This window comes from Micromonospora sp. NPDC048839, assembly GCF_040649915.1.
GTDB lineage: Bacteria > Actinomycetota > Actinomycetes > Mycobacteriales > Micromonosporaceae > Micromonospora.
The window spans coordinates 111257-167598 of record NZ_JBEZGL010000009.1 but is presented as its reverse complement, the minus strand read 5'-3'; the positions used below and the strand labels follow the sequence as shown (position 1 = coordinate 167598).

Genomic DNA, 56342 nt, shown 5'->3' with positions numbered 1-56342 from the left:
CGCTGGAGCAGGGAACTGGCCGCCTTCGACGCCCTCACCCCGAAGGCGGTGACGCCGGGAACCACCCGGGTCCCCGAGTTCCACACCGACTGCGAGGTCGCCAACTCGGCGCCGGACGACCCGATCGTCGTGCCGGCCCTGCCGGGCGCCTCGCACATGCACACGTTCTTCGGGCCGAAGGTCGACGCGTTCAGCACGACCGACAAGCTGCTCTCCGCGACGACCAACTGCAACGCCCCGGGTGACAACAGCGCCTACTGGACCCCGGAGTTGCGCAAGGACGGTCAGCCGGTCCCGATCAAGAGCATGCGCGTCTACTACGGCTCGCGGGTCAAGGACCCGTCGACCGTGAAGCCCTTCCCGCCGGGCCTGCGAGTCGTCGAGGGCGACGCCAAGCGGCAGGTCGACACCCCGAAGAACGCCGGTAGCAACCAGTTCTGGTGCGCCGGTAGCGCCGAGATCGGCCGCAGCGCCGACGGCAACTGGCCGGTCTGCGCCCCCGGCGGCAACCTGATCTTCCAACTGGTGTTCAAGGACTGCTGGGACGGCAAGAACATCGACTCACCCGACCACAAGTCGCACATGGGCGACCCGGTGAACGGGGTCTGCACCGGCAAGTACCCGGTGGCCGTGCCGGACCTGTCCTTCATGGTCAACTACCAGTCGCTGGGCGGTGACGGTCTCACGCTCTCCTCCGGCAAGCCGTCGTCCATGCACGGCGACTTCATGAACGCCTGGGAGCCGGCACGCCTCGGCGCCCTGGTGAAGTCCTGCCTCAACCAGAACGCCAAGTGCGGCACCGAGGTCACGTTCGCCGGCGGCTGACCGGCGCGCCCACACCGTTGCCACCCGACGACCCCCTCGCTCAGGCGAGGGGGTCGTCCGGCGTCGTGCCCGGCCCGGGATCGTCGCGAATCACTCCGAACCCGGTGCGGCGCCTGCCGGTCCCCGCGCGGAGCGTGCGGATGGATGTCGCCGTCAGCGCGACGGCGCGGTCGTCGTCCCGGGACAGGTCCACCAGGGCGCGCTCCGCGGTGTCGCCGGGGATGTCCGCCAGCGCCTCGGTCAGCCGCCGACGCGCGGACGGTGCCAGGGTCCCCCGGGCGAGGCAGTCGACGAGTCTGGTCGCGATCCGTTCCGCCACCGCGGGTTCGCTCGCCAGCACGGCCAACATGTCGGCCGCCTCGGCGTCCTCCGTCTCCTCGACGACCATGTCGACAAGCGTCGGGACCGCGTCCGCCACCCGCCGTGCCCCGAGCGCCAGCGCCGCGTGCCTGCGGACCACGACGTCGGAGTTCGTGAGGGCGTCCCGCAGCACATCGGTCGCCGCGTCGTGCGGGATCTCGGCGATCGTCTGGACGGCCCGCTCGCGCACCTCGGCCCCTGGGGCGCGCAGGCCGTCCGCGAGCAGCGCCAGGCCGCTCCCCCCCGACTGCGCCAGCGCCCACCGCAGGGCCCCGGCGACGTTCGGGTCGGACTCGTCCAGCGCCGCCTCGACGAGTGCCTCCACGGGCACCGGAACTCCGTCGACCGAGGACAGGGCCGCGCGCTGACGCCGGCCCGCGCTCGGCGAGCCCAGTGCCTGAAGAAGCGCGACGACCTGGAGGACGTCCTCCCAGTCGGCGGGTTCGGCGGCACCGATCCGACGCAGTCGGGTGAGCAGGTCCAGCTCGTCCGCGATGCGCTGTCGTGTCCGCTGGATCAGGTCGCCGACCAGGTCGGCGGGGGTGAAGCCGGGATCGTCGAGCGCCCGCCGGACGTCCCGCAGCGACAGGCCCAGGGACCGGAGGCTCTCGACCTGGAAGATCAGCCGGAGGTCCTCGTCGGAGTACTCCCGGTAGCCAGCGCCGCTCCGGCCGGTCGGTCGGACCAGGCCGAGTGAGTCGTAGTGCCGGAGCATGCGGGCGCTGACCCCGGACCGGCGCGCCACGTCACCGATCAACACCTGCGCATCATCCCCTCTCGCCGATCGCGCCGAGGGCCACCACACGCTTCGCCTCCTCGATCGAGAACTCGACACCGGCATCCGGGTCCCGCGCCAGCCGTTGCGTCGCGATCGCGTGCGCGCGTACCTGCGGGTCCGGATCTGTCATCGCGACGCGCAGGATCGGCGTCAGCACCGCACCGAGCGCGACCAACGCCCGGCTGAGGCTCAACCGCGTATCCCGCGTGCCGCGCCCGAGCTGCGTCGCCAACACGTCGGCCAACTCGGGCTCGTCGGCCGGGGGCACGAGGACGACCGCCGCCCGCCAGGCGCTTCGCGCCACCTCGTCGTCCGGGTCGGTCAGAAGCGCCCGGGTCATCGCCGGCCAGGCCCGCCGATCGCCGATCTTGGACAACGTGTGCAACGCCTGGCTCCGGGCCTGCGCCCGCTCCGAGCGGAGTTGGCCGGTGAGCTTCGGAACGGTCAGTGCGGGTGGGTGGCGGAGCAGTGCCCAGGTGAGCATCTCGCGTACGGAGAACTCGGGCTCGATCGCGCATCGCGCGACGAGGGTGTCGACGAACCGCGGGTCCGGGGCTGTGCCGACCGCCAGCGCGGCGCGCAGCCGCACCGACGGGTCGCCGTGCTCCAGCGCCTCAAGCGCCCGCCTGGTGTTCGTGTCCTGCTCCGGTCCGGTCATCGAGACCACCTCCTCGATGTCACTGAAGACCTTGTCACCGTGTCAAGGTCAAGGCGTCCGGCGACGGGTGCCCCAGGCAACTTTCGTTGACCACGGTAGGTCCATCGGTAGGCATCGACTGATAGGAAGGAGCCAACACCTAGCCTCCCGGGAGATCGCCTTGGCACGTGCACACCTGTCCCGTCGTTCGCTCCTGACTGCCGGTGGCGCGGCCGCCGTCGCAATCGGTGCGGCGGCCAGCCCGTCCGCTGCCGCCGCCGCACCGCTCGACAACCCGGTCGATACGCCGGCCGAGGCGCTGCGTCGGCTGCAGGCCGGCAACCGGCGGTTCACCTCCGGCCACGGCCGGCACCCGCACCAGGGCCTCACCGACCTGCACCGACTCGCCGCCGGCCAGCACCCGTTCGCCATCACCGTCGGCTGCGCGGACTCCCGGGTGGCGCCGGAGGTGCTCTTCGACCAGGGCCTCGGCGACCTGTTCGACAACCGGGTAGCCGGCAACATCGTCGACGACCTGCTGCTGGGCAGCGTCGAGTTCGCCGTGGAGGAGTTCGGCAGCCTGCTGATCGTCGTCCTCGGCCACGAGCGCTGCGGCGCGATCACCGCCACCATCGACGCCATCCACAGCGGCGGTACGGCACCCGGGCACATCGGCGTCATCGTGGACGCTCTGCGTCCGGTCGTCGAGCCGGTGCTGGACCAGCCCGGCGACCCGGTGGAGAACGGGGTCCGCGCCAACATCGCCGCGCAGGTGGCGGCGCTCTCCGCGCGCAGCACGATCATCGCGGAGAAGGTGGACCAGGGTGCGCTGCGCGTCGTGGGCGCCCGCTACGACCTTGACAACGGCCGAGCGTCGCTGGTGGCCTGACGGCCGGGCTCCCCGGTCGTTCCCCTTCTCGGCTCGGGGTGCCCTCGGGAGCAGGCGGTTGAGCCCAGCGGAAATGCGGGCTTGCCCGCCCGCCATTCGGTGTCCTGCGGCGATTCGTGGTCGTCCGGCACGTGGTTGTCGACAACGCGTTCCACGCGGGAGAGTGGCAGCGGCGATACGATGTCGGCATGGGACTGGCGGGAGCGTCGATTGTGCTGGCAGTGGCTGCCGTGGCGGCGGTGTCCATCGCTGTGGCGGGGGCAGTGACGCGGCATCGCCGCCGCTAGACACCGCCGCCGGCGGGCGACAGGTCCGTGGCCGTGCGAGCGGATCACCACTTCTCGCACTGCCCTCTGATACGTGTCGCGTTATCCTCGGGCGATGACGACCGTGCTCATTGTCGGATTGTTTTCCGTGGTGGCCGGCGCCCTACTGGCGTGGCGCCCGATCGGCATGGCCCGCCTCGTGGGTCATTTCGGCCTGGTCAAGTACGACCGGGCGAGGTCTTCGGAATATCGCACCACCGGCATCGTGATGGCCACGATCGGGCTGGTGCTGACCGCGGTGGCCCTGCTGAGCTGAGGTGACGACCGCACCGCCCGGGTCAGGGCGGCCGACGCCTTTCGGCACGTCGTACCGATGGGCGGCCGAGCCGCCGCAACTAGGGTGCAGGCATGGTCGATCGACAGCAGGTGCTGAGTTTCCGGGTCCGGGCCCAGCAGCTCGACCGAACTGAGGGCACGCTCGCCGATACCGCCGTCCTGGACATCGGGGTGCAGAACACCGGTCCGGACGGCGCGCGGTGGGCGCTCGCGGCGCGCGGCGTCGACGTGACCGCGCTGTCCGGCGAGGAGGTGGTGCTGCTGTGGACGGTGCGCGGCGCCCCGCACCTCTTCCGGCGGGCCGACGTCGGGCACGTGGTGGCCGCGGTCGAGCCCTTCTCCGACGCCGACGCGGGCAAGCGCATCTACGACGCGTCCAAGCCGTTGAAGGCGGCCGGCATCGCCAACCTCGCGGCCCTCGACGAGGTGGCCGCCCGCATGCGGGCCATCGTCACCACGCCGACGGTCAAGGGAGAGGTCTCCGGCCGCCTGGCCACGGTGCTGCCCGAGCCGTACCTGCGGTTCTGCCGGCCGTGCGACGCCACGCACGTCTACGAGATGCCGTTCCGGCTCGCCGCCGCGCGGGCCGGCCTGGAGCTGCAACTCGACACCTCACCACCGGTCTTGCGGCGCATCGCCGGGCTCCGGAGGGCGGCCGCCCCGGGCGATCGCTTCGACCTCGTCCGCGCCTACCTTCGCCTGCTCGGCCCGGCCACCCCGAAACAGGTGGCCGACTATCTCGACGCACCGCTGAAGGACGTGAAGGCGCGCTGGCCCGACGACGTGATCGAGGTGACGGTCGGCGGCGAGGTGCGCTCGCTGCTGGCCGCCGACGAGGATGCGCTGGCATCGGCCGGCACCCGGGTCACCCGCCTCCTCGGCCCGTTCGACCTGTTCCTCCAGGCCAAGGACCGGGCGACGCTGGTGCCGGACACCGCCCACGCGAAGGAGTTGTGGCCCGTGCTGGGTCGCCCCGGTGGCGTCCTGGTCGACGGCGACCTGGTCGGCACCTGGCGTCCCCGCAGGTCCGGTCGCACGTTCACGGTCGCGGTCCAGCCCTGGCACCCCCTGTCGGACGCCGCGCGTAAGGCCGTCACCGCACAGGCCGAGCGCCTCGCCGCGTACCGGTCCGTCTCCCTCAGCGGCGTCGACTTCGCGACCTGACGGTCGGCGTCAGTGGTCGCGATCCGCGGAGTCCGACGCTCGGTCGTAGGCCTCCTGCGCCGCCGACACGTCGCCGAGGTGGGTGATCGACCATTCCTCCAGCGCGCGCAGCGGCCCGCGCAGGGTACGTCCGGCCTCGGTGAGCGCGTACTCGACGCGGACCGGCACCTCCGGGTAGACGGTGCGGCGCACGAGACCGTCGCGTTCGAGCCCGCGAAGGGTCTGGGTGAGCATCTTCTGCGAGACGCCCTCGACGCGTCGGCGCAACTCGGAGAATCGGGCGCTGCCGTCCCAGAGCGCGCCTACGATGAGCACCGTCCAACGGTCGCCGATGCGGTCCAGGATGCGACGAGTCGGGCAGTCCGCGCGGTAGGGGCTGCCCTGCAGCACCGGCTCGACCCCGGGGGTGGTTACCACAAAGTGCCTACTTCCCGTTGGAGAGTTGCACTCGTACGGTAATCGCTGCGCGTCGTCCGACGCCAGCCATCTCCTGGAAAGGCACACCTCGTGTCTCGCATCACCGTCATCGGCGGCACCGGCTACGCCGGTTCGGCCATCGTCGCGGAGGCCGCGTCTCGCGGTCACCAGGTCACCGCACTGAGCCGCTCGGTGCCTTCGGCGCCGGTCCCGAACGTGACCTACCGCCAGGGCGACGCCAGAGACGAGGCAACCCTCTCGGCGTCCATCGAAGGTGCGGACGTCGTCGTGGCCGCACTCGCCCCACGCGGCCCCCTGGCCGGCGTCTTCCGCGACGTCTACCGCACCGTCGCACGTCTGGCCGATGCCGCCGGCGTTCCCCTGTTCGTCGTCGGCGGCTACTCGTCGTTGCGCCCCGCGCCCGGGGCGGAACGCTTCGTCGCCGACCTCAGCCACGTCCCGGCGGAACTCCACGACGAGATCCGCGCTGGGGCGGCGCTCATCATCGAGGACCTCCCGGCCGCGCCCGCGACACTCGACTGGGTCTTCGTGAGCCCGGCGCTGCGGTTCGGCGCATACCTGCCCAGCGAGCAACTCGGCCGTTACCGGCTCGGCGACGACGTCGCGGTCGCCCCCGAGGACGGCGGAGCGATCTCCGCCGCGGACTACGCGCTCGGGTTCGTCGACCTCATCGAGAAGGGCGATCACCACCGGACGCAGGTCAACCTCGGCAACTGACGACGAGGCCGGCGGCAACCATCGGTCCGCCGTCGGCGGGGAACACCCGATCTCCCGCTGCCGGCGGATGCGGCATGGAACACTGCGAAGTGCCTTCGGTCGGTGCCGCCGGCCAGCGCGCCCCCTCCGGATGCGGCAGCGGGAGGGCGTCGTCGCCCCGCGTGCGGAAGGGGCGCGGATGCAACCCACCTGGCTCCTGGTGCTGTCCTGGGTATCGCTCGCGTTCGGGCTCGTCAGCTGCGTGATCGTCGTCGCCGACACCTATCTTCGTGGGCACCGTCAGCCGGTCCGGGTCATGGAGATCGTCTGGCTGGTGACCGTCCTCTACGTCGGCCCGGCAGCCGTGCGCCTCTACTGGAACTGGGGCAGGCCGGAGGCGTTTGGCCAGAGGCGGCAGGAGGGGCAGCCCCGAAGGCCCCGCCGGGGCATCGTCGTCACGCACGTGTCCCGCTGCGGCGCCCACTGCGCCCTCGGTTTCGTCGTCGCCGAGGTCGCCCTGTACGTCGTCAGGTCCGACCCGGCGCAGGAGAGCCTGTGGGTCGACTACGCCGGGGACTACCTGGCGGCGGTGGCGATCGCGGTGCTCTTCCGGTATGTCGGCGCACCCGGTCGCAGGGCCCGGAAGATCTGGCACGCCCTGTCCACGGTCGCCCGCGTCGAGCTGCTGACCATCACCGCGTTCGAGGCGACGCTGTTCGTGTGGCTGACGCTCGCGCATCGCGTGGTCTTTCCCGAGCCACCCCTGCGGCCCGACAGCCCGATCTTCTGGTTCGCGGGCCAGTTGGGGCTGATCGCCGGCTTCATCGCGGCGTGGCCCACCGCCTCCTGGCAGCTCGGCCGAGGGTGGAGACTCGAACCGCGCCGACTCCCCTACGACTGAACGCGGCGGGGCTCACCGCTTGCGGGCCACCGCTCGCGGCGCAGACGAGCGCGCACGGGACGCCCTGACGCCCGCGGACCGCGACGTACTGCGCGGCTGGCTGCGCGGCAACACCACGGGCGCGGCGTTGATCCGCGCCGGGATGCCCGCGGGCTGGGTGGTCGGGGACAAGACCGGGACCGGAGGGTACGGCACCCGCAACGACATCGCCGTGCTCTGGCCGCCCGACCGCGCCCCGATCGTGCTCGCCGTGCTCTCCAGCCGCGACACGAAGGACGCCACCCCCGACGACGGCCTCATCGCGCAGGCCACCAGGGTCGTCGTCGCCCACCTGTGACCGGGTTGGTGGTCGCCGAGGGTGTGCGCGGCAATGGGTCCGGGCGCGGTCAGCGGGCCTGTTCGACGCCGTCGGCCGGCAGGCGCTCGGGCAGCCCGAGCCGCGGGAACTGGTCGTCGTGGAAGGTGACGATCTCGGTGATCGCGCCGCCGGTGACGCGCAGGACGTCGATCGTCAACGGCAGGTACGCGCGCTCCTGCGCATGCCACAGGTAGAAGGCGACCGCCGGCTGCCGGTTCACCGAGGTGGGGACCCCGCGCAGGCCCCGCAGGTCGGCGAACCCGTCCTGCACCCAGTTGGCGACCACCGTGTCGCGGCCGACGGACAGGCCGGGCGTGGGCGGCATCGAGCAGCGGACGTCGTCGCGCAGCATGGCGGCGAGCACGTCGATGTCGGTGGCCACACTGGCGTCGGTGAAGCGGCGCACCAACTCGCGGGTGCCGGTGTCCTCCTCGCCGCCGGTCCAGTCCTGCCGCTCGGCGGGTAGGTGCTCCCGCATGCCGGCGCGGGCCCGTTGCAGCGCGCTGTTCACCGAGTTGACGGAGTCCCCGAGGAGGTCCGCGACGTCCTTCGCCGGCCACCCGAGCACGTCGCGCAGGATCAGCGCGGCCCGTGGGCGCGGCGCGAGGTGTTGGACCGCGACCACGTACGCCAACTCGATCGTCTCGCGCGCGACGGCGAGCGCCTCCGGCTCGTCCGCGCCACCCGCGGGCAGCTCGTCGAGCAGCCGATCCGGGTACGGCTGGAGCCACCGCACCTCACCACCGCTGGCGGGCTCCGGACGGCGTTTGGCCAGCAGGTTCAGGCAGGAGTTCGTGGCGATCCGGTACAGCCAGGCCCGGAACGTGGACCGTCCCTCGTAGGTCTCCCGCCCCCGCCAGGCACGCAGCAACGTCTCCTGTACGGCGTCCTCGGCGTCCTCGAACGACCCGAGCATCCGGTAGCAGTGCACGTGCAACTCCCGCCGGTGCCGAGCCGCCAGCCCCGAGAACGTCAGCTCGTCGACCTCGCCCAATCCGTCCAACCGTGTGTCCGCACTCATCACGTCATCCTTCCGCCTCGTCAGGTCCTGTCGTGGGTGTGACCGGTGCGGGCATGAAAACTCATCACCGGCGTCGGTCCGGCGGTCTTCCGGCCCGACTCCGGAGGTTGCCCGGCGGTGGCACCATCGTTGCGATGAACGTTCGTCGCCTCGCGGCAATCGACATGTACGGCAGCCGGGGCACCACCCGTCGACGCTGGATCATCCTGGCCGAGTTCCTCGTCGGCGTGGTCGTCATGGTGACGTGGGGTGTCTGGCTGCTGGCGTCGGCGCACGGCCTCGGCAGCCGGGTACTGGGGCTGTGGCTGACCGGCGCGGGTCTCAACTACGCCCCGCTGTCCGCGTACGCGATCGCGCTGATGCGCCCCGGCGCCCTCGACGCCGAACTGGCCGGCGCGTCCATCGACGGGGAGCTACGTCGGTACACGGTGCTCCAGCTGTGGGTGGTCATCCCGCTCTCGCTCGTCGTGCTCGCCATCCGCGACGTGCTCACCCGGCGCAGGGCGCGCGGCTGACCGCCGCCGACAATCGGGCCAGCCGTCGATCGGGTAGCAGCTGGATAATCGGTGGACCGCCGGCGTCCACTCGGGCAGGGTGGCTGAGTGGATGCTCAGTTGCTCACCACGGTGCGGGCCGGCGACACGGAGTCTCTCGACCGGCTGTTGCGGACGGCGTCGGCGGATGCGCTCGCGGGTGACAAGGGCAGCGCGCTGCTGCGTGCGGCGGCGTTCGCGGGGAACGCCGATGTCGTCGCCAGCCTGCTCGATGCCGGAGTCGATCCGGCCCGTCCGTGGGACGACGGCGTCGATCCGGTGTCCTGGGCGGCCGACTTCGGGGCGTACGAGGTCCTGTGGGAGCTGGTGCACAACGTCCCGTACTGGCGGAAGCAGGTGCCGCAGCACCTGAAGCGCGGTGCGCTGGACATCGGACGGCTGTGGCTGAGTCTCGACCCGGAGGTCGAACTGCGTCGTCGGCTCGGTGCGCACCCGGACGAGCCGGCCGCCGTCGAGCGGGTGCGGATCCTGACCAGGGAACAGGAGCCGGAACACGCGACGAGGATCCGGTTGACCCTGGCCGACGGGCGGCAGGCCGAGACGCAGCTCGATCATCGGGCGATCGTCACCTATCTGGAACACCAATTCGACATACCCGTCACCCCCGACGAGTTGTTGGCACGCGCCCTGTTCCACGCGGACCCGCAGTCGTGCGATTGGGTCCAGGCCGAGGTCGGCATGGCGTATCACCTGACTGCCGAGGACCAGTTCCGGTGGGCTGCCGACCTGGTGGCACACCCGTCGGTGGACACCAGACGATTCGCCACGCAACTGTTGCACTCGCTGAGCTGTCAGGAGCAACCCCTGAAGGCGCAGGCGTTGGAGGTGCTCCGGCCACGGCTGCGCGCCGAGGACGATCCGATCGCGCTGGAGAACGTGATCGGCGCGTTCGCCGAGTACACCGATCGTGGTGACCTGACGGACATCCTGCACCAGGCCGGTCACCCCGACCCGGACATCCGCGGATGCGTCGCCGCTATGCTCGGCAACGCCATTGGCGAGCACCCACGCCTGGGGCCGCACGCGAATCTGCCTCCCCACCCGTTCGACACGCCGCCGGGCGTGGTGGCGACGCTGATCCGCCTCGCGGCGGACCACGACGGCGGGGTCCGCGCCGGCGCCCTGCTCAGCTTGTCGGAATCGGGTCTCGACACCCCGGCGGTTCGTGACCTGCTGACCGCGCACCTGACCGACGACCACCTGCGGGCGAGGCTCCACGCTGCCGTTGGCCTCGCTCTGCGCGAGGATCCGCACGGCCTCGATGCGCTGCACGAGATCGGTGCCGAGTTCAGTCCCATGGATGGGCTTCGGTGGAAGGTCCACGGCGTGGAGAAGGTCCTGGAGTATCGGGCCGCCACCGACGGGTAGGGCACACCCCCGTGGACCGCCGCCGTGCGATACGGTCAGTTCGTGGTTCCGGTGGAGGCGGTCGCGGCTTCGTACGCCCGGTGGATCACGCCCGCTCTGCCGTTGTACGGCAACGACCACGAACGGTCCGACTTCGCTCCCTGACCCGCGCCGGCACTTGCCCGCGGGTCCTTTCGATTCCTTCCATCGCGCCGGGAGCGATGTCTCATGTCTTCATCCGGTATCCGGGTGGTCCTGCGTGCACCGCAGGTGCTCTGGGTCCTGCTCGCCGCCCAGGTGGGCCGGTTGCCCTCGGCCTCCGGGCCGCTCGCCCTCCTGTTGTTCGCGCGGGAGTCGTTCAGCCTGGCCGCGGCCGGGTTGCTCGTCGCCGCGTACACCGCCGGGGTGGCGGTGGGTACGCCGCTGCTCGCCCGAGCGGTGGACCGCTGGCGTCAGCCACCGGTGCTGTGCCTCGCGGTGGTGGTGTCCGGTGCCGGGTTCGGCTTCGTGGCCACCGGCGCCTTCGGCGCGACGGGTGCGGCTGTCGGTGCCGTGGTCGCCGGGCTCGGCGCTCCCCCGTTGGAGGCGTGCCTGCGCTCGTTGTGGCCGGATCTGCTGCCGCCGGCGGCAGTGCCGGCCGCGTACGCGTTGGATGTCGCCGTACAGGAAGTGATCTTCGTGGTGGGACCGCTCACGACGCTCCTCGCGGTGGCGCTCGGCGGGCCGGTCGCCGGGTTGGTGGTGGCGGCGCTGCTGCAGCTCGTCGGCACCGCCGCGTTCGTCCGCGCTCCCGCCGTGCGGGCCTGGCGGGGAGTCCCGGCGGCGCGGCACTGGGCCGGCCCGTTGCGCGTACCCCGGTTCGCGGCCCTGCTGGCGGGGGTGGTCGGCACGGGGATGGCGGTCGGCGGCATCGCGGTTGCGGTCACCGCCTACGCGGAGGAAGCCGGCAACCGGCACCTGGCCGGCTGGTTGCTCGCCGCGCAGGCAACCGGCGCCCTGATCGGCGGCCTGCTCTACACCCGGGCCGGGCCGGCGGGAGCGCGGCGGCTGCCGCTGCTCACCGCCGGGCTGACCCTCGGCTTCGTGCCGCTGCTGCTGACACCGCGACCCACGCTGATGGCGGTGTTGCTGGCGATCAGCGGTCTGGCCCTACCGCCGGCGTTGACCGCCATCTTCCTCCTGGTGGATCAGCTCGCGGCGCCGGGCACCGTGGCGGAGGCGTTCGCGTGGGTCGCCACCGCGTTCACCATCGGCAGCGCCGCCGGCTCGGCGGTCACCGGTCTGGTGGCGGCGAACGGCGTCCGCTACGGCCTGGGACTCGCCCCCGTCGCCGCGCTGCTCAGCACCATCATCATGGTGGCCGTCGCCAGAGACACGACCCGCCCGGTCGTCGCCAACGACGGCCACCACGACCCCCGTCTCACGCCACAGGGTTAGACCATCGTGATCAGAAGTTGACGCTGGCTCCGGCCGCCTTGCACGCGGCGGTGAGCTCCGTGCCGGCCTTCTCGAAGGCCCCGTTGTCAGCAGCGGACTCCGGATCGGCGGCCGCCGCGGCCTTGCCCGCCTCGGCGCCGAACGACTTGAGGGCAGCGGCCACCTTGCTGTCTGCGCCGGCCGAGGCCAACGCGGCCGTCTTCTTCTCCAGATCGGCAAGGATCTTCTTGAAGTCCGCCGCCGTCGGCTCACCAGCCGTGGCGATCTTCACCAGCTCGGCCTTCATCTCGTCGGCGGCCTTACCGAACGACGTGCAGAGTTCCTTGTCGGCAGTGGAGCCCGTGGCGGCCGACGACGCCGGCGCGGCGGAAGGGGAGGCAGCGGCCGTGGTCGCGGCGGCGGACGTGCTGGCAGACGGGGTCGAGCCGGCGGTCGTCGCCGCGTCCCCGTCACCGCAGGCGGTCAGCGCGGTGGCAGCGGCAAGGATCAACAGTGCGGAAGCAATTCGAGAGTGATTCACGGACGCGCACACTAACCGATGGACAAGAGATGATCCATTCGCGCAGGACAATTCCGGCCATCACGGTGTTTTTGGGAGCGGCGCGCCACGGTCAGGGCACGCCGGAGGTTTGGCCGAGGACAACTTCGAGCACAACCAGGAAGGTCGATCCCGTTGCCAGACAGGAGTGACGCCCGTGAAACGACCTACTCTCGGCATCCTCCTCGTCGTCCTGGGCACCGTCATCGGGTCTGTGCTCGCCGGCACCGTCGGTGAGCGCCATCCGGACGCATTCGTGGCCGTGTCGGCCGGCATCATCATCCTCGTCCTAGCCGCCGTGCTCGTCCACCTGCTACGCCAGCGGCGGCAGCGAGACTGACCACGCCACGAAGGACACCGGAATCAGGGGTACGCGACGCGATCCTCAGCGCGCGCGGCGGTAGTGCATGGCCACCGCGCCGTTGCGCAGCGGATCCGCCGAGAGCAACTCGAGCTGGCGCGTGGCGGGCAGCCCGCCCTGGTACAGCGTCGGGCCGTGGCCGGCGATCCTGGGGTGGACGAGCAGTTTGTACTCGTCGATCAGGTCCAGCCGATCGAGTTCGGTCGCGAGCGTGCCGCTTCCGAGGAGGACCCCGGCCGGGGTCGCGTCCTTGAGCTTCTGTACGCCCTCACGCAGATCGCCGACGATGCGGTGGCTGTTGGCCCACGGGAAGTCCTCGCGCGTCGACGACACCACGTACTTGGGTTTGGCCTCCAGCTTGACCGCCCACTCGCGGAGGGCCGGCGGCGCCTCCACGTCGCCACGGGCGACGGCCGGCCAGTAGCTCTCCATCATCTCGTAGGTGACGCGTCCCCACAGCATCGCCCCGCCCTCGTCCAGGAGACGGGTGAAGAAGGCGTGCGTCTCGTCGTCGGCGATCCCCTCCTGGTGGTCGACGCAACCGTCCAGAGTGACGTTGAGGCTGAAGGTGAGGAGTCCCATGGCCGGCGAGTCTAACGTCACTGCGGTGCCGCCCAGGCGGGCTTCGCGCTCAATCTCGACCTGCGCCGCCCCGGGTCTGTTGGTCACACCGGGCGGCAGCCCTGCGCCCCTCGTCGTGGGCCGCGCCGGTTTGCGAGGCATGGATAGGCTTCGTTGTCACGGGGGTGACCGGCAAGCAGCCAGTGGCGAGGAGGAGCCGATGACACCTCGACCGTGTACGGACGGCACATTCCAGCACCTGTCCGTGGATCTCGACGACGCGCCCGGCGGGGACGGCGGCGAGACGGGTCTCACGCTCTGCTCGACTCCGGAGCGTCCGGTCTGGGGCAGTGACCAGTGGGCGATCAACACCGCCTACGAGATGCATCGCCGTGACACGTACGTGGACATCGCCACGTTGCCGCCGTGCGTGGAGTGCCTGCGGGTGGAGCAGTTGCTGACCGATCCCGATACGGCGCCGCCACTGCATCGCAGGACCCCACGGCCGGACTTCGCCTCCGGGTTCACCGGTGAGGAGATTCGAGGGGTCCTTCGCACCGACATCGCCACCGGAGCCTCGCTCGGCCTGCGGGCCGCCGTACATCTGCTGACCTTCACCGCGGTTCCGGACCAGCCGGGTTTCGGTGACCTCGTGGGGGTCCTGGATCTGCCGTGGGACATGGGTGACACCGTGCGGATGGGGCAGGTCACCGATTGGGCGGCGGTGGTCGACTTCGCGGCGGCCGCCGACGTGCCGGCCCGGGACCGCCGGATGATCGCCGTGGCCGCGAGCCTCGCCGGGGGGCCGCCGGTCGGACTCGAAGCCGCCGTCAGTTTCACCGACGATCCAGCGGCGGCCCGGAGGGTGATCGAGGCGATCGCGATCGCCACGGGTCACGGCGACCGGTGGCAGCTCACCTCAGCTGAGTAGCGGCGGACACTCCAGGACCGCGATCGAGTTTCCGGCGAACAACCCCAGGTGCGGGTGCCCGGAGAAGATCCGAACCGCCTCGTCGTGCGAGTCCGCCTCCACGATGGAGTAGGCGGTCAGGGCGTCGGTGAAGTCCTCGACACCCCGGCCGGTGACCCGCTTCTTCGCGTTCAACGGAGCACCGGGGTCGACGATGGCCTTCTCGTTGGCCTGCGCCCAGGACGCCCACGCGTTGAGGAACTCGGTCTGCTGCTGGTCGGTGAGTTCGGTCTTGTCGGTCTCGTCGGCCGCGCCGTTGAAGAGCGCAAGGAACCTGCCCATCCCGGCATCGTACCGGTGACCCGCTCTTGCCGCCGGGCCGTGATCACGACCTTCGCGCTCCGGCCTGCTGTGGCACAGCTACGCATCAGTCCTTAAGAAAATTAAGATCAACCTCTTGGAAGTTGAGGATTACTGAGCTATAAATTCAGGTATGACAGATCAGGCGATGGATTGGCAAGACCTCACCAGCCTGACGCGGGGGCAGCCGTTCGTCGTCGAACGGGTGCGCCTGGCGAGCAACGGCGTCGCGATCGAGGGCGAGTTCGAGCCGCCGCAACTGGCTCAGCTCAACGTCGAGGATCAGGTCTTCGTCACGGCGTTCGTGCGCTGCCACGGTTCGATCAAGGAGATGGAACGCATCTTCGGGGTGAGCTACCCGACGATCAAGTCACGACTCAACCGGATCACGCAGATGCTCGACTTCGTCGAGACCGATCCGGCGCCCTCGCGGGCCGACATCATCGACCGGTTGCGCCGCGGTGAGATCACCGCACAGCAGGCGTTGGCCGAGCTGGACGGCCGGACGTGATGCCGCAGCTGGTGACCGTCAAGGTCAACCGCCCGGACCGCCGACCCGTCCGCGTCTGGGTTCCGGTGCTTCCCGTGGCGCTCGTGCTCTTCCCGGTCGTGGTCCTGGTCGTGCTGGCGGCGATCGTGGCCTGCCTTGTGTTCCGCATCGGTGTGGTGCGGGCACTCGGCGCCGCCTGGCGTGTCATCTGCGCGCTACCCGGCGCCCGCTTCGACATCGAGCAGGGCCGCACGGCCGTGCTCGTGGCTATCCGATAGGAGACGTTCGCATGACCGAACAACGCAAGGACATCCTCGACCTGCTGGCCGCCGGCAAGATCACCGCCGAGGAGGCGGAGCAGCTCATCGCCGCCCTGGAACGCGACCAGGCACCGGCGACAGCGGGTCACGACGCCCGACCGAAGGGCAAGGTGAAGTACCTGCGGGTCCTGGTGGACGCCACCGACAACGGCGAGCCGTCGCGGGTGAACGTGCGGGTGCCGCTGCAACTGCTGCGCGCCGGCGTACGGCTGGCGGCCCTGGTCCCACCGCAGGCCCTGGTCAAGGCCAACGCCTCACTCAGCGACTCGGGTGTGCCGATCGACCTGACGCAGCTCAAGCCCGAGCAGCTGGAGGCGCTCGTGGAGCACCTCGACGAGGTGACCGTGGAAGTCGATTCGCCAGATGCCACCGTGCGGGTCTTCTGCGAGTAGACGCCGGCTGCGGGGGCAACTCACTCGCGCCAGCCGGCGAGTGCTGCCCCCACTGGCGAACGGCGTGCGTTATGGCTCACCCCAGACGACCCACACCCACGGCATGACGACGCCTGGCCATCCGGTTTGGCTGCCCGCCAGGTCGATGTGCTGTTGAACGGTATGACTCAGAGGTATGAATATGACTCTGAGGTATAGCGCTCACGACCGCATTCACCCCCGCCGAGGTGACCGACAGTCACCGCTGGCCGCCGGTTGCGCCCACCGCCAGGAGAACAGCTGTGAGGCCGTCGCACGTCAGCTGCGCCTCGGTCCGGTCCTCGGCGCGCTGCTGAGGCGGCCGTTCGGTGAGCTCGTCGAGGAAGTCCAGCGCGCCGTCGCTGCTGAACGGTCCGGTTCCGAACGTACCCACGTCACCCTCTCCGGCGGCGTCTCAGCCCTTGGCCTGGCTGCGACGGGTCCGCCGACGGGGCTTGTCGTCGCCGCCGGCCAGCCGGGTGAAGGTGAGCATGTTCGCCAGCGCCACGGCGATGATTGCCAAGCCGACCTGGATCGCGAGCACGACCCAGTCCCAGCGCAGCACCCACACCTCCACGTTGGCCCCGTCGTCGATATCCAGCGCCCTGGCGACCACGGTGCCCAGCACCGCCGAGCCGACGCCGAGGACGAACGTGGCAAAGACACCGATCCGCTGCCTCCCGGGCAGGATGAGTCGGCCGAGCAGGCCGACGAGGGCACCGATGAGCACCGCGCCGAGATAACCAGTTACCAGCATTGCCGAATCTCCCCTCCAGCAGTGCCCGGGTACATGCCCGAAACTCACGTTCCCGGAAACCCCGCCCAGATCGAGGCCCGAGGCCCGGGGCGTGTCAGCTCGATCCACCCATCGTCGCCAGTCACGCCACGCCGGCCGGCGCCGGCTCCGCTCGCATGCCGGCCAGCCACCGCAGGAAAACCGGCTCTACCAGGGCGGCGAGGCGGGTATAACCAGCCGCGAACGGATGATAGGCATCACCCGCAGCGATTTCCTGGCTCCAGACCGGGTCTGCGGAGAGCTCCGTGACATCGACGAACGGCACGCTTCGGGTGGTACACACCTGCGCCATCGCGGCGGCGAGGTCGGCCGCCCGTTCGCTTGCCTGCGGGTCCAGCACCGGCGGCGGCCCCACGACAAGCGTGTGCCACCGTGCGGCGTGGGCGTCATCGAGCATCGCGGCAAGCAGCGCGAGTGATCGGTCCGGCGGGACACGAACCTGGCCGAGCTGCATGTCCACGTCGTTGGTCCCGAACGCGAACACGACCCCGAAAGCCTGGCCGTCCTTGAGGCGGACACGGGCTTCAGGAAGCCAGCGTTGGGCCACGTCCAGGGACGTGTCCCGGCGAACCCCCATGTTGTAGGCCGTCAGATCACGGCCCTGCGCACGGGCGGCAGCGGCCACGTGCCCCACCCAGCCCACACCGGACGGGTCGCCAACCCCTGCCGTGAACGAGTCACCGAAGAAGCACACCCGCAGGTCGCACCGCGATCCCGTCGCGCCGGGCTCCTCCGGATAGGCGGATAACATGCCCACAGCATATCCATGCACTTGAGCGCATCACAATGCGTTCAGGTGTCAATCTCCATGACTTCAGACTGCGATTCTGCTACCCGGTGCGGCGCGGTGACGTCTCCAGGTCAGCGAGCAACTCCGCGGCCTGTGCAAGCTGCCCTTCGTGGAACACCGGTATGCCGTGACGGAGCAGTTCCTCTGCGGCTACTCCCCGTCCGGGCACGGTACGGCCGGTGAACGAGCCGTCATAGACCACGCTGCTGCCGCAGGTCGGGCTGCCGTCGACAAGGATCGCGAGCGCGACACCTGCCTCCACCGAGCACCGCGTTCCACAGTGGCGGCAGGTGACGCGCCGCAGAGAGGGCTTCAGCTGGCAAACGCCGCGGAGGAGGCCGGTGTTAGGTTCGCTGACATGACCGGGCAGATCACGGCCGCGCGGTTCCACGCGGCCGACGGCGTCGAGGACTGGCGCTGCCTCTACCACCTGGTCTCGACCTACTTCCCGACCGGTTCGCTGGCCAGGGGCATCGCGCTCGTCGACGAGATCGGCCGGTTCGCCGACGAGGCCCAGCAGCAGTACCTCATGGTCGACCTGCGCGGCGCCGGCGTCACCGTGAGCCTGAGTCGACGCGACATCTCGTTGGCCCGGCGCATCTCGGCTGCCGCCAGGGAGTTGGGCCTCCCCGCCGACCCGACCGCCGTACAACTCATCAACGTCACCCTCGACGCACTCGCCGGCGCGGACGTGCTGCCGTTCTGGCGGGCGCTGCTCGGCTATGGGCAGATCGGCGACGACTACCTGTTCGACCCGTCGCGCCGCGGTCCGGGCTTCGGTCTGCAACCGATGGACGAGGCGCGCCCCCAGCGCAACCGCATGCACCTCGACATAGCTGTCCCACACGATCAGGCGGAGGCTCGCATCGCCGCCGCCCTGGCCGCCGGCGGCACCCTGGTCTCCGACGCGCATGCACCCAGGTGGTGGGTCCTGGCCGACGCCGAGGGCAACGAGGCATGCGTCGCCACCTGGGTGGGCCGCGAATAGCAGGGCCGCGAGCCGCACCTGGTGAGGCCGGCGCGACGCTGTCCGCGTCCACAAGCGCGAGACCTTGTCCCCAGCGTGGCCCCCGACCGCTGGGTGGATAGATCGCGGCTCTCCAGCCCGACGGCCGGATGATCGAGTCTGATCGTTCTTGAACGCCTCGGTCCGTTTCATGGCATCTCTTGATCCGGATCGTATAAATATGATTCGATGCGATCAGACGATGCCGTGCCACCTCTGGACACCGCAGGCCGGCGAGCCCGAGGCGTCGCCTGCCACACGTTGACCGGTTGACTGGAGATCGCATGACCAGCCCTCGATCCGCTCCGCCTCGGCAGACTCCGGGAGCAGCCCGCCCGCGCCGTGCCCGCGTCAGGCCCACCGCGCTGAGCATGCTGTCGATCGCAGCGCTTGCCCTGGCGTACGTGGTAGCCATGCCGGTCGCATCCACGCCAGTGGGCCTGACCATGGAAGCAGCCGCCGCCTACGTCAAACTGGGCAACCGGACCACCGGCAAGTTCATCGACGGCATGGGCCGGACCACCAACGGCGCCGCTGTCGGCCAGTATTCGTCGTCGTCCAGCGACAACCAGCAGTGGACGATCGATGCCGTCGGCGACTACGTCCGGATCAGGAATCGGGCCACCGGCCTGTACCTGGACGGGATGGGCCGCACGACGGGCGGATCCATCTGCGGCCAGTGGAGTGACAGTGGCAGCACCAACCAGCAGTGGACCCGAGAGGACTCCGGCGGCTACGCCAAGTTCAGGAACCGGGCCAACGGGCTGTACCTGGATGGCGGGGGCAGTACGTCCGACGGCGCCAACCTCGTCCAGTACGCGAACAGCGGCAGCACCAACCAGCAGTGGATCGTCACTGACGTGTCGACTCCGGGATCGGGCACGATCACGGTGGACGGCAACAACATCCGCGCCGGCAACGTCAACGGCCTGACGTTCAAGGGCTTCGGTGCGCTCAGCGCCAACAGCACCAGCGAGTTGCTGATGGATTACAAGGCCCAGAGCCCGACCGCGTACGCGCAGCTGCTGCGGGTCCTCTTCGGTGGGGAGAGTCCGGTCTTCACCAACGTGAAGATCGAGATGGGCAACGACCGCAACAACTCCACCGGACCGGACCCCTCGACCATGCGTTGGGAGTCCGAGACCCCCAACGTCAAGCGTGCGCAGGGCTTCCAACTCGCCGCCGACGCGAAGAAGGTCAACCCGAACGTCAAGGTGTCCCTGCTGCGCTGGAACTCCCCCGGCTGGGTGAACAGCAACGACAAGGTCTACACCTGGTTCAAGAAGACCATCCTGAGCGCGTACCGGACCTACGGGTTCATGGTCGACTACGTCAACCCGGGTCTCAACGAGCGCGGGGCGGACCTGAACTGGACCAAGACCTATGCCAACCGGGTCAGGACCGACAGTGCCGACTTCGCCAACTCGACAGAGCAGTCCCGGTACAACCAGCTCAAGGTCGTCATCTCCGACGAGGTCGGTGTCGGGTCGTTCGGCGGCAGCATGATCAGCGACGCCGGCCTGCGCGACGTGGTGGCGGCGGCCGGCTACCACTACAGCCCCGACGACGACAGCGCCGGCAACTTCAAGCGCCTGGCGATGGACTACGACAAGGAGATCTGGAACAGCGAGGCACAGGCGACCTTCGGCAACTCCGCCCTACGCCCCAACAACAACATGCGGTCCCCGTCGGTGGTCGGAACCGGCATCGGCGGCACCAACAGCGCCCTGGAGATGGGAAACACCATCGTCAAGGGATTCGTCAACTCGCGCCGGACCAACTTCATCTACCAACCGGCCATCGGGTCCTTCTACGAGGGTGGGCAGTACTCCTACAAGGAGGTCGTCAGCGCCCGCGATCCCTGGTCGGGCTGGCTGCACTACGACGCCGCCATCGACGTGCTGCGGCACTTCAGCTGGTTCGCCAAGACCGGCTGGGAGAACTCCAGCAACACGGCCGGTATCTGGCGCGCCGTCCCCGAATCCAGCTACACCGGAGCGACCGGGACGAACCCGGTGGTCGGGCGCAACGGCACGCCCAGCTATCTCACGCTCGCCGCGCCCGACAGGCGCAACTTCTCCACGGTCTTCATGAACGACAGCGAGTACAGCCAGTCGTACCGCCTCCAGCCGGTGAACATGGCCTACTCCGGCGCGCCGGCCCTACAGGTGTGGGAAACCCGCGCGGCCGACCCCGGCCAGGCGTTCAACGCCAACTACCTGAGGCACCTCGGCAGCGTCCCGGCCGATGGCAGCGGGGTGTACACCGTGACGGTCCGGCCGAACTCGGTCGTCACCGTGACGACGCTGGCCAACCACACCAAGCCCGAGTACCTGGAACCCCTGCCGGTGGAGGGCCAGCGCACCGTGCTGGACACCGACATCTCCGGCGACGTGCAGAGCACCAGCGACAACATCCTCTACGCCGACGGCTTCGACTACACCGGCAAGACAGTGCCGGTGATCGGCAGCGGCGGCACCATCACGGGCACCGAGGACTTCATCACGTCGCGGGGCGGCGCCAGGAGCGTCATCCCGCGCTACGCCAGCGACCGCAACGGCGCCTTCGAGGCGTACCAGCCGGACGGATCGACCAATTACGTGCTGCGCCAGCAGCTGGACGGCCCGAGCCAGGGCCTGGGCGGTGCGTGGAACGGCGGGGACGCGGTCACCAGGATCGGTGACAGCCGGTGGCTCAACTACAAGGCAAGTGTCGACGTCTCCTTCGAGAACAGCAGCACCCAGAACGGCGCCAACCACGCCCGGCTGGGCATCCGCGAGCAGCACGGTGACAACGGTGCGCCGTACTCGGTGAAGTTCACCTTCGACGGGGGCTGGCAGTTGCTGGTCAACAACAACGCGGTCGCCAGCGGCAACGTGGTCAGCGGCGCCGGCGGCGTACGGATCGGTGGGTTCAACACCGCGCACAACGCGTGGCACAACATCGCGCTGAGGGGCGTCGGAAGCACGGTGACCGCCTACCTCGACGGCGTCACACTGGCCACCTACACCGACCCGAATCCGAAACTGTCCGGCCGGATCACGCTGGGCAGCGGCTACTACTTCACCCGGTTCGACAACCTCAAGGTGGAGACGGTCGACGGAAGCCCGCCGTACTACTCCGAGGTGCTGGACAACCTGGAAATGTCCGACCTGGCCAACCCGCCCGCCAGGAAGCTGGTGTACGGCGGGTCCTGGGCGCACGAAAACGGTAAGGGTATGTACAACGTTCAGCGGAGCCTGTCGACCAGCCAGGGCAGCGGCTCGACGCTTACCTACACGTTCGCCGGCACCGGACTGGACATCATCGGGCCGAACAACGGCTCGGCCGTCCTGCAGGTCACGGTGGACGGCACGGTGGTCAACTCCGCAGCGAGCACGCTCGCCTCTCCCGAGTTCTCTCAGACGTACGCCCTGCGCAACCTCGGCGCCGGCACGCACACCGTGGAGATCATGGTGCGCAGCGGCACTCTCGTCGTGGATGCCGTCGGGGCCGTCCGGCCGTGATACCGGTCGCGCCGGACAGCCAGTAGGACCCGCATCGTCCCGTCCCCGTCCCCGTCCCCCAACAGAAAGGACGACGCAATGCGACCTGCCATGTTCAGCCGCCCCCTGTCGCGAATGGCCAGGCTCGTGGCCACCAGCGCGGTGATGGCGACCACGGCTGCCGCAGCGGCAATCGCCATCACCGCTACCGCCGGCCCAGCCGCTGCCGCCACCAGCCAGTTCAGAGGCATGAACTGGGCTCAGCTGGGTGACAACTTCAGTACCAGCCCGCTCGCCGTGCAGGGCCTGAGCCAATCCGACAGCTACGCGACAGTGCAGGCCAAGGCCAACGCCCTCTACGACGACATGGCCTCCACCATGGGGATCAACACCGTCCGGCTGCCCATCAACACCCAGACAGTGGCCAACACCACCTGGTGGAGCGCCTACCGGGGCGCCATCGACGCCGCCACTGCCCGTGGAATGAAGGTCATCCTCGCCTTCTGGACGGACCACAACTCCGGCGCGAGGATCGCGAACCTCGCCGCGTGGAACACGATGTGGTCCAGCGTGACCAGCGCCTACGGCTCGAACACCAACGTGTACTTCGAGCCAATGAACGAGCCGGGCGGTTACAGCTCGGCACAGTGGCGCGACATCGCAGCCACCTGGCTCAGCACCCACTACTCGGCCGTGCCCAGCCGGGTGCTCATCGGCGGCACCGGCGCGAGCCAGGACCTGCGCGACGTCTGCAACGACAGCCGCTTCAACGGCACGCTGCTGTCCTTCCACCACTACGCCTTCTTCTACGGCTCGATGACCTACGACGCCTGGCGAAGTCACATGCAGACGCGTCTGGGCAACTGTGCCTCCCGGGCGGTCGCGACCGAGTTCGGCGGGCCCATGGACAACGGCCTCAACTACGCCGACGCGAACAGCACCGACAACTTCGTGCGCCACATCCGTGCCATGGCGCAGGTCATGCGTGACAACCAGATGGGCGGCACCTACTGGCCCGCCCTCGGCGGCAAGAACTCCGGCTCCGGTCACGACTGGTACTCGATGTTCGCCCTCAGTGGCAGCGGCACCAATCTCAACCTGACCATCCGCAACACCTCTGGCGCCGACCGGATCCGCTATGCCTATGGCGACAACATCGGCGGCGGCTCCACGACGCCCCCGCCCTCGGGGACCCAATACCGGATCAACAACGTCAACAGCGGCAAGGCGATGGACGTGATCGGGCAGTCCACGGCCGACAGCGCCGAGATCAAGCAATGGACCTACGCGGGTGGCAGCAACCAGAAATGGCGCTTCGAGGACGCCGGTAGCGGCTACTTCCGCATCGTCAACCAGAACAGCGGCAAGTGCCTCGACGTCGCCTCCGCCTCCACCGCAGACGGCGCGAACATCGTCCAGTGGACGTGCGGCAGCGGCCAGAACCAGCAGTGGCAATGGCAGTCGCAGGGCAGCAACTTCCGGCTCGTGGCCCGGCACAGCGGCAAGTGTCTGGACGTGTACCAGTCAGGAACCGCCGACGGCGCGGACATCCAGCAGTGGACCTGCGGAAGCGCCAACAACCAGCGCTGGACAAGAACCGCGGTCTGACCGGGGCTCAGCAAGGCGGGGTGGCAGACCGTACGGCACGGTCTGCCACCCCCGTTTGTTGACAACCATGACCGCACAGGTGTGGGAAGGCGAGCCCGGAGGACGGCCACCGCGTTGATCATCGGTGGGTTGTGAGGACAACCGAAGATCGTGCGGTGGCCGGGTGGATCCGGCCAAACCGGCGTCGTGCACAACGGCTCCGACCCACACTGTGGGGTGCGGAGGCGGTATCGGCAGCTGACGTGCAGATCGTCCGGTTGGGGTGGCCGCCGGTGCCAACGGTCCGACCACACCAGCGTCCGCCACTGACGCGGTGCTCATCGGATGCTCATCGGTCTGCGGCAAGGTCGAGAGCAACGCCTGCCGACGTCCGGCAGGCACACCGTTCTGGCACCACTCACTGGGAGAACAGCACGTGGACCTGCAACTCAGCGGCAAGACCGCCTTCATCAGCGGATCCAGTCAAGGCATCGGTTACGCCACCGCGAAGGCCCTGGCCGGCGAGGGTGTCAACGTGGTCCTCAACGGCCGCGACCCGGCAAAGCTGGCCGAGGCTGTCGACGTGTTGCGTCGGGAGGCGCCCGGCGTGTCCGTCACTGGTATCCAAGCCGACTTCTCGGTTGTCGAGGACGTCGACAGGCTGTGCGACGAACTGCCCAGCGTCGACATTCTCATCAACAACGTCGGGCTCTTCGAGCTCAAACCTTTCGACCTCATCTCCGACGAGGAGTGGCGGCGCTACTTCGAGGTGAACGTGCTCAGCGGGGTCCGGCTCGCGCGGCACCTCATGCCGGCAATGCTCGATCGGGGGTGGGGCCGGATCGTGTTCGTGAGCAGCGAGTCGGGCGTCAACATTCCTGCCGACATGATTCACTACGGCACGTCCAAGACGGCGATGCTCGCAGTGGGCAATGGCCTGGCGAAGCTGACGAAGGGCACTGCGGTGACCGTCAACTCGGTGCTGGGCGGCCCCACCTATTCCACTGGCGTCGCCGAAACGGTCAGGTCGCTGGCCGATGCCCAGTCCCTCCTTGAGGATGACCTGAAGGTGGCGATCATCGGCGCCAACCAGACCTCCCTACTGGGACGCTTCATCGACCCGAGTGAGATCGCAAACACCGTGACCTTCCTCGCCAGTCCCGCCGCGTCCGCAATCAACGGATCGGCGGTACGCGTCGATGGAGGTGTGCTGACGACGATTCTGTGAGTCCGCGGCGGGATTACCCCGCCGAAGCCGGTACCGGTGGCTGGGGCGGCGCAGCTGCCTCCGTCGCGGGTCGAGCAGGCCCCGGGCTGCGGTCCTGATCGCGATGCCGGGCATCGGGGCCAGGACCGCGCATCCTGACGCCCCGGCGTGGTCACGCGCCATCGTCCCGGGCCGGAGCAGCCGGCCAGTCAGCGGGTGAGGCCGACGAGCGTGGCCAAGCGCGCCACGCCGGCCGGTGCCGGCTGCGCGCGGGCAACATCGGCGATCACGGTACGCGCCAGAGGCCGGCACCGAACCTCAGCCGGCGCGACACTGTCTGCGTCCACCAGCGCCCGTGCGGCGCCACGCAGGTCACCCACCTGGAGGTACGCCCGCGCGACGTCCACCAGGTACGCGCCCCGATACTCGGCCGGCAACCGCCGCCACGCCTCCCGCCGCACCACGGCCGAGTGCCGCCGGAGCGCCTCGTCGGCGTCACCCCGTTGCGCCGCCAGCACCACCCGAGCCAGGTCGACGACAACCGGCCCGAAGCCGGTGCGGTGCTGATCGTCGTACCCCCGAAGGTGTGCGGCGACCCCCGCGGCCCGGTCGGTCAGCTCGGCGGCGCGGCGGTGCTCGCCACAGCCGGCGGCGGCCAGCGCGGCCTGGACCAGCAGCGTCCCGCCCACGGCCCACTCCCCCGCCGACCACCCCCGACCCTCGCCCCCGTGATCATGAGGTTGGCGGGCGGTTCGATCTCCACGCGGCTCGTCAACCTCATGATCACCGGGGCCGGATGGGGGCGGGTTGGTGGGGGTGGGCGGGAGGATGCGGTTTGCGGCCGTTAGGGCCGCTGCCAGGGCCAGGTGGTCGCGGTGTGACGCGCGGAGCGCCTGGGCTACCGCGATGGTCGCCGTTGCCGCGAGGATCTGGTTGTCTCCGGCGGCGGCCATCGCCCGATCGGCCGCCAGCCAGGCCAGGTCGGCCTCGTCGAGCTTGACCAGCAGCGATGAGGTGATCCGGTACGCCGGCACCAGCACCTCCGCCGACCGCACGCCCTGGACGGCGTCCAGCAGACCCGGCAACACCCGCACCAACTGCCCGTAGTGCGCGTGCTGGTAGGACAACCAGGCGTACCCGATCTGCCGTCGCAGCTCCTCCGGTGCTTGCGCCGGGGCCGGTGGGATGTCGTAGCGGGCGAGCGTGGCCCGGATGTCGTCCACCCCGTCCGGCGTACCCGCCGGGGTGCTCGGCTGCTGACCGAGCAGCACCTCCGGATCGACCCGCAGGACGTGGGCCAGTTCCTGGATCACCGAGTACCGGTCCAGGGTGCGCACGCCGCGCTCCACCTTGTCCACCCAACTCTTCGACCTACGCAGCCGGTCGGCGAGCATCTGCTGCGTCATCGACCGCCGCACCCGCCAGCGGGCCACGCGACGACCGATCGGGAGGTCATCGTTGGTCACGCCGCCACCGCCGGTCCGGGACCGCGCGGGTCGTGTCGTCCACGGGTACGCGGTCCGCCTCGGCCTGGGCCAGGAGGCGCTGTTTGGCAGCCTCCCGCTCGGCCGCCTCACCCGTGTTGTCCGGAACGTTGTCGTCCTGCCCGCTCATCCCCGCCTCCTCCGTCATAGTTCCGGGAGGCTCGCCGCCCTCCCAGGCCAGGACGTGCTCACGTCCCAAACCGGACACTAGGGGGGATTGGTGATGCGGTGATTACTGGCAGTTATGTGGCCAGGTTGATGCCGATGCGGCCGGCAAGCAGCCGCAGGTCGTCGGGGATGGCTCGGCGTTGGGCACGCTGGGCCAGGGTCACCACGGCATCGCGGGCAAGGGGGTTGATGGCGAACGGGATTGGCGCGGCCTGCTCGGCCCGAATGAATGCGGCGAGGGCCTCGGAGTCCCGACGACCACCGTCCGCGAGCGCTCGCCCGATGTCGAGCCAGTACGACAGTTGGCGATTGGATGCCTTGAGCACCTGCGGTCGCACTGTCCGGGACAGCTCGATTATCTTGCCGTACTCGCCCTGCTCAGCCGCGATGGACATCTTCCAGAGCCCCACATTGGTCGGGCCGAAGCAGCAGCCGTTGAAGCCGCCTCCGTCGGCCGGATCTCCCAGACTCGCTGCCTCACGGGTGGCCTCTGCGAGGTGGTCACGAGCATCGTCCGGGCGAGCGTCCACGGTCGAGGCCAGCGCTGCCATGAGGTGAAGCTGACCAAGCATCTGCCGCACCCGGACATCGGTTGCGTTGCCCTGAAGCTCCACCAGCGAGCGGTTACTGACTCTGGCTGCCAAGCGCGCAGACTCGATCGGCAGGCTCTGCGCGTAAATAAACCGGGATGCCCCGATCCACGCTCGATCCTCAACGTCCTCAGCAGCCGATACGGATATCCGGGAAGCGTTGAGGGCCAAGTGGCGATAGCCGAGGTGCCTGAGGCAGGTGGAGGCTAGGTAAGCGACCTGAGCGAGCGCGACGCCACCCACGGCGGCGGCTTCGAGCAGCAGAGTGGGGAGCAAGCGGGCCATGGCCGGGTAGTTGCACGAGTTGCGGAGCCGGTCGGCGCGGGCGATCTCGGCCGTCAGTTGATCCTGGGTGTAGGCCGACGGGCGGCGCTCGCCGTCCTCGATCTCGATCAGGGCCGACCAGACCGCCGGCACACACTCGGCGGCGCTCTCACGGGCCGGATCCCCGGACTCGGTGCCCTGGCCGAGCAGATCGGCCACCGTGACCTGAAGTGCGGCAGCGAGAGCGACCAGGGTGGAGCGGCGGTCGATGGTCTTACGGCCGGACTCGACCTGCGACACGTAGGACTGGGTAACGCCAGCTAGCCCAGCGAGCACAGCCTGGGTCATGCCGCCGCGGCGCATTCGCCAGTACCGAATCCTGGCACCGATTGTGCCCGGCCTCTTCGCCATGTCGCGCCCAACTTCAAGTGGAGGACTGGGATGTTTACCCGACCCTAACACGCCTCGCAGCCCATATCGCCATCACCGAAGTGCGTGAATAGCTTTGCACCTGCGTGAATACCGGAATTCGCGTCGAATGTCCGTGTGATCAGCACAACCTGAAGACTAAATAATGCTAAACGTTGATCACTCAGTCGATCCGACAGCGCCGCCGTTGCTGCCATGGCGGATGTGGCTAAACCCTCCAGGCCCAGATCCCAGGTGGCAGATTCCGACACAAGTAGCCGCGCGCGACCACCAAGCCGGCGGCTGCGCCAGCCCACCAGACGGATACCCGACTGACGCTTGACTTCAAGGTGACTCAGCGTGTACCACATCTAAGTTCTACTCGCATAGAACCAGTCCCGCGAACAGCTATTCCAATATGGCGACGGAGAGTCACCTTGACAGGTATAATCGAGGCAGCGTTCAGCATTCTGGCGAAGGTCGCGGCGCAACCAACCCTTGATTTTGCCAAACGCCAAGAGGCAGTAATCAGGACCCTCAAACAACTACACCTAGACCCTCGCGTGCCACCAAGAGACTTCGAGGCACTCTACGCCTACTCCTTAGTCGAGTTTGGGTACGGGAAGCCGAATCAGGTCCTGGATTTTTTCCGTGACGAGCACCTGCGAGATGCCTTCTGGTCTTCTTTTTCAACCAACGACTGGTCTCGCTGGAATGACGAGGCCGGCAACTTGGTCGATCGTCTCTCCGAGTCTCGCGATCGCCAGGGGTTCGGAAGTTGGATAAAAGAAGAGCTACCCTATTTCCTGGACGTATTTCACCGCCTAGTCGATCGCAGTAGGCCGGCAGCAGACGCGCGACTTGAGCTGAAAGTTGACGAGATACGGACCGCACTGGACAACCTAGAGCGTGTCAGGATCGAAGAGGAGTCGAAAAGGCAAGACCGAGAACCCGAGCGGGCGTCCGCGACCCCTGCAGAACGCCTAGCAGGTGATCTTGCTGGCTGGTTTCGGGCCGTCGGCTACCTAATCGATGCGCAGTTGAGCATTGATGATGAATCATTCGAATGGCTGATCAGGGTGCCGGTTCGACGTGGTCGATTCGAGCATGTAGTGGTTCTCGGAACAGACGGTGAATTGGCCGTCTCACACGTTGCGAGAATGCAACGACGGGTCAGCTCCACCAATGCCGTCGAAGGCTGGTGTGTCGCACCCAGAAGGGTTAGTGCAGCTGCCCGAGAATTCGCAGCAAAAGGCAATCAATCGGTCACCTGCTACACCTTCGACGAACTCCTTGATGAGGACGCAGATTTTGAGCCTTACATCGATTGGCTTGAGAAGGAGGTCGGCGCACGTCAAATCGAAGAGCAATACGTCCCCCTTTCTTGCGTCAAATCAGAGTATGACAAGGCCAATGAGAAGGGTGTCGCCAAAAGCGAATACGATTGGCGCACCGGCGGGCTCGATTCGTACGTCACGAGTTGGCTCGAAGATCCATCCAAGGAGCATCTGTCGCTACTTGGAGAGTTCGGCACCGGAAAGACATGGTTCACACTGCATTTCGCCTGGCAAATAGCCAAGCTTTGGCGAGTAGCCAAGGAGAAGGGGTTGCCGCGGCCTCGCCTTCCCCTCGTGATACCTCTTCGGGATTACGCAAAAGCAGTGACCGTGGAATCCCTATTCTCGGAATTCTTCTTCCGCAAACATGAAATTTTGCCAGGCGGATACTCAGTATTTCGTGAGCTCAACCAGATGGGACGATTGCTTCTCATATTCGACGGATTCGACGAGATGGCGGCCCGAGTCGACCGGCAGGCGATGGTCAACAATTTTTGGGAACTGGCTTCGGTGGTAGTGCCGGGAGCGAAGGTGCTTCTCAGTTGTCGGACAGAACATTTCCCCACTGATAAGGAGGGCCGTGACCTCTTAGCAGCTAAATTGCGTAACTCGACAATAAACCTCGACCCCGAAGTCCCGCGCTTTGAGGTCGTGGAGCTGAAGCCGTTCGACGACGATCAGGTCCGGCTAATGCTCCGCAACCTGACGGATGAACCTACGACATCTCTCATCATGAACGATGATGTCCTTCTGGACCTCATGCGACGTCCGGTGATGTCAGAGCTTGTACTAGACGCGCTGCCTGAGATCGAGGCGGGTGCGAAGATGGACCTAGCACGTGTGTACCTCTATGCGGTGCGCCGAAAAATCGATCGGGACATCAGAGCTGAGCGGACGTTTACGTCCTTTGCCGACAAGCTCTATTTCATGTGCGAGCTCTCGTGGGAGATGCTGTCGAGTGGCAAGTTGAGTATCAACTATCGAGAGTTCCCTCAGAGGATTCGACAACTTTTCGGCACGATTGTCGAAGAAGCTTCTGACCTAGACTATTGGCATCACGACATGAGAAGCCAGACACTTCTTATTCGAAACGCAGGGGGCGACTACGCCCCAGCCCACAAATCCCTCTTAGAGTTCTTGGTTGCTTTCAAAATAGCTGCCCAGATGGGTGCGCTTGGCGAAGAATTCCTTGATGCCGTGGAGCCGACACCGGCCGCGAACAGCTACCGATGGTCGGAGTACTTCCTACTACCACGACGCGAAGGGCGATTGCCGGAAATCGCCTCTTTTCAGCCCGAAGCAATTGAGGAGATCGCCAGGACTGTTGGCGGGGAACCACCTACCGAGGCGTTGGTTGATTTCCTATCATCCATGGTCGGAGACCAACGTGAGCAACTCCTCAACATTATTTCCGCCATGCGAAAGACTCCGGGTTCGACCGGCTACCTAGGTGCCCTGACACTTGGGCTTCTCAGTAGAATTGCAGTATCAGAAACTGCTGCACTCGACCTGAGCGGACTATCTCTTCCTGGGATAAATAAAGAATTTTATCTGATGGTGCCAAATCTAAGTCAGGCGAATTTGCAAAATTGTGATCTGCGATCAGGGAATGTAAGGCACATTTACCTGGTAGACGCCGATGCCAGGGGAGCGAATTTGGATACTGAAGAGCTCCTACGAGGAGGTCGGGCGGTCTGGGGGATGGGATTTTCACCTTCAGGGTGCCCAATAGCCCGAGTTGGAGACAGCATTCTGAAATGGTCTTCAGATGACCTAGAGACTCAACCCAAAGTTATATTTGAGGGAGCAATGAAGCGTGATTGGCGAGGTGGGCGGTTTCTGTCGAAGGGCCTTATGGCGATAGAAGTCCGAGAATTTAGTGGTCCAATGGAACACCATCTGGACAGAGGTTACCGAAGGCGGGAATGGGCGATCCTTGATACAGGAGTCGGAAGGGTCGTTCACCGTGTAGCCGGAGCAGGATTCACGAACTTAATCTGGCAGGGCCGTCCAGCCCTAGCCGTTCTCGAAGACCCACTTTCGAATCGCTGCAACATCGTCGATCCTGTAAGCTTTTCCAGCATAGGAACGCTAGAATTTCCCATCAGTCTCGACGACTTATACGTCTTCCACTCTCCCGAATTTGGAATCTGTTATCTGGATCATGCGTCCAGGAACATTTACCGCAGACAGAATAATGAATGGCTACAGTTCTTGGACTTGGATAAAATTGACGTCAGGGAGATTTCCGCAGTAGAGGACTCCAATGAGCCTTCTTTCTGGCACTTCAATGACGGCCATTTTTGGATCTACGAGGGAACCGCATCACTTTATTCGATCAACGGAAATCTGCTGTGGCGCTCAGGAGAGTACCAAAGCTCGCCCGTTGGGTTCGAGCTTCTGCCTGACGGTCGAACAATTCTGGCCGCCACGCGACAGAGCGTTGACATGTTTCGCATTGACTCGCCGTCGCCTCAATGGTCGACGCCCTTGGCGCTGGGCGCAAATCTGGTGGAGGGCACCAACGCCCACGACAAGGTTCTCGTATCGACGAACGCTGGTGAGCTTTTGACAATTGAGATTGCGACAGGAGTAGTTAAATCGAGAATCTCCTTCAACCAACACCTCAGAGGGCTCCGCCTAAGTGAATCTTTGGTGACAAGGAGAAGTGTCCGCGACTCTTTGGAGCTTAGCGGGGTAATCTTCGATTAAATTGCCGCATTTCTAGCTAAAGCTTTCCCCACCTTGACCTCGGGCAACTTCCAGCGAACAGACGCCATTCGCTAAAAGTTGAGCCTTCGAAAGTGCCCGCAGTTCAGGGGAGGGTGGCCTTGCTGCCTACTGACAAAGGGCTTCCTCTATCCGAATCAGGAGCGACGGAGTAACGGAATGGACTATTCTTTAACGTGATCCGTGAAATTTGACCTCGCTTATAGCGCCACGATCGCCGCAGTCTCCGCTGGCAACTGGATCCGGTCCCGCATCACCGTGACCCCCTCCCCCGTAGCCAGCAACACCCGCCGCGCCACCCCAGGCAGCGACACCCCCTGCCCCCGCCCAGCCAGGTTGGCGACAACAAGCGTGTCCCCCCGCCGCATCACCAAAAACTGGTCCCCATGCTGCACAGACACCGCGTGCAACCGAGGATCCGACAGATCAGGGCAAGACCGCCGCAGCCCGATCAACCGCTGGTAGAACGCCAGCATCGAAGCATGCTCAGGCTTGTCCAGCTCCGCCCAGTCCAACCGCGACCGTACGAACGTCTCCGGGTCCTGCGGATCCGGCACGTCCCCCTCCGGCCACCCGTGCGAAGCGAACTCCCGCCGCCGCCCGCTACGCACCGCAGACGCCAACTCCGGCTCGGGGTGCGAGGTGAAGAACTGCCAAGGCGTAGAAGCCGCCCATTCCTCCCCCATGAACAACATCGGAGTGAACGGAGCCGTCAACAGCAATGTGGCCCCAACCCGCAGCAGCGAGGGAGACAAGGAGGCAGAGATCCGATCCCCGGTAGCCCGGTTCCCGATCTGGTCGTGATTCTGCAAGTAGGCCACGAACCGGTGCCCAGGAACCCGAGGATCAACAGGCCGCCCGTGGTGCCGGTTGCGGAAGCTGGAGAAGGTGCCGGCGTGGAAGAACCCACCCGTCAGCACATCAGACAACGTCTCCAGCGAGCCGAAGTCCCCGTAATACCCCTGCCGCTCGCCGGTAAGGAGAGTATGCAGCGCGTGGTGGGCGTCGTCGTTCCACTGCGCGTGCAGCCCGAACCCGCCCGCCTCCCGTGGCGTGATGAGCCGCGGGTCGTTGAGGTCGGACTCGGCGATCAGCGACAACGGCCGCCCCACGTGCGTCGACAGCGACTCGACGGCAATCGCCAGTTCTTCCAGGATGGGCACCGCCCGCGAGTCGGGCAGGGCGTGCACGGCGTCGAGCCGCAGACCGTCGACGTGGTAGTCGCGCAGCCACATGAGGACGCTGTCGATGATGTAGCGGCGTACCTCGTCGGAGTGCGGGCCGTCCAGGTTGATCGAGCGGCCCCAACTGTTGCTCTGCTCGGCCAGGTAGGGGCCGAACTGCGGCGCGTAGGCCCCGGAGGGCCCGAAATGGTTGTAGACAACGTCGAGGATCACCCCCAGACCGCGCGCATGGGCGGCGTCGACGAACCGTTTCAGGCCGTCGGGGCCGCCGTAGGGCTGGTGGGGGGCGTACCAGCAGACGCCGTCGTACCCCCAGTTGTGTTCGCCGTTGAAGGCGTTGACCGGGAGCAGCTCGATCAGGTCGACGCCCAGTGACACCAGGTGGTCGAGGCGGTCGATGGCCGCGTCGAAGGTGCCTTCCGGGGTGAAGGTCCCGATGTGCAGCTCGTAGAGGATGCTGCCGGGCAGTTGCCGGCCGGTCCACGAGGTGTCGGACCACGCGAAGGCCGAGTGGTCGTAGCGGCGGCTGGGCCCGTGCACACCAGCAGGCTGCCACGGTGACCGGGGGTCGGGCAGCGGGGTTTCGTCGTCGTTCAGCAGAAAGGAGTAGTCGAGGCCGGCGTTGGGGACGTCGACGCGCCACCAGCCGTCGGCGGCGGCGCGCATCTCGTGGTCGGCGTCACCGGTCAGGCGTAGCCGCACGCGGGTGGCGTCCGGTGCCCACACGGAGAATTCGGTCATGACGCAGCCTCCACGGCAGCGGTGGGTGGGGCCAGCAGTGCGACGGGATAGTCGGACAGAAGGTCGTCCAGAGGGGTCTCCCCGCCACTGTAGACCCGACCGGTGAACAGGTCCTTAACCTCGTTAACGGGGAGCGACAGCGCGGTGTCGCACCAGCCGCCGGCGCGGGCCAGGCCCAGCGGCAGCCGGGTGGCGACGGTGATCGCGCCGCCCCGGTCGAACGCCACCGCGTGCCGCCCCAGCCGCCCGTGCGCCGGCACCGGCCGGTAGCCGGTGAACAGCTCCGGGTGCGCCCGTCGCAACCGCAGGGTCCGCGACACGACGAGCAGCTTCGCCGCTCCGTCGGTGTCGATCGGGGGACGCCAGCCGCCGTCGAGGCGTGCCAGCAACTCTCGGCGTACGTCGAAGTCGACCGGGCGCCGATTGTCCGGGTCGACGAGGGAGTTGTCCCACAACTCGGTGCCCTGGTAGGTGTCCGGGACGCCGGGCATGGTGAGTTGCACGAGTTTCTGCCCGAGCGAGTTGGACCAGCCGGCGGGGGTGATGGCGGCGGCGAGTTCGGTCAGCTCGTCGTGCAGGCTCGGGTCGTCGTACATCCGGTCGATGACCGCGTGCATGGCCTGTTCGAAGGCCGGGTCGGGGTCCGCCCAACTGGTCGAGGCCGCGGCCTCCCGGGCGGCCTTCTCGGCGTACGCGTGCAGCCGTTCCCGTTCGATCGGCCACGCGCCGACGGCGGTCTGCCACAGCAGGTGGGCGAACGCCGGGTCGGGCAGCGGCGCGTACTCCATCCAGGTCTTGACCTGCTCGGCCCAGCGGCCCGGCAGTTCGCTGAGCACGGCGAGGCGGGCGCGGACGTCCTCGCCGCGTTTGGTGTCGTGGGTGGCGACGGTGGTCATGGTGGCCGGCCAGCGGACCTGCTGAGCGCCAGCGAAGCGGTGGAACTCCGCCGGCGGCACCCCGAAGTGGGCGGGGCTGCCGCCGACCTCGTTGAGCGCCACGAACCGGGTCCACCGGTAGAACGCGGTGTCCTCCACGCCCTTGGCCATCACCGCGCCGGTGAGCTGCGGGAACCGTTGCGCCAGCTCGTCATCGGGGTTCCGCAGTCGGCGGGTGACCGCGTCCAGGGCACCGGCCAGGTCGGGGCGGCGGCGGCCGGCCTCGGAGCGGGCGGCCGCGAGGTGCCGGGCGCCGTGCGGCGGGTAGCCCCGGTAGACCTCGAACGCGGCGGCCAGCTCGGCGAGTGCCATTCGGGCCTGCTCGGTGGGCACCTCGGGGGCGAGCGCGGCCAGCCGGGTCAGCTCGGCGGCGAGCAGCCCGGTGGCGGCGGCCAGCTTGGTGGCATGGGTCAGGTCCTCCCAGGAGGTGTGCCGCCCGACGAGCTGGGTGTCCAGCACCGTGAAGTCGCCCTCGGCGTCGGTGTCGACGAACAACCCGTTCACCGCGGCCAGCGCCTCGTAGCCGGTGGTGCCGTCCACCGGCCAGTCCGGCAACTCCTCGCCGTACTCCAGGATCTTCTCCACCACGAGCCAGGCGTCCGGCGCGGCGGCCCGCAACCGGGTCAGGTAGCCGCCCGGGTCGCGCAGGCCGTCCGGGTGGTCGACGCGGATGCCGTCGACCTCCCCGGCGGCGGCCCAGCGCAGGATCAGCTCGTGGGTGGCGGCGAACACCGCCGGGTCCTCCACGCGCAGACCGGCCAGGCCCGCGATGGCGAAGAACCGGCGGTACGTCAGCTCGGCGTCACCGCGCCGCCAGGAGACCAGCTCGTAGCGCTGCCGGTCGTGCACCTGGCGGGCGGTGCCGTCGCCGGTGCCGTCGGCGATCGGGAAGCGGTGCTCGTGGTAGCGCAGCTCGTCGTCGACCACCTTGAGGTCGTCCAGGGCGGCCGGGTCGTCGGCGAGCACCGGCAGCAGCAGCCGGCCCCGGTCCCAGTCGATGTCGAACCAGTCGGCGTACGACGAGTCGCGCCCCCGGCGCAGCACGTCCCACCAGGCCGGGTTGGCCGGGGGTACGGCGACACCGGCGTGGTTGGGCACGATGTCGACGACCAGGCCGAGCTGCCTGTCGCGCAGCGCGCCCAACAGTCGCTGCCGGGCGGCCTCGCCGCCCAGCTCCGGGTTGACCGCCCGGTGGTCGACCACGTCGTAGCCGTGCTGCGAACCGGGGGTGGCGGTCAGCAGCGGGGCCGTGTAGAGGTGGCTGACGCCCAGGTCGGCGAGGTAGTCGAGGATCGCGGCGGTGGCGTCCAGGTCGAAGCCGGGACGGACCTGGATGCGGTAGGTGGCCTTCGGAGGGGTGGCCGGCATGTCAGATCGTCCTCTCCAACACGACGAGGGACCGGTCCGGCACCCGGATGGTGCCGCCCGCGCTGATCACCGTGGGGTCGCCCGGCTCGGGTTCGGCAGTGCTGATCACCCGTTCCCACTTCTGGCCGTATTCGGAACCGGGCATGGTGAAGTCCAGCGGCGCGTCGTGGGCGTTGAAGCAGAGCAGGAACGACGCGTCGTGGTGTTTCTGGCCGTACTGGCCGCGTTCGCGGATGCCCTCACCGTTGACGAACAGCGCCACCGAACGGCCGAAGTCGTTGCCCCAGTCCTCGCCGGTCATCTCCCGCCCGTCCGGGGTGTGCCAGGCCAGGTCGGGCAGCGGCTCGTCGATGCCGCGCCCGTTCACCGGCAGGCCGGTGAAGAACCGGCGGCGGCGGAACACCTGGTGCCGTTTGCGGAACGCGGTCAACGTCTGGACGAACTCCAGCAGCTGCTCGTCGACGTTGTCCCAGTCGACCCAGGCCAGCTCGCTGTCCTGGCAGTAGACGTTGTTGTTGCCGTGCTGGGTGCGGCCCAGCTCGTCGCCGTGGCCGATCATCGGTACGCCCTGCGACAGCATCAGGGTGGCCAGGAAGTTGCGCCGCTGCTTGGCGCGCAGGGCGAGCACCGCCTCGTCGTCGGTGTCGCCCTCGACGCCGCAGTTCCAGGAGCGGTTGTGGCTCTCGCCGTCGCGGTTGTCCTCGCCGTTGGCCTCGTTGTGCTTGTCGTTGTACGACACCAGGTCGTTGAGGGTGAACCCGTCGTGCACGGTGACGAAGTTGATGCTGTGGAACGGGCGGCGGCCGTCGTCCTGGTAGAGGTCGGCGGAGCCGGAGATCCGCGACGCGAACTCGGCGAGGGTGGCCGGCTCGCCGCGCCAGAAGTCCCGCACGGTGTCGCGGTACTTGCCGTTCCACTCCGTCCACAGGGGCGGGAAGTTGCCCACCTGGTAGCCGCCGGGGCCGACGTCCCACGGCTCGGCGATCAGCTTCACCTGACTGACCACCGGGTCCTGCTGCACCACCTCGAAGAACGTGGAGAGCCGGTCCACCTCGTAGAACTCGCGGGCCAGGGTGGCCGCCAGGTCGAAGCGGAAACCGTCGACGTGCATCTCGGTCACCCAGTAGCGCAGCGAATCCATGATCAGTTGCAGGGAGTGCGGGCTGCGCACGTTGAGGCTGTTGCCGGTGCCCGTGTAGTCGACGAAGTAGCGGCGGTCCTCCTCGCTGAGCCGGTAGTAGCTGGGGGCGTCCACGCCCTTGAAGCTCAGCGTCGGGCCGAGGTGGTTGCCCTCGGCGGTGTGGTTGTAGACCACGTCGAGGATGACCTCGATGCCGGCGGCGTGCAGCGCCTTGACCATGCCCCGGAACTCCTGCACCTGCTGGCCGGTGCGGCCCAGCGCCGAGTAGCCGTGGTGCGGGGCGAAGAACCCGATGGTGTTGTAACCCCAGTAGTTGCGCAGCCCCAGGTCGCTGAGGCGGTTGTCGTGGATGAACTGGTGCACAGGCATCAGCTCGATCGCCGTCACCCCGAGCCGGGTCAGATAGTCGATCATCGGCGGGGAGGCGATGCCCGCGTACGTGCCGCGCAGCTCCTCCGGGATGTCCGGGTGGCGCATGGTCAGCCCGCGCACGTGCGCCTCGTAGATCACCGAGTGGTGGTAAGGGGTGCGCGGCGGCTTGTCGTTGCCCCAGTCGAAGTACGGGTTGACCACCACCGACTTCGGCATGAACGGCGCCGAGTCGGCCTCGTTCATCTTCTCCGGCTCGGCCATGTCGTAGTCGTAGACCGCCGGGTCCCACTGGACGTCACCGTCGATGGCCTTCGCGTACGGGTCGAGCAGCAGCTTGTGCGGGTTGCAACGCAGCCCGTTGGCCGGGTCGTACGGGCCGTGCACCCGGTAGCCGTAGCGCTGCCCCGGCTCGATGCCCGGCAGGTACGCGTGCCACACGTAGGCGTCCACCTCACGCAGCTCGACGCGGCGCTCCGTGCCGGTGTCCCACTCGTCGAAGAGGCAGAGCTCGATCCTGTCGGCCACCTCGGAGAAGATGGCGAAGTTGGTGCCCATCCCGTCGTAGGTGGCGCCCAGGGGGTACCGCTCGCCCGGCCAGACCTGCATGTTGCTCCTTAGACCATGGTTGTGCCCGCACCGGCCGACGCATGCCCGCGCGCACGCAGCTATTGCCCCCCGCCCGGCAGCGCCAATCCATCCTTTCAGGCGATGGCTGAAAACCACCTGTCTGATGCGCACTACACCCCTCAGGTGTCCTCCGTCACGATGACCCTTTTCGAGGTGCGTTCTGCGGCCCGATGGACTTTCCTTGACCGGGGACAAGCGTTCGCGCGTGTTCCGCCTGGCCCTTCGCCACCCCTTACACCTCACTCCGCCGCCACTGATGCCGGCGTATCACCATGCATGGACGGAGATTGATGTGACCCTGCGGGTCGACGAGCAGCACACAGCCACCAAGGACCGGGCCCACCGGCCCACCCTGACCTCCCGGTCCCCGCTCCCGACCCAGCCCGGTGTGGTCGTGCCCGCCGTTGTCGCGCCGGCTGCTGGCGTGCCGGCGCAGCCCGGCCCCGGGGTGCCCCCGCAGACCCAGCGCATCCTGATGCTGTCCTGGGAGTACCCGCCGGTGCTCGTCGGCGGTCTCGGTCGCCACGTGCACGCGCTCTCCGTCGCCCTCGCCGCCGCCGGCCACGAGGTCACCGTCGTCACCCGCCACACCGAGGGTGCGCCCATGGAGGAGTACGCCGACGGCGTCCGCATCCTGCGCGCCCCCGAAGACCCGGTCACCTTCCCCCTCGCCACCGACTCGCTGCTGGCCTGGACCATGGCCTTCAACCACACCCTCACCCGCACCGCACTGCGCGCCACCCAGGCCGGCAGCTACGACGTCATCCACGCCCACGACTGGCTCGTCGCGCACACCGCGATGACGTTGCGCGACCACCTGGACATCCCGCTGGTCAGCACGATCCACGCCACCGAGGCGGGGCGGCACCAGGGCTGGCTGCCGGAGGAGATGAACCGCACCATCCACGGCGTCGAGCAGTGGCTCACCAGTGAGTCCGGCCGGGTGATCGTCTGCTCCGGATACATGCGCGACGAGGTGAACGCCCTGTTCGACGTACCGACCGCCCGGGTCGACGTGGTCGCCAACGGCGTGGAGCCGCACCGCTGGCGGGTGCCGGCCCGCGCGGTGGCCGCCGCCCGCGCCCGGTTCGCCGCAGACGGCCCGCTGGTCACCTTCGCCGGCCGCCTCGTCTACGAGAAGGGCGTCCAGCACCTGATCGCCGCGCTGCCCCGGCTGCGCGAGCGGCACCCCGGGCTGCGCGCCGTGATCGCCGGCGACGGCCCGTACCGCGCCGAGTTGGAGGCCGAGGTGCACCGCCGCGGCCTCGGCGGGATGGTCACCATGCCGGGCTTCCTGGGCGGCACCGACCTGCCGGCGTTGATGGCCGCGTCCGACTGCTTCGCCGTGCCGAGCATCTACGAGCCGTTCGGCATGGTGGCCCTGGAGGGCGCGGCAGCCGGCGCACCGCTGGCCGTCGCCGCCACCGGTGGCCTCGGTGAGATCGTCGAGCCGGGCGTGACCGGGATGACCTTCCGCCCGCACGACCCTGACGGGCTCACCGACGCGATCGACGCGCTGCTGTCCGACCCCGACCGCTCCCGCGTCATGGCCCGTCGTGCCCGCCGGATGGTCCACGACCAGTACGGCTGGTCGGCGATCGCCCAGCGCACCGCCGCCAGCTACGCCGCCGCCATCGCCACCGACGCCGCGTTCACCTCCCAACGCGCCGAGCAGCGCATGTCCCAGGGGCGGGCGCTTCCGGCGCTACCCGAGGGCAACCTGCTCGCCGCCGCCGGCCTGCGCTGACGCTGCTGGCCCCCGTTTGCGCGTGATCGACGGCCCGGCGGTTGATCGACTCGGTTTTCTTGAAGTCGGGGTGTCCCGGTGCTCGGGACCCCGCGACTTCCGGAAAGCCGAGTCGATCATGTCGTGACGAGCGCGCCGTTCGGCTCGGTATCGGCCCGTCGGGCCGGGGGGCGCAGCTCTGCGCCGGTCGGCCCGGTCGGTCAGAATGTGCGAATGTCTCGCCCTGTTGACGCCCTGGATGCCGCCTTCCCGGTGGCCGCCTCGATCGCGCTGGACCTGATCCGGCGACCTGAGGTGTCCGAGCAGTGGTCGCGTCCGAGCGCGCTGCCGCACCTGTCCGTGGGAGCCCTGGCGTGCCACCTGGGACGTCAGACGGTACACGCGGCGCACCTGCTGCCAATGTCGACCGACCTGCCTCTGCTGGAGTCGGCCGACGGCCACTACGAGCGGGCCGCCTGGGTCACCGAGGGCTCTCCGGACGAGGAGTCGGTAGCCGCGGGTCCCGACGAAGCCGAAGCCGCACAGGGCCTGGCCCGCCTGCGCGCCCGATCCGTCCTCGCCCTGAAGGAAGTGGATCACCTGCTCTCCCGAGGTGGCGCTCGTGCGGTCGTTCCGATCCCTTGGCAGGGCTGGGCCCTGCGCCGCAACGACTTCCTGCTCACGCGCCAACTGGAGATCGTCGTGCACAGCGATGACCTCGCCGTGAGCGTCGGGGTGCCCACGCCGACGTTCCCGGCGGAAGTCTTCGACCCCGTACGCGATCTGCTCGTGCGACTGGCCGTACGCCGCCGTGGTCAGTCCGCGCTGATCAGCGCACTGAGCCGCAGCGAGCGCGCACAGGACATCGCCGCCTTCTGACGCCTGCGCTCGGGCGCGGCCGCCGCGGGTGCGACGTTCTGAGGCCTGCGCTCGGGCACGGCCGCCGCGGGTGCGACGTTCTGAGGCCTGCGCTCGGGCACGGCCGCCGCGGGTGCGACGTTCTGAGGCCTCAGCCCGGATGAGAATTTCACCCGAGTGATCGCGAAGACGTACACCAGGTCGAAGAACAACTCGAGGGTCGTCGCCGACTGGCCCTCACCTGTCGTCCGAACGGCGCGTAGGAGCCGCGACCCCCGGCGAGCGGCCCGTTCATCCGACACGACAACGCCCCCTGGGCTTGTTTGCCCCGCTTTGGCCGGGTGCAGAACATCGTATCGGGGACGTGGCGATGACTCGGCCAAGCGGGCAACAGCACCGTAAATCGCCCAGCACGGACAGCACCGGGGACGCGGCGTCGTGCCACACCCCGCGCTGATCAACTCGCTTTACTGAAAACCGGGGCGTCCGCCCAAATGATCAACTCGCCATCCTGAAAGTCGGGCCATCAATCGCACCCGGACACCCCGACATCACGAAAGCCGAGTCGATCAAGCGCAAGCCCCGCCGACGCGAAGGAGAGTAGGCCGACCGACCCGAGAAGCGCCGACCCCGGTTCCAGCAGCGCCGACCCGCTCGACCAACGCCGACCCCCGCCCGACCAACGCCGACCCGGCCCGACCAACGCCGACCCGGCCCGAGCAGCGCCGACCCGGCCCGAGCAGCGCCGACCCCGGCCCGACCAACGCCGACCCCCGCCCGAGCAACGCCGACCCCCGCCCGAGCAGCGCCGACCCGGCCCGACCAACGCCGACCCCGGCCCGACCAGCGCCGACCCGGCCCGACCAACGCCGGGGAAAGGCCGCAGGCCGCCGACCCGAAAGGGGTCGACGGCCTGCTGGTGAAGCGAGGAGCGGGTGTCAGCGCTCGGCGAAGGGGACGTAGTCCCGCTCGGGCGCACCGACGTAGACCTGCCGAGGACGGCCGATCTTGGTCTCCGGGTCGCTGATCATCTCGCGCCACTGGGCGATCCAGCCGGGGAGCCGGCCGAGCGCGAAGAGCACCGTGAACATCTTCGTCGGGAAGCCCATGGCCTTGTAGATCAGGCCGGTGTAGAAGTCCACGTTCGGGTAGAGCCGACGGGAGACGAAGAAGTCGTCGGCGAGGGCGATCTCCTCCAGCTCCATGGCGATGTCCAGCAGCGGGTCGGGCTTGGCCATCCGGCCCAGCACGTCCTGCGCGGCCTTCTTGACGATCGCCGCCCGCGGGTCGTAGTTCTTGTAGACCCGGTGGCCGAAGCCCATCAGCTTGACGCCGTCCTCCTTGTTCTTCACCTTGCGGACGAAGGAACGGACGTCGTCGTCGCCGGCGTGGATCTGCTGGAGCATCTCCAGCACCGCCTGGTTGGCGCCGCCGTGCAGCGGGCCGAACAGCGCGTTCACGCCGGCGGAGACCGAGGCGAACAGGTTGGCGTTGCTGGAGCCGACCAGGCGGACGGTCGAGGTGGAGCAGTTCTGCTCGTGGTCGGCGTGCAGGACGAACAGCATGTCCAGCACCTTCGACATCACCGGGTCGACCTCGTACGGCTCCGCCGGCACGCCGAAGGTCATCCGCAGCAGGTTGTCCACGTACCCCAGCGAGTTGTCCGGGTAGAGCAGCGGCTGCCCGATGGACTTCTTGTAGGCGTACGAGGCGATGGTGGGGACCTTCGCCATCAGCCGGACCGTGGAGATCTCCACGTGCTCGGAGTCGAACGGGTCCAGGCTGTCCTGGTAGAAGGTCGACAGGGCGCTCACCGCGGACGACAGCACCGCCATCGGGTGGGCGTCCCGGGGGAAGCCGTCGAAGAAGCGGCGCATCTCCTCGTGCAGCAGCGAGTGCCGCCGGATCCACTCGGTGAACTCGGTCAGCTGCTGCTCGGTCGGCAGCTCACCGTAGATGAGCAGGTACGAGACCTCCAGGAAGGAGGACTTCTCGGCCAGCTGCTCGATCGGGTATCCCCGGTAACGCAGGATCCCCGCGTCGCCGTCGATGTAGGTGATCGCCGATGAGGCGGCCGCGGTGTTGACGAAACCGGGGTCGTACGTCGTCATCCCGGTTTCCTTCAGCAGCTTGCTCACCCCGATACCGGCGGGGCCGTCGACCGCTGGGTGTACCGGCATCGACAGCTGCCCACCGGGGTGATCGAGCTTGACTTCCGTCATGTGGTTCCTCGCTTCGCCGGCAGATCTACGTTGAATTGCCTTCGCTTCTACCGTAATTGCGGCTCGGGGGACAACGCCCGCCGTGGTTCGGCGGTGAGGTATGCGTCACCCGATTCCCGACCGGGCCACCGGGAAACCCGGCTTCCCGGTGGGCGGGACGACCGGTTCAGGACAGTGCGAAGCGCCGCAGCGTACCGTCCGTCGCGATCTGGTAGACGTCGAGCTGGTTGCTCCCGGCGTGGAACAGCTTGTCGTCGGTGAGCAGCGCGGCGAACCGACGTCCGCCTGGGTCGGGCGGGACCACCGGGACGACGGCCCCGATCCGGCCGTTGACGGCCACCGCCAGCAGCGTGCCGTCCGGGATCCGGTCCGGGACGTCGCCCCAGACGAGCGCCGGGAGGGTGCCGGTGTCCGGGTCCATGGCCGTGAACGCGGCCAGGTCGGCCACCCGGGCGTTGCCGCCGGCCGGTCCGGCGCGTACCTCGGTGCCGACCAGGGGGTGCGGTGTCGGCGGCGGCGGTGGGGCGGGCACCCCGCCGGGGAAGGTGACGGGTTCGCCGGGGCGGTCGTAGAAGTGTTTCGTGCCGTCGGTGCGGGGGGCCTGCCGGGCGGAGCGGCCGTCGACAGGCCAGGGCAGCCGGAGGTTTGCGTCGTCGGCGACGGTCGGCAGCAGGTCGACGTGTTCCCAGTTGCGGTCGTCCACCCGCCCGGTCTGCTGCCGGGGTTCCTTGACGAACGTCGGCACCCAGGCGACCTCAGCGGCGGCGGCCCTGATCGCGTCCATGCCCCGGCCCTGCGCGCCGGGGCGGAAGCTGACGCCGTGGTCGGCGGTGACCACGACGAGGGCCTGGTCGTAGAGGCCGCTGGCGCGCAGCGTCCGCAGCGTCTCGCCGATCAGCCGGTCGGTGTAGCCGAGTTGCGCGAGGTGGCGTTGCCGGGCCAGGTCGATCCAGCCGGCGCCGTCGTTGGGCAGGTCCTCGGGGGCGTCGTAGCGCGCCCCGGAGGGCAGGTAGGCCCACGGTGAGTGCGGCATCAGCAGGTGCAGGAAGTGCAGGGTGGGCCGGGAGGTCGGTTTCAGCCCGGCCAGGAAGGTGGTGAACCGGGCCGGTTGGTTGTCGTCCAGGCTGTCCCAACGGAACGTCGGGTCGGCCGGTACCGGCTCGGCGGCGTCCAGGCCGGCCTCGGCCCGGGTCTGCTCCCGGTAGGAGTCCTCCGGGTCGACGGCGCTCTCCGTCGGCCCGGCGAGCTGGGCGAGCAGCCTGCCGGTCTGCCGGGCCAGCACGCCGAGCCCCTGTTCGGGGGCGACCGCCTGTTCGCAGCGACTGGGCGGGCACAGTCGGGTGATGCTCTCCTCGGCGCGGATGTCGTACAGGCCGCCGAAGGCGGTGAAGATGTTGTCCGGGTACTGCGAGTAGTGCGGGGCGACCGGCTTCGCCGGGTACCGGCCGGTGAGCATGGCGGGCAGCGCGTTGGGCGTCCAGCCGCTGACCCCGGTGGCGTTGCGGTACCAGGTCGAGCCGGCGGCCAGCTCGGCGAAGTGCGGATACCGCGTGGCGTCGATCCGCCCGTCCGCGCCGAGCAGGCTGACCAGCGGCAGCTCGTCGAGGATCAGCATGACCACCGGCGGGTGCACGCCGGCGCCCTGGGCGGTGCCGGCCGCGCCGCCGTCGCCGCGCGGCAGCACCACCGCCGAGGTGGGCGAGGCCAGCAGGAAGAGCGCCAGGAAGGCGACCGGTCCGGCGGCGGCCAGTCGCAGCGCCCGGCCCGGCGCCCGCCACCGCCGGTGCGCGGCCGCGCCGCCGGCACCGGCCAGCACGGCCACCAGCAGCAGGGGTACGCCCCGAAGCGGCGTCACGTGGCGGCCCACCTGCACGGCGAGGGCGGCGAGCAGCAGCCCGACCAGACCGGTGTGGGTGAGGGCGCGGGCGGTCCGGCCGGCCAGTCGACTGAGCGCGCCGAGCAGCGCCACCGCGAGCGTGGGCAGCACCGCGACCAGGGCGGTCAGCAGCAGGATCTGGGCGGTGTCGGCGCGGTGGAAGAGGAAGAAGTCGGGGCTGCGGCCGAGCACGTCCAGCAGGGGCTGGGTGACGACCAGCCCGACCAGCGCGACCACCTCCAGCAGCCGGCCCAGCTCGCTCCGCCAGCCCTGGTCCCAGCGGGTGGCGGCCGGTCGCGACCGGGCGTCCGGGGCTGGCGGGTGGGCGGCCGGGTCAGCCACCCACCACCGTCCGGTAGAGCGTGCGGGTGCCCGAGGGCAGTTCCAGCCGGTCGGTGATCCGGCCCCGGGCGGCGAGCAGCGCCTCGAACGTGTCGCGTCGGTAGTCCGGGAAGAGGCCGGCGGGTTTGTTGGCGAGCAGTCGGGTCGCCATCGGGTCCTCCGGGCCGACGAACTCCACCACGACCGCGCCGCCGGGCGCGGTCAGCCCGGTCAGCCAGTCGACGACCTCCGGCAGCGGCACGTTGCGCCCGATCGCCAGGTGGTGCACCACGGCCAGGGCGAGCACCACGTCGGCGGACGCCCGTTCGGCGAAGCCGGCCCGCTCGACGCCCCGCCAGCCGCCGCCGGGCGACGGGTCGGCGAGGTCCAGCACCAGCGGCAGGATGCGGCGCTGCCCCTCGGCGCGCAGGGTGCGGTACAACTGGTCGACCACCGCCGGGTCCTGCTCGACGGCGACCACGTAGTCGGCGTGCCCGGCGGCCAGTCGGGAGTACCGGCCGTCGTTGGCGCCGAGGTCGAGCACCAGGCGGGGGCGGGTGCCGGCGGCCACCGCGGCGGCGACGAACTGTTCCTTCGCCACCCGGTCGCGGGCCGAGTAGCCGCAGGTGTGCTGGTAGTCCGACCAGTGGGTCTCCGCCGGGCGATGGTCCAGCTTGCGGACCAGTTTCCGCATGCCGCGTACGGTGGCCAGCAGCAACTCCCGGGAGAAGCCGGCGGCCCGGAGCTGGTCGCGGACGTCGGTGGTGCTGGCGGCGGCGTTGCGGCGCTGCATGGCGCCGTGCAGGTGCAGGTGGGTCAGCACGCCGGGGCGCAGCCGACGGGTCCCGCCGAACAGGGGCCGGAGTTCGTCGGCCTCGATGCCGTCGACCCGGGCGCGCAGCCAGGGTTGGAAGTCGACGCCCAGGTGGGCGGTGAGCATCAGCGGGTAGAGCACGGTCTGGCAGAACTGCCGGTAACCGGCCCACGGCTCGCCGTCGCGGGCCGGCTCGAAGGAGCCGATGTCGATGAAGACCGGCTCCGCGCCGCGCCACTGCAGGTTGTACGCCGAGCCGTCCTTGGTGGTGAAGCCGTCGGTGAGCGCGGCGTGCAGGATCTCCAGGTGCAGCAGGGCGGCGTCGCGCAGCATGCTGAACGACCACTCGTACGGGTGGGAGACGAACGGGATGCGCTCGTGGCGCAGCACGGCGGCCCACGGCGCGCCGGTCGCGGCGGGCACCAGTGTCGACGGGGCGTCCTCGGTGGCGCACACCTTGCGGGCGGCGACCAGGGCCGGGAAGAACGTGCTGCCGGTGAGGGCACGCCAGTGCTCGGCGGCCTGCGGGTCCAGCCCGCGCAGCACCTCGTCGCCGACGTGGAAGACGCGGTTGGCGGGGTCGCGGAAGGAGGCCGGCTCGGGTCGTACCTCGGTGGGTGAGATCGCCATGGTCGGGACCGGTCCGCTCACCGCTGGTCGGTCGGTTGCCGGCGGAACCGGTCGACGAGGCGTCGCCAGTAGAGCTTGGCGGCGACCGCGGCGCCGGCCACCCCGCCGACGACCGCCTGCACGATCAGGCTGCCGGATCCCGCGTCCAGGTAGGCCAGATGTATCACCGATCGCTCCTTGCGCTCGCCGTTTCGACACCGGCGTCCCGGCCGCAATACCGGTGAGGCTTTTGACCCAGAAAGCCGGACTTGTCCATCACCGTACGCCGCTCGTCATCGCCGTCGCGGGCACATCGGCGTACTCCCAGCCTCGCCACAGAATGTGGTCGAAACGCCCGGCCGCGCCGGTACGCTGCGGACGTGCGCTGGATGATCGTGGACGCGCCGCTGGACTCCTCCGGCGCTGGGCGCGGCGAGGAACGGGCCCCCGCCGCGCTGCGCCGGGCCGGCCTGTGTGACGCCCTGTCCGCCGACGACGACGGGCAGATCGACGAGGCCCGGTTGCGCGACCCGGTCCGGGACCCGGCCAGCGGGGTGATCGGCGCCGAGGGCCTGGTCCGGGCCGGTGGCGCGATCGCCGCGCGGGTCGGCGCGCTCCTGGCGGACGGCCACCGACCGCTGGTCCTCGGCGGGGACTGCGCGATCCTGCCCGGCATCTGCCGAGCCCTGCCGCCGGGGTCCGAGCTGTGGTTCGTCGACGCCCACCCGGACTTCCTCGACGGCGCGACCTCCCCCACCGGCGAGGCAGCCGACATGGACCTCTCGGTGGTCACCGGGCACGGCCCGGCCGCCGCCGTCGGCCCGGACGGCACACTGATCGCGCCGAGCCGCGTCTGTCTGCTCGGGCACCGCCCGGCCACCGACGAGAGCAGCCGGGTCGAGGCGGCCCGGATCGACCCGGCGATCCGCCAGGTCAACGCCGCCGAGGTGCTGCGCCGAGGTGCCGCGACGGTCGGGGCGGGCCTGGCCGCCGACTCCGACGGGCCGGCCTGGCTCCACCTCGACCTGGACGTGGTGGACCCACGCGATCTGCCCGCGGTGACCTACCCCGAGCCGGACGGGTTGCGCTGGGCCGACCTGATCGCGCTTGTCACCCCGCTGGCCCGTGCCGACCGGCTGCTCGGGATGAGCGTGACCGACCTGAACACCGACGAGGACCCCGACGGGCATTCCGCCCGACGCGTCGTCGAGGTCCTCGCCGAGGTGCTGCGCGGCTGACCCACGGCTGTCTCCGCGGGCCGATCAGGTGTCCGTGCTGGGACCGGGCAACCGGACGGTGAACACGGTCCGGCCGGGGCGGCTGTCCACCGCGACCGTGCCGTGGTGGGCCTCCACCACGGCCGCCACGATCGCCAGGCCGAGGCCGGTGCTGCCGTGCTCCCGGGACCGGGAGCTGTCGCCGCGGGCGAACCGTTCGAACATCTCCGGTCGCAGCTCCGGCGGCACCCCGGGTCCGTCGTCGGCGACGGTGAGCACGGCACTGTCGGCGTCCACGGCCAACGTGGTGACGACAGTGCTGCCGGGCGGGGTGTGCACCCGGGCGTTGCCGAGCAGGTTCGCCACCACCTGGTGCAGTCGCGCGGCGTCACCGGGCACCCGGATCGCCACCTCGGGCAGGCCGAGCTGCCAGCGGTGGTCAGGGCCGGCGACGTGCGCGTCGCTGACCGCGTCCACCAGCAGGGCGGTCAGGTCGACCGGGTCCGCCGCGAGCGGTCGACCGGAGTCGAGGCGGGCCAGCAGCAGCAGGTCGTCGACGAGGCTGGTCATCCGGGTGCTCTCCGACTCCACCCGGCGCAGCGCGTGCGCCACGTCGACGGGAACCTCGTCGCGGCCGCGCCGGGCCAACTCCGCGTAGCCGCGGATCGCCGCGAGGGGCGTGCGCAGCTCGTGGCTGGCGTCGGCGACGAACTGGCGTACCCGGGTCTCGCTGGCCTGCCGCGCGGACAGCGCGTCGGCGACGTGGCCCAGCATCCGGTTCAGCGCCGCGCCGACCTGACCGACCTCGGTACGCGGATCGGTGTCCGCGGTCGGGACGCGGACGGCGAGTGCCACCTCACCGCGGTCCAGGGGCAGTTCGGTGACCCGGGTGGCGGTGGCGGCCACCCGGCTGAGCGGGCGCAGCGTGGCCCGCACGATCAGTGCCCCGGCGGCGCCCGCGACGACCAGCCCGAGGGCGACCACCCCGGCCTGTGCGGCGAGTTGCCGCGCGACGGTCTCCCGCACCCCGGCCAGCGGGACGGCGACGACGCGTACCCGACCGTCCCAGTACTGCCGGGCCACGGCCCGGTAGTCGCCGCGGGCGCCCAGGTCGACGGTGCGCGGTGTGGCGTCGACCGGCAGGTCCGCCAGCGCGGCGACCTCGCCGACTGCGACGGTCTGCTCGTCGGGGAACGGATCGTCGCCGGACGGGCTGTCGGTCAGGGTCCGGGCGCTCGTCACCCGGCCGTCGGTGATCTCGGCGACCACCGTGCCGGACGGGGACCCCGGTGGGATGGCCGGGCCGCTGCCCGGGAAGGCCGGCCGTCCCGGGCGGTCACCCCGCATCACCGTGGCGGGCGCCAACTCGGCGTCCAGCCGGTCGATCAGGACGTGCCGTAGCGCCACGGTGGTCAGGCCGGCGACGGCGATACTGACCACGGCCAGCAGCGCGAGAAGGGCAAACACCAGTCGGGTACGCAGGGAGCGGCCGGCCAGCCACCGGCGGGCGGCGCGCAGTGGATGGCGGCTACTCGGCGGGCTTGAGGACATAGCCGGCGCCGCGCAGCGTGTGGATCATCGGCGCGCGACCGGCGTCGATCTTCTTGCGCAGGTACGAGATGTACAGCTCCACGACGTTGGCCTGGCCGCCGAAGTCGTAGTGCCACACCCGATCGAGGATCTGCGCCTTGCTGAGCACGCGACGCGGGTTGCGCATCAGGTACCGCAGCAGTTCGAACTCGGTCGCGGTGAGGGTGATCAGGTGGCCGTCGCGGCGGACCTCGTGGCTGTCCTCGTCCAGGCTGAGGTCACCGACGGTGAGGACCGCGTCCTCCCGGGCGGCGACGGCGAAGCCGGAGCGGCGCAGCAGCGCGCGCAGCCGGGCGATCACCTCCTCCAGGCTGAACGGCTTGGTCACGTAGTCGTCGCCGCCGACGGTCAGGCCGGCGATGCGTTCCTCGACGGCGTCGCGGGCGGTCAGGAAGAGCACCGGAACGGTGGGGGCGTGCTCGCGCAGCCGGCGCAGCACCTGGAAGCCGTCCAGGTCGGGCAGCATCACGTCGAGGACCACGGCGTCCGGCTGGAACTGTCGGGCGGCGCTCAACGCCGCCATGCCGTCGCCGGCGCTGCGGACCTGCCAGCCCTCGTAACGCAGCGCCATCGACAGCAGGTCGGTGAGCGTCGCCTCGTCGTCGACCACCAGCACCCGGACGGGTTCACCGTCGGGGCGACGCAATTCGATCCGGCTCGGCGCGACCTGCCCGTTGGTGACCATGGGTCCCATCGTGGCCGCGACGCCTGTGCCACGCCCCTGCGGGAGCTGTGTGCCAGCTGTGCGGCCGACCCGACGGGACGACGGTGTCACCACCGTCAGCCCCGCCTCGTGGTCACTCGGACACCCCGTACGCGTCGGTGCGCACGAACCGCATGCTCCAACCGCCCGCGTCGTCGGGTCGGTCGCGTTCGTAGAGGTGGTCCGGGCCGGGCTGCACCGGCCCGGTGCCGTCCGGGTGCCGCATGATCCAGCGCTGCGGTGGGGCGCCGTCCGACCCGGCCGGCAGCAGGCGGACCAGGCCGTCCGCGGGCCCGCCGACGAAGCGTACGGTGACCTCGCTCATCGCAGCGCCCCCTCGGGTGACCATGCCGGCACAATCGGTGACGTCGGCTCTGGCTCGCAAGCTACCGCACCCGCCACCGTCGGCGCAGCGCCGATCGCCCCGAACACCGCTGCGGTTTGCCCAGCTCGGCGCTCGGGTACCGCGATCGGAGCACCCGCCGTCGGCGGAGCGAGGGCGAGGAGTGGTCGATGCGCACACTGGACGGGCGGTATCAGCTCGAGCAGCGCATCGGTGTGGGTGGGATGTCGGAGGTGTGGCGGGCACACGACCAGGTGCTGGACCGATCGGTCGCGGTGAAGCTCATCCTTCCCGGCCCGGACGACCAGGACGGCCGGCACAGCCAGGGCGGCCCGGTGGACCGGATCCGCGCGGAGGCCCGGTCGGCCGCCCGCCTGGTGCACCCGAACGTGGCGAGCGTGCACGACTTCGGCACCGCCTCCACCTGGCCGGGCCGGGCCGTGCCCTACATCGTGATGGAGCTGGCCGAGGGCGAGACGCTCGCCGCGCACCTGCGGGCCGGGCCGCTGGACTGGCGGATCGCGGTACGGGTCTGCGCGGAGGTCGCCGCGGCGCTGGCCGCCGCGCACGCCGAGGGCATCGTGCACCGCGACGTCAAACCCGCGAACGTCATGCTCACCCCGTCGGGCGTGAAGGTGCTCGACTTCGGCATCGCCGTCCCCGCCGGCGCACCCGATCCGACCCCGACCGGGATGGTGTTGGGCACCCCGGCCTACCTCGCGCCCGAGCAGTTGGAGGGGGTGCCGGCCACCCCCGCCGCCGACATGTACGCCCTCGGCGTGCTGCTCTACTACAGCCTCACCGCCCGTCTGCCGTACCACGCGGCCACCCTCAACGAGCTGCTCGGCATACGCCGCTGTCAGCCACCGGAGCCGCTGCCCGAGATCGACGGGCTGCCGCCGGAGGTGGCGGAGTTGTGCCGCTCCTGCCTGGCCGACGATCCCGCGCTGCGCCCGAGCAGCATGGTCGCGGCGCTGCTGCTGGCCGAGGCCGTGGACGCCCGGGTGTACGTCCCGATGACGATCCCGACGCCCCGCCGGCCGGTGCCGACGTCGGCGTGGACCGAACGGGCCGCCACCGAGGCGACCGAGGCGGTGGCCCTGCTCGACGAGCCGGAGGGGGCCTCCGGGCGCTGACCGGGGGCGCACGGGCGTTTCGGCGGGCGGCGGCCGGGTAGCCGACCTGCCGAGCGACGGGAGAAACGCGATGCCGGATCAGAGTTCCTGGCTGCGTGAGGCCACCGCGACCGCCGAGGGCGGTCACGTACGCACCGACGATGGCGGGCTCTCCACCCCGCTGGCCTCGCCGCTGGCGGCGCACTGCACGGGGCTGAGACCAGAGCAGTTGCTGGCCGCCGCCTTCGCGTCCTGCCTGCATCACGCGGCGGTGGAGGCGGCCGGGGAGATCACCAACGAGGCGCACACCGTGCAGGTACGGGCGGAGGCGAAGCTGGGGCGCGACGACGACGGGCTGTACCGGGCCGACGTGCACGCCTCGATCTCGTCCGCCGGCCTGAGCCGGGATCAACTGGCCGACCTGGTGGAGTACGCGGACCGGCTCTGGCCGTTCTCCAGCGGCGACACGAGCCGGCATCGGCTGACCGTCACACCGGCAGAGAACGGTCGACACTGAGGTCTTGTCCCTCTGCCGTCCCGGTGGCCCTCAGGGCCGCCGGGCCGGGTGCACTGGCTGCTTCGCCGTCGGGCGCGCTCGGGTGCCTGTTCGCCGTCGGGCGCGCTCGGGGGCCTGTTCGCCGTCGGGCGCGCTCGGGGGCCTGTTCGCCGTCGGGCGCGCTCGGGGGCCCGGCACCACCTCGGACGGCCCCTTTGCTCTGCTTCAACCCGCGCAACAGCCGGCGTCCGGATAGCGGACAGGTGGTATTGCGTCGGTTGAAGCAGAGCAAAGGGCGCGGGAAGACCTATCCCTGCCGACTGGACGGGCAGACCGAGAGTCCCCTGTTCGGCCGATAAGGCATCATCCGAAGGGGTGAGTCGTTTCGGCGGCACGTTTCGACGCGGCGGCTCGGGCATTTGACCGCCTTCGCCCAGCCAATCGGAAATGCCGGTCTGGCCCGATCCGCGAGGTTGGTGGGCCTTGCGCCGCCTTCGGCCCTGGAAATCCCCCGGATCGGGGCAAATTGTGGCGCAGGCCACCGCACGAGCCGGCGAATTCGAGCAATTGGGTCTTTAACCTCGTCAGGTGCATCCCGACGACCCCTCCGACCAGAAGCTGACCGACGCGCATCCGAGCACCCCATCGGACGATGTCGCATCAACCGAACGGACGATCGGCCGGCACCGGGTCCCCGAACCGCCCCGGCGACCCCTGCTGGGCTCGACCCCGATCCGGGTAGCCCTGGCCACCGGTGTCACCTGCTGCCTCAGCCTCGTCGCGGTCGCCACCGCCCGGGGCAACGACGACGAGCCGGCCCGCTCGGTGGAGCCGCTCGCCGAGGCGGTGGCCGACCGCGCCGCCATCGCCGACGAGCGCGCCTCCCGGTCGCTGGACCGCGATCTCGCCCCCGCGCGGGTCCTGCCCAGCCCGACGGCGACGCCCACCCCCGCGCCCACCGTCGCCCGCAAGGCGCCGAAGAAGCCGGTCAAGCCCCGCCGACCCCGACCGGTGGCCGGTCTCGACCAGGCACAGATGGACAACGCGAAGATCATCGTGGACGTCGGCCGGGACATGAAAATGCCCCGCCGCGCCCTGGTGGTGGCCCTGGCCACCGCGATGCAGGAGAGCAACCTCTACAACCTGGCCAGCGACGTCCTCCCCGAGTCGGCCGACTACCCGAACCAGGGCAGCGGCTCCGACCACGACTCGCTCGGGTTGTTCCAGCAACGGCCCAGCAGCGGCTGGGGCACGGTGGCCGAGCTGATGCGCCCGTCGTACGCCGCGCGGGCCTTCTACAGCGCGCTGAACGAGATCCCCGGCTGGCAGGACATGAGCGTCACCGCCGCCGCCCAGGCCGTGCAGATCTCCGCCTACCCCGACGCGTACGCCCAGCACGAGGACCGGGCGTCCACCGTCGCGGCGGCGCTCACCACCTGAGCCGACCGCTCACCTCCGCGCCGACCGCTCTCAGGGACGGCCCGACGGCGGCTCCGCGCCCGCGTCCAGCTCGCCGACTCCCACCCGGCGCCCCGCCAGGCCGGCAGCCGCGGTCGGGGTGTCGGCGGGCACCTGATCCTCGGTCACCTGTCCGAGGAGCTGGTCCACCCGTGCCTCGCGCCGCCGCCGGACGTACAGGGCCGCCTCGAAGTCGCGCCGGGCCTGCACCGCCTCCTCGTACGCCTGCTCGCGTACCTGTCGTGCCTCCGCGCGGGCCTCGTGCAGTTCGGCACGGGCCTGGGCCAGGATCTCGGCGGCCGCCCGTCGCTCGCCGGTGGAGGTGTCCCCGGTGACGGCGGTGTCGCCGAGGTCCAGCCGCTGGAGGAGCCCGCTGAGCCACGCCGCTTCCTGCCGGATCTCGTCCCACTCGCCGGAGGCGTCGGCGGCACCCTCGGCGCGCGCCGCGAGCCGGGACAGCCGGATCCCCAACTCGTCCAGGCAGGAATCCACCTGCCGCCTGTCGTAACCGGTCTCAACGATGGAGAACCTCATCCCGTCGCCCCCCAGGCAGCCGCTGTTACTTCCCCTTCTGGATCCTCGGCCGCGACGGTGACGACCGAGGGGGTTCGGGAAAAATGTTCAGCATGCGCGCACGGGAGCGCGTCAGGCGCGCTTGGGCAGCACGACCACCCGGCCGAAGAACTCGTCGATGCGGCGGACCACGTCGTTGAAGTCGTCCAGGTCGATCGGCTTGGTGACGTACGCGTTGGCCTGCAACGTGTAGCTGCCGACGATGTCGGTGTCCGCGTTTGACGTGGTCAGCACCACGATCGGGATGGTGCGCAGGTCCTCGTCCTGCTTGACCGCACTGAGCACCTGCCGGCCGTCCATCCGGGGCATGTTCAGGTCCAGCAGGATCACGTCCGGCCGGCGGGCCTGCTCGTGCCGGCCCTCGGCGCGGAGGAACTCCATCGCCTCCTCGCCGTCGCTGACCACGTCGATGACCTTGTCGACGTCGGAGTCCGCCAACGCCTCCTCGATCATCAGTACGTCACCGGGGTCGTCGTCGACCACCAGGATGCGTACCGGCTGCGGGCTGTCTGCGCCCATCACTACCTGCCTCGGGTCGGCGGGGACGGGACCTGACGGTCACCGCGTTGGCGGGGAAATCTAGCCCATCAGGAGGCGCTGCGGGACGCGGGGTCGACCGATTCCGGTTCGTAGCTCAACACGTCGGCCAGACCGGTCATCCGCAACACCCGCTCGACGCGACCGTTGGCGCCGACGAGCCGGAGCCAACCACCGTCGGCCGCAGCCTGATTGTCTCCCCGGACGAACACCGCCATCCCGGTGGAATCGCAGAAGGTGAGGTCGGTGAGGTCGATCAGCACCCGGGACTCGCCGGCGGCCCGGAGCCGGTCTATCGCGGCGGTCAGCTCGGGGGACGTGCTCATGTCCAGCTCACCCGCCAGACACAGGCAGGCGCCACCGCCGTCGCGCTCGACGTAGCTGACGCTGAACGTCACCGTTCTCCCCCTCGCTCCACCCGCGGGTGGACATTTGCGGTGCGGCAAGTATACGCAGGGGCGCCACGATGACCGTAGGGCGCGGTGATCGACAGCGACGTCGGCGGGTGGACCCTCAGCGGTCGACGTCGGGCAGCCCGGCGCGCCCCAGGGCCACCATGCGCTCCGCCCGGGGGAAGTCGCGCAACGCGCCGGCGTAGTGCTCCAGGGACCGGGCGAGCGCCGACGCGGGAACCCCTCGGCTCGACAGGATCCCAGCCAGCCACTCGACGAACTCGGTGAACAACGAGGCGTCGTCGACATAGACCGCCGCGGCCAGGAAATCCACCAGGTGACCCAGATCGCTCACCGTGGAGTCGAGTTGGCTGGCGGTGTAGGTGCGCGTCGCCGGCACCCGCTCCCGCAGGTCGCTCAACGCGCTGTCGATCAGCTCGCCACGACGCCGCACCAGGCTGGCGTACTCGTCGTCGGCCAGGTGGCCCAGCCGCGCCGGCGGCACCCTGCGCAACGCCCGCTCGTCGGAGATCAGCTCAGCCGCCGAGGGCGCGTCCGGCGCCCAGGCCACGCCGAGCCGACGCGCCCACCGGCCGTCCGCACCGAACCCGCGCCCACCGACCACCACCGGTACGTCCGAGCGGCGGCAGGCCTCGATCATCCGGTGGGCGTGCGGCAGCCGCATCGGCAGCGCGCACGCCAACGCGACCGCGTGCGCGTCATAACGGTGCAGGTACGACACGAGGTGGGCCGCCGGCACACTGGCGCCCAGGAACGTCACCTGCCAGCCCCGCAACCGCAGCACCTCGGCCACCAGCCGGGGTGGCAGCGCGTGCCACTCGCCGTCCATGCACGCGACGACGACCCGCCCGCCGGTTGGGCGCGGGTTGACGTGCGTGGCGACCGCCGCCACCACCCGCTCGCTGATGTGGGTGGCCGCGTGCTCCTGGGCAACGCTCCACTCGTTGCGCGCCCACCGCTCACCCACCTCGGCCTGGGCGGGCGCGACCAGGTCGAGCAGCACCCGCTCCGCCGGCACTCCCGCGTCGAGCAGACCGATCGCCAGGTCGATCGCGGCGTCCTCGTCGGCGTCGGCGAGGCAGTCCAGGTAATCGACGTACGCGTCGCCCGGATCGGTGGCGGCGGTCGCGTCGGATTCGCCGCGCCGGTCGGAGCGGGCCGGGGCGGCGGTCACGCCTCGACCTCGCCGCGCCGCTCGGAGCGAGCCGGGGCGGCGGTCACGCCTCGACCTCGCCGCGCTGCTCGCTGAGGGCGGGTGCGGGCACCGAGTGCAGGTGCCGCGACGCGCGCCCAC

The 56342-nt window shown here is 69.5% G+C and carries 55 protein-coding genes and 1 pseudogene (2 of these 56 running past the window's edge); 26 read left to right on the top strand and 30 right to left on the bottom strand.

Annotation, left to right across the window (positions count from 1 at the left end):
- Window positions 1–825, top strand: partial view of a DUF1996 domain-containing protein gene (locus AB0C25_RS19085; RefSeq protein ID WP_357374811.1) — the 3' portion only. It extends 684 nt beyond the left edge of the window; the window shows 825 of its 1509 coding nt (coding positions 685–1509); its start codon lies beyond the left edge, outside the window; it ends in the stop codon at window positions 823–825.
- Window positions 826–865: 40 nt separating this feature from the next.
- Here AB0C25_RS19085 and AB0C25_RS19080 read toward each other — a convergent pair whose 3' ends face one another.
- A complete protein-coding gene (locus tag AB0C25_RS19080; RefSeq protein WP_357374809.1) occupies window positions 866–1945 on the bottom strand; it encodes a MerR family transcriptional regulator in 1080 nt (359 codons plus the stop codon).
- A gap of 7 nt (window positions 1946–1952) precedes the next feature.
- The gene (locus tag AB0C25_RS19075) at window positions 1953–2621 is read right to left on the bottom strand and encodes a HEAT repeat domain-containing protein (protein ID WP_357374807.1); all 669 of its coding nucleotides are present in this window, start codon (window positions 2619–2621) and stop codon (window positions 1953–1955) included.
- 160 nt (window positions 2622–2781) lie between these two features.
- Between AB0C25_RS19075 and AB0C25_RS19070 the strand changes: the two genes are divergently transcribed.
- From AB0C25_RS19070 to AB0C25_RS19060, 3 genes are all read left to right on the top strand, one after another.
- A complete protein-coding gene (locus AB0C25_RS19070; RefSeq protein ID WP_357374804.1) occupies window positions 2782–3489 on the top strand; it encodes a carbonic anhydrase in 708 nt (235 codons plus the stop codon).
- A 381-nt stretch (window positions 3490–3870) separates the two neighbouring features.
- The gene (locus AB0C25_RS19065; protein WP_357374802.1) at window positions 3871–4071 is read left to right on the top strand and encodes a hypothetical protein; all 201 of its coding nucleotides are present in this window, start codon (window positions 3871–3873) and stop codon (window positions 4069–4071) included.
- Window positions 4072–4163: 92 nt separating this feature from the next.
- Entirely contained in the window at window positions 4164–5255 is a 1092-nt protein-coding gene (locus AB0C25_RS19060) for a winged helix DNA-binding domain-containing protein (protein ID WP_357374800.1), read from the top strand.
- Window positions 5256–5264: 9 nt separating this feature from the next.
- Here AB0C25_RS19060 and AB0C25_RS19055 read toward each other — a convergent pair whose 3' ends face one another.
- Window positions 5265–5672 carry a helix-turn-helix domain-containing protein gene (locus AB0C25_RS19055; protein ID WP_357374798.1) on the bottom strand — a complete coding sequence of 136 codons (408 nt, stop codon included), beginning with the start codon at window positions 5670–5672 and terminating at the stop codon, window positions 5265–5267.
- Window positions 5673–5762: 90 nt separating this feature from the next.
- Here AB0C25_RS19055 and AB0C25_RS19050 point away from each other — a divergent pair, with 90 nt between their 5' ends.
- From AB0C25_RS19050 to AB0C25_RS19040, 3 genes and pseudogenes are all read left to right on the top strand, one after another.
- Window positions 5763–6410, top strand: a complete 648-nt coding sequence (locus AB0C25_RS19050) for an NAD(P)H-binding protein (protein ID WP_357374796.1) — start codon at window positions 5763–5765, stop codon at window positions 6408–6410.
- 67 nt (window positions 6411–6477) lie between these two features.
- Window positions 6478–7290: a DUF4396 domain-containing protein gene (locus AB0C25_RS19045; RefSeq protein WP_357374794.1), complete on the top strand. Its 813-nt coding sequence runs from the start codon at window positions 6478–6480 to the stop codon at window positions 7288–7290.
- Window positions 7289–7627, top strand: a pseudogene (locus AB0C25_RS19040) (serine hydrolase); the annotation flags it as partial. The gene AB0C25_RS19045 and the pseudogene AB0C25_RS19040, both read left to right, overlap by 2 nt.
- Before the next feature lie 49 nt (window positions 7628–7676).
- On the opposite strand, the gene AB0C25_RS19035 reads toward AB0C25_RS19040, so the two are convergent.
- Entirely contained in the window at window positions 7677–8669 is a 993-nt protein-coding gene (locus AB0C25_RS19035; RefSeq protein WP_357374792.1) for an RNA polymerase subunit sigma-70, read from the bottom strand.
- A gap of 134 nt (window positions 8670–8803) precedes the next feature.
- On the opposite strand from AB0C25_RS19035, the gene AB0C25_RS19030 reads away from it, so the two are divergent.
- The 3 genes from AB0C25_RS19030 to AB0C25_RS19020 all read left to right on the top strand — a co-directional run bounded on the left by AB0C25_RS19030 (window position 8804) and on the right by AB0C25_RS19020 (window position 12007).
- The gene (locus AB0C25_RS19030; protein WP_357374790.1) at window positions 8804–9184 is read left to right on the top strand and encodes a hypothetical protein; all 381 of its coding nucleotides are present in this window, start codon (window positions 8804–8806) and stop codon (window positions 9182–9184) included.
- 87 nt (window positions 9185–9271) lie between these two features.
- Entirely contained in the window at window positions 9272–10591 is a 1320-nt protein-coding gene (locus AB0C25_RS19025; RefSeq protein WP_357374787.1) for a hypothetical protein, read from the top strand.
- 207 nt (window positions 10592–10798) lie between these two features.
- Window positions 10799–12007, top strand: a complete 1209-nt coding sequence (locus tag AB0C25_RS19020) for an MFS transporter (RefSeq protein ID WP_357374785.1) — start codon at window positions 10799–10801, stop codon at window positions 12005–12007.
- 10 nt (window positions 12008–12017) lie between these two features.
- On the opposite strand, the gene AB0C25_RS19015 is transcribed toward AB0C25_RS19020, so the two are convergent.
- Window positions 12018–12539 carry a hypothetical protein gene (locus tag AB0C25_RS19015; RefSeq protein ID WP_357374783.1) on the bottom strand — a complete coding sequence of 174 codons (522 nt, stop codon included), beginning with the start codon at window positions 12537–12539 and terminating at the stop codon, window positions 12018–12020.
- 163 nt (window positions 12540–12702) lie between these two features.
- Here AB0C25_RS19015 and AB0C25_RS19010 point away from each other — a divergent pair, with 163 nt between their 5' ends.
- Window positions 12703–12885, top strand: coding sequence for a hypothetical protein (locus tag AB0C25_RS19010; protein ID WP_357374781.1), 183 nt, complete (start codon window positions 12703–12705; stop codon window positions 12883–12885).
- 45 nt (window positions 12886–12930) lie between these two features.
- Here AB0C25_RS19010 and AB0C25_RS19005 read toward each other — a convergent pair whose 3' ends face one another.
- Window positions 12931–13488 carry a dihydrofolate reductase family protein gene (locus AB0C25_RS19005; RefSeq protein ID WP_357374779.1) on the bottom strand — a complete coding sequence of 186 codons (558 nt, stop codon included), beginning with the start codon at window positions 13486–13488 and terminating at the stop codon, window positions 12931–12933.
- A gap of 199 nt (window positions 13489–13687) precedes the next feature.
- Here AB0C25_RS19005 and AB0C25_RS19000 point away from each other — a divergent pair, with 199 nt between their 5' ends.
- Window positions 13688–14398, top strand: coding sequence for a hypothetical protein (locus AB0C25_RS19000; RefSeq protein WP_357374776.1), 711 nt, complete (start codon window positions 13688–13690; stop codon window positions 14396–14398).
- On the opposite strand, the gene AB0C25_RS18995 is transcribed toward AB0C25_RS19000, so the two are convergent.
- Window positions 14387–14719, bottom strand: coding sequence for a hypothetical protein (locus AB0C25_RS18995; RefSeq protein WP_357374774.1), 333 nt, complete (start codon window positions 14717–14719; stop codon window positions 14387–14389). The genes AB0C25_RS19000 and AB0C25_RS18995 overlap by 12 nt on opposite strands.
- A 151-nt stretch (window positions 14720–14870) precedes the next feature.
- On the opposite strand from AB0C25_RS18995, the gene AB0C25_RS18990 reads away from it, so the two are divergent.
- Genes AB0C25_RS18990 through AB0C25_RS18980 form a run of 3 tightly spaced genes read left to right on the top strand, consistent with a single transcriptional unit; the run spans window position 14871 to window position 15939 of the window.
- Complete coding sequence (locus AB0C25_RS18990; RefSeq protein WP_357239000.1) at window positions 14871–15248, top strand: DUF2089 domain-containing protein; 378 nt, start codon at window positions 14871–14873, stop codon at window positions 15246–15248.
- Window positions 15248–15505, top strand: a complete 258-nt coding sequence (locus tag AB0C25_RS18985; RefSeq protein WP_357239003.1) for a hypothetical protein — start codon at window positions 15248–15250, stop codon at window positions 15503–15505. The genes AB0C25_RS18990 and AB0C25_RS18985 overlap by 1 nt, the downstream gene beginning before the upstream one ends.
- 11 nt (window positions 15506–15516) lie before the next feature.
- A complete protein-coding gene (locus AB0C25_RS18980) occupies window positions 15517–15939 on the top strand; it encodes a hypothetical protein (RefSeq protein ID WP_357374772.1) in 423 nt (140 codons plus the stop codon).
- 238 nt (window positions 15940–16177) lie between these two features.
- Here the strand turns inward: AB0C25_RS18980 and AB0C25_RS18975 are convergent, their stop codons facing one another.
- The 4 genes from AB0C25_RS18975 to AB0C25_RS18960 all read right to left on the bottom strand — a co-directional run bounded on the left by AB0C25_RS18975 (window position 16178) and on the right by AB0C25_RS18960 (window position 17805).
- Window positions 16178–16351 carry a DUF4259 domain-containing protein gene (locus AB0C25_RS18975; protein ID WP_357374770.1) on the bottom strand — a complete coding sequence of 58 codons (174 nt, stop codon included), beginning with the start codon at window positions 16349–16351 and terminating at the stop codon, window positions 16178–16180.
- A 21-nt stretch (window positions 16352–16372) separates the two neighbouring features.
- Complete coding sequence (locus AB0C25_RS18970) at window positions 16373–16714, bottom strand: GlsB/YeaQ/YmgE family stress response membrane protein (RefSeq protein ID WP_357374768.1); 342 nt, start codon at window positions 16712–16714, stop codon at window positions 16373–16375.
- Between the two features lie 121 nt (window positions 16715–16835).
- A complete protein-coding gene (locus AB0C25_RS18965) occupies window positions 16836–17504 on the bottom strand; it encodes a GDSL-type esterase/lipase family protein (RefSeq protein WP_357374766.1) in 669 nt (222 codons plus the stop codon).
- A gap of 79 nt (window positions 17505–17583) precedes the next feature.
- A complete protein-coding gene (locus AB0C25_RS18960) occupies window positions 17584–17805 on the bottom strand; it encodes a DUF523 domain-containing protein (RefSeq protein WP_357374764.1) in 222 nt (73 codons plus the stop codon).
- Window positions 17806–17901: 96 nt separating this feature from the next.
- Here AB0C25_RS18960 and AB0C25_RS18955 point away from each other — a divergent pair, with 96 nt between their 5' ends.
- From AB0C25_RS18955 to AB0C25_RS18940, 4 genes are all read left to right on the top strand, one after another.
- Window positions 17902–18531, top strand: coding sequence for a VOC family protein (locus AB0C25_RS18955; protein ID WP_357374762.1), 630 nt, complete (start codon window positions 17902–17904; stop codon window positions 18529–18531).
- A 389-nt stretch (window positions 18532–18920) separates the two neighbouring features.
- Window positions 18921–22055, top strand: coding sequence for an RICIN domain-containing protein (locus AB0C25_RS18950; protein WP_357374760.1), 3135 nt, complete (start codon window positions 18921–18923; stop codon window positions 22053–22055).
- A gap of 114 nt (window positions 22056–22169) precedes the next feature.
- A complete protein-coding gene (locus tag AB0C25_RS18945) occupies window positions 22170–23642 on the top strand; it encodes an RICIN domain-containing protein (protein WP_357374758.1) in 1473 nt (490 codons plus the stop codon).
- A 415-nt stretch (window positions 23643–24057) separates the two neighbouring features.
- Window positions 24058–24849 carry an SDR family oxidoreductase gene (locus AB0C25_RS18940; RefSeq protein ID WP_357374755.1) on the top strand — a complete coding sequence of 264 codons (792 nt, stop codon included), beginning with the start codon at window positions 24058–24060 and terminating at the stop codon, window positions 24847–24849.
- A gap of 188 nt (window positions 24850–25037) precedes the next feature.
- On the opposite strand, the gene AB0C25_RS18935 is transcribed toward AB0C25_RS18940, so the two are convergent.
- The 4 genes from AB0C25_RS18935 to AB0C25_RS18920 form a co-directional block, all read right to left on the bottom strand.
- Window positions 25038–26294, bottom strand: a complete 1257-nt coding sequence (locus tag AB0C25_RS18935) for a helix-turn-helix domain-containing protein (RefSeq protein WP_357374753.1) — start codon at window positions 26292–26294, stop codon at window positions 25038–25040.
- Window positions 26281–26442: a hypothetical protein gene (locus AB0C25_RS18930; RefSeq protein ID WP_357374751.1), complete on the bottom strand. Its 162-nt coding sequence runs from the start codon at window positions 26440–26442 to the stop codon at window positions 26281–26283. The genes AB0C25_RS18935 and AB0C25_RS18930 overlap by 14 nt, the downstream gene beginning before the upstream one ends.
- Window positions 26443–26554: 112 nt before the next feature.
- Entirely contained in the window at window positions 26555–27745 is a 1191-nt protein-coding gene (locus tag AB0C25_RS18925; RefSeq protein ID WP_357374748.1) for a helix-turn-helix domain-containing protein, read from the bottom strand.
- A 44-nt stretch (window positions 27746–27789) separates the two neighbouring features.
- On the bottom strand, window positions 27790–28113 hold the full coding sequence (locus tag AB0C25_RS18920; protein ID WP_357374746.1) for a hypothetical protein: 324 nt from the start codon (window positions 28111–28113) through the stop codon (window positions 27790–27792).
- Between the two features lie 66 nt (window positions 28114–28179).
- Here AB0C25_RS18920 and AB0C25_RS18915 point away from each other — a divergent pair, with 66 nt between their 5' ends.
- Window positions 28180–31791 (top strand): NACHT domain-containing protein, encoded by a 3612-nt coding sequence (locus tag AB0C25_RS18915; RefSeq protein WP_357374744.1) that lies wholly within the window; start codon window positions 28180–28182, stop codon window positions 31789–31791.
- A 218-nt stretch (window positions 31792–32009) separates the two neighbouring features.
- Here AB0C25_RS18915 and treZ read toward each other — a convergent pair whose 3' ends face one another.
- The 3 genes from treZ to glgX are packed head-to-tail and all read right to left on the bottom strand — an operon-like array spanning window position 32010 to window position 38156.
- Window positions 32010–33734 carry a malto-oligosyltrehalose trehalohydrolase gene (gene treZ, locus AB0C25_RS18910; RefSeq protein ID WP_357374741.1) on the bottom strand — a complete coding sequence of 575 codons (1725 nt, stop codon included), beginning with the start codon at window positions 33732–33734 and terminating at the stop codon, window positions 32010–32012.
- Window positions 33731–36037, bottom strand: coding sequence for a malto-oligosyltrehalose synthase (treY, locus tag AB0C25_RS18905; protein ID WP_357374738.1), 2307 nt, complete (start codon window positions 36035–36037; stop codon window positions 33731–33733). Before treY ends, treZ begins: the two co-directional genes overlap by 4 nt.
- A 1-nt stretch (window position 36038) precedes the next feature.
- A complete protein-coding gene (gene glgX, locus AB0C25_RS18900) occupies window positions 36039–38156 on the bottom strand; it encodes a glycogen debranching protein GlgX (RefSeq protein ID WP_357374735.1) in 2118 nt (705 codons plus the stop codon).
- Window positions 38157–38652: 496 nt separating this feature from the next.
- Between glgX and AB0C25_RS18895 the strand changes: the two genes are divergently transcribed.
- Window positions 38653–39924, top strand: a complete 1272-nt coding sequence (locus AB0C25_RS18895; RefSeq protein ID WP_357375039.1) for a glycosyltransferase family 4 protein — start codon at window positions 38653–38655, stop codon at window positions 39922–39924.
- A gap of 213 nt (window positions 39925–40137) precedes the next feature.
- Window positions 40138–40782: a maleylpyruvate isomerase N-terminal domain-containing protein gene (locus tag AB0C25_RS18890; RefSeq protein WP_357374733.1), complete on the top strand. Its 645-nt coding sequence runs from the start codon at window positions 40138–40140 to the stop codon at window positions 40780–40782.
- Window positions 40783–41699: 917 nt separating this feature from the next.
- On the opposite strand, the gene AB0C25_RS18885 is transcribed toward AB0C25_RS18890, so the two are convergent.
- From AB0C25_RS18885 to AB0C25_RS18870, 4 genes are all read right to left on the bottom strand, one after another.
- Window positions 41700–42983, bottom strand: coding sequence for a citrate synthase (locus tag AB0C25_RS18885; protein WP_357374731.1), 1284 nt, complete (start codon window positions 42981–42983; stop codon window positions 41700–41702).
- Between the two features lie 166 nt (window positions 42984–43149).
- Window positions 43150–45201 carry a sulfatase-like hydrolase/transferase gene (locus AB0C25_RS18880; RefSeq protein WP_357374728.1) on the bottom strand — a complete coding sequence of 684 codons (2052 nt, stop codon included), beginning with the start codon at window positions 45199–45201 and terminating at the stop codon, window positions 43150–43152.
- Window positions 45194–46624, bottom strand: coding sequence for a class I SAM-dependent methyltransferase (locus tag AB0C25_RS18875; protein WP_357375037.1), 1431 nt, complete (start codon window positions 46622–46624; stop codon window positions 45194–45196). Before AB0C25_RS18875 ends, AB0C25_RS18880 begins: the two co-directional genes overlap by 8 nt.
- Window positions 46625–46641: 17 nt before the next feature.
- Complete coding sequence (locus AB0C25_RS18870; RefSeq protein WP_007459587.1) at window positions 46642–46791, bottom strand: hypothetical protein; 150 nt, start codon at window positions 46789–46791, stop codon at window positions 46642–46644.
- Window positions 46792–46992: 201 nt separating this feature from the next.
- On the opposite strand from AB0C25_RS18870, the gene AB0C25_RS18865 reads away from it, so the two are divergent.
- Entirely contained in the window at window positions 46993–47841 is an 849-nt protein-coding gene (locus AB0C25_RS18865; RefSeq protein ID WP_357375034.1) for an arginase family protein, read from the top strand.
- Window positions 47842–47865: 24 nt separating this feature from the next.
- Here the strand turns inward: AB0C25_RS18865 and AB0C25_RS18860 are convergent, their stop codons facing one another.
- The 3 genes from AB0C25_RS18860 to AB0C25_RS18850 form a co-directional block, all read right to left on the bottom strand.
- The gene (locus AB0C25_RS18860) at window positions 47866–49371 is read right to left on the bottom strand and encodes a HAMP domain-containing sensor histidine kinase (protein WP_357374726.1); all 1506 of its coding nucleotides are present in this window, start codon (window positions 49369–49371) and stop codon (window positions 47866–47868) included.
- Entirely contained in the window at window positions 49349–50095 is a 747-nt protein-coding gene (locus AB0C25_RS18855; protein WP_357374725.1) for a response regulator transcription factor, read from the bottom strand. The genes AB0C25_RS18860 and AB0C25_RS18855 overlap by 23 nt, the downstream gene beginning before the upstream one ends.
- A gap of 112 nt (window positions 50096–50207) precedes the next feature.
- Window positions 50208–50438, bottom strand: coding sequence for a hypothetical protein (locus tag AB0C25_RS18850; protein ID WP_357374723.1), 231 nt, complete (start codon window positions 50436–50438; stop codon window positions 50208–50210).
- A gap of 188 nt (window positions 50439–50626) precedes the next feature.
- On the opposite strand from AB0C25_RS18850, the gene AB0C25_RS18845 reads away from it, so the two are divergent.
- The 3 genes from AB0C25_RS18845 to AB0C25_RS18835 all read left to right on the top strand — a co-directional run bounded on the left by AB0C25_RS18845 (window position 50627) and on the right by AB0C25_RS18835 (window position 53507).
- Window positions 50627–51592, top strand: a complete 966-nt coding sequence (locus AB0C25_RS18845; RefSeq protein WP_357374720.1) for a serine/threonine-protein kinase — start codon at window positions 50627–50629, stop codon at window positions 51590–51592.
- A 70-nt stretch (window positions 51593–51662) separates the two neighbouring features.
- Window positions 51663–52088, top strand: coding sequence for an OsmC family protein (locus AB0C25_RS18840; RefSeq protein ID WP_357239095.1), 426 nt, complete (start codon window positions 51663–51665; stop codon window positions 52086–52088).
- A gap of 567 nt (window positions 52089–52655) precedes the next feature.
- A complete protein-coding gene (locus AB0C25_RS18835) occupies window positions 52656–53507 on the top strand; it encodes a hypothetical protein (protein ID WP_357374717.1) in 852 nt (283 codons plus the stop codon).
- A gap of 30 nt (window positions 53508–53537) precedes the next feature.
- Here AB0C25_RS18835 and AB0C25_RS18830 read toward each other — a convergent pair whose 3' ends face one another.
- The 5 genes from AB0C25_RS18830 to AB0C25_RS18810 form a co-directional block, all read right to left on the bottom strand.
- Window positions 53538–54059 carry an ATPase gene (locus AB0C25_RS18830; RefSeq protein ID WP_357374715.1) on the bottom strand — a complete coding sequence of 174 codons (522 nt, stop codon included), beginning with the start codon at window positions 54057–54059 and terminating at the stop codon, window positions 53538–53540.
- Between the two features lie 111 nt (window positions 54060–54170).
- A complete protein-coding gene (locus tag AB0C25_RS18825) occupies window positions 54171–54617 on the bottom strand; it encodes a response regulator (protein WP_357239103.1) in 447 nt (148 codons plus the stop codon).
- A 68-nt stretch (window positions 54618–54685) separates the two neighbouring features.
- A complete protein-coding gene (locus AB0C25_RS18820) occupies window positions 54686–55033 on the bottom strand; it encodes an STAS domain-containing protein (protein ID WP_357374713.1) in 348 nt (115 codons plus the stop codon).
- A gap of 115 nt (window positions 55034–55148) precedes the next feature.
- Entirely contained in the window at window positions 55149–56222 is a 1074-nt protein-coding gene (locus tag AB0C25_RS18815) for a cobalamin-dependent protein (protein ID WP_357374711.1), read from the bottom strand.
- 43 nt (window positions 56223–56265) lie between these two features.
- On the bottom strand, window positions 56266–56342 hold the end of the coding sequence (locus AB0C25_RS18810; protein WP_357374709.1) for a PP2C family protein-serine/threonine phosphatase. It continues 1714 nt past the right edge of the window; 77 of the gene's 1791 nt are visible here — the last part of the coding sequence; its start codon lies beyond the right edge, outside the window — the gene reads right to left on this strand; its stop codon occupies window positions 56266–56268.

Bases quoted from the DNA above. Each gene is read 5' to 3' on its own strand.
- AB0C25_RS18865 (WP_357375034.1), top strand. From the start codon at position 46,993: ATGATCGTGGACGCGCCGCTGGACTCCTCCGGCGCTGGGCGCGGCGAG.
- AB0C25_RS18875 (WP_357375037.1), bottom strand. From the start codon at position 46,624: ATGGCGATCTCACCCACCGAGGTACGACCCGAGCCGGCCTCCTTCCGC.
- AB0C25_RS18945 (WP_357374758.1), top strand. From the start codon at position 22,170: ATGGCCAGGCTCGTGGCCACCAGCGCGGTGATGGCGACCACGGCTGCC.
- AB0C25_RS18895 (WP_357375039.1), top strand. From the start codon at position 38,653: ATGCTGTCCTGGGAGTACCCGCCGGTGCTCGTCGGCGGTCTCGGTCGC.
- AB0C25_RS19020 (WP_357374785.1), top strand. From the start codon at position 10,799: ATGTCTTCATCCGGTATCCGGGTGGTCCTGCGTGCACCGCAGGTGCTC.
- AB0C25_RS18950 (WP_357374760.1), top strand. From the start codon at position 18,921: ATGCTGTCGATCGCAGCGCTTGCCCTGGCGTACGTGGTAGCCATGCCG.
- AB0C25_RS18840 (WP_357239095.1), top strand. From the start codon at position 51,663: ATGCCGGATCAGAGTTCCTGGCTGCGTGAGGCCACCGCGACCGCCGAG.
- AB0C25_RS18890 (WP_357374733.1), top strand. From the start codon at position 40,138: ATGTCTCGCCCTGTTGACGCCCTGGATGCCGCCTTCCCGGTGGCCGCC.
- AB0C25_RS18885 (WP_357374731.1), bottom strand. From the start codon at position 42,983: ATGACGGAAGTCAAGCTCGATCACCCCGGTGGGCAGCTGTCGATGCCG.
- AB0C25_RS18830 (WP_357374715.1), bottom strand. From the start codon at position 54,059: ATGAGGTTCTCCATCGTTGAGACCGGTTACGACAGGCGGCAGGTGGAT.
- AB0C25_RS18990 (WP_357239000.1), top strand. From the start codon at position 14,871: ATGACAGATCAGGCGATGGATTGGCAAGACCTCACCAGCCTGACGCGG.
- AB0C25_RS19000 (WP_357374776.1), top strand. From the start codon at position 13,688: ATGACACCTCGACCGTGTACGGACGGCACATTCCAGCACCTGTCCGTG.
- AB0C25_RS18985 (WP_357239003.1), top strand. From the start codon at position 15,248: ATGCCGCAGCTGGTGACCGTCAAGGTCAACCGCCCGGACCGCCGACCC.
- AB0C25_RS18920 (WP_357374746.1), bottom strand. From the start codon at position 28,113: ATGTGGTACACGCTGAGTCACCTTGAAGTCAAGCGTCAGTCGGGTATC.
- AB0C25_RS19060 (WP_357374800.1), top strand. From the start codon at position 4,164: ATGGTCGATCGACAGCAGGTGCTGAGTTTCCGGGTCCGGGCCCAGCAG.
- glgX (WP_357374735.1), bottom strand. From the start codon at position 38,156: ATGCAGGTCTGGCCGGGCGAGCGGTACCCCCTGGGCGCCACCTACGAC.
- AB0C25_RS18850 (WP_357374723.1), bottom strand. From the start codon at position 50,438: ATGAGCGAGGTCACCGTACGCTTCGTCGGCGGGCCCGCGGACGGCCTG.
- AB0C25_RS19035 (WP_357374792.1), bottom strand. From the start codon at position 8,669: ATGAGTGCGGACACACGGTTGGACGGATTGGGCGAGGTCGACGAGCTG.
- AB0C25_RS18845 (WP_357374720.1), top strand. From the start codon at position 50,627: ATGCGCACACTGGACGGGCGGTATCAGCTCGAGCAGCGCATCGGTGTG.
- AB0C25_RS18955 (WP_357374762.1), top strand. From the start codon at position 17,902: ATGACCGGGCAGATCACGGCCGCGCGGTTCCACGCGGCCGACGGCGTC.
- AB0C25_RS18995 (WP_357374774.1), bottom strand. From the start codon at position 14,719: ATGGGCAGGTTCCTTGCGCTCTTCAACGGCGCGGCCGACGAGACCGAC.
- AB0C25_RS18965 (WP_357374766.1), bottom strand. From the start codon at position 17,504: ATGTTATCCGCCTATCCGGAGGAGCCCGGCGCGACGGGATCGCGGTGC.
- AB0C25_RS19045 (WP_357374794.1), top strand. From the start codon at position 6,478: ATGCGGCATGGAACACTGCGAAGTGCCTTCGGTCGGTGCCGCCGGCCA.
- treY (WP_357374738.1), bottom strand. From the start codon at position 36,037: ATGCCGGCCACCCCTCCGAAGGCCACCTACCGCATCCAGGTCCGTCCC.
- AB0C25_RS18925 (WP_357374748.1), bottom strand. From the start codon at position 27,745: ATGGCGAAGAGGCCGGGCACAATCGGTGCCAGGATTCGGTACTGGCGA.
- AB0C25_RS18980 (WP_357374772.1), top strand. From the start codon at position 15,517: ATGACCGAACAACGCAAGGACATCCTCGACCTGCTGGCCGCCGGCAAG.
- AB0C25_RS18860 (WP_357374726.1), bottom strand. From the start codon at position 49,371: ATGTCCTCAAGCCCGCCGAGTAGCCGCCATCCACTGCGCGCCGCCCGC.
- AB0C25_RS19065 (WP_357374802.1), top strand. From the start codon at position 3,871: ATGACGACCGTGCTCATTGTCGGATTGTTTTCCGTGGTGGCCGGCGCC.
- AB0C25_RS18930 (WP_357374751.1), bottom strand. From the start codon at position 26,442: ATGAGCGGGCAGGACGACAACGTTCCGGACAACACGGGTGAGGCGGCC.
- AB0C25_RS19005 (WP_357374779.1), bottom strand. From the start codon at position 13,488: ATGGGACTCCTCACCTTCAGCCTCAACGTCACTCTGGACGGTTGCGTC.
- AB0C25_RS18825 (WP_357239103.1), bottom strand. From the start codon at position 54,617: ATGGGCGCAGACAGCCCGCAGCCGGTACGCATCCTGGTGGTCGACGAC.
- AB0C25_RS18970 (WP_357374768.1), bottom strand. From the start codon at position 16,714: ATGCTGGTAACTGGTTATCTCGGCGCGGTGCTCATCGGTGCCCTCGTC.
- AB0C25_RS19075 (WP_357374807.1), bottom strand. From the start codon at position 2,621: ATGACCGGACCGGAGCAGGACACGAACACCAGGCGGGCGCTTGAGGCG.
- treZ (WP_357374741.1), bottom strand. From the start codon at position 33,734: ATGACCGAATTCTCCGTGTGGGCACCGGACGCCACCCGCGTGCGGCTA.
- AB0C25_RS19030 (WP_357374790.1), top strand. From the start codon at position 8,804: ATGAACGTTCGTCGCCTCGCGGCAATCGACATGTACGGCAGCCGGGGC.
- AB0C25_RS18855 (WP_357374725.1), bottom strand. From the start codon at position 50,095: ATGGTCACCAACGGGCAGGTCGCGCCGAGCCGGATCGAATTGCGTCGC.